Annotated in this window: 45 protein-coding genes (1 of these 45 running past the window's edge); 19 read left to right on the top strand and 26 right to left on the bottom strand. The window is 61.6% G+C overall.

Annotated elements, in window-relative coordinates:
* On the top strand, positions 1-412 hold the 3' portion of the coding sequence (locus HX839_RS05760) for a hydrolase (RefSeq protein ID WP_177066845.1). The gene continues 584 nt to the left of window position 1, outside the view; only the last 412 of its 996 coding nucleotides appear in the window; its start codon lies beyond the left edge, outside the window; the stop codon is at positions 410-412.
* A 47-nt stretch (positions 413-459) separates the two neighbouring features.
* Here HX839_RS05760 and HX839_RS05765 read toward each other — a convergent pair whose 3' ends face one another.
* Positions 460-1,314, bottom strand: coding sequence for a sulfurtransferase (locus HX839_RS05765; RefSeq protein ID WP_087693253.1), 855 nt, complete (start codon positions 1,312-1,314; stop codon positions 460-462).
* A 39-nt stretch (positions 1,315-1,353) separates the two neighbouring features.
* Positions 1,354-2,025 carry a TetR/AcrR family transcriptional regulator gene (locus HX839_RS05770; RefSeq protein WP_003213791.1) on the bottom strand — a complete coding sequence of 224 codons (672 nt, stop codon included), beginning with the start codon at positions 2,023-2,025 and terminating at the stop codon, positions 1,354-1,356.
* Positions 2,026-2,171: 146 nt separating this feature from the next.
* On the opposite strand from HX839_RS05770, the gene HX839_RS05775 reads away from it, so the two are divergent.
* From HX839_RS05775 to HX839_RS05795, 5 genes are all read left to right on the top strand, one after another.
* Positions 2,172-3,599: a coniferyl aldehyde dehydrogenase gene (locus HX839_RS05775; protein WP_102604117.1), complete on the top strand. Its 1,428-nt coding sequence runs from the start codon at positions 2,172-2,174 to the stop codon at positions 3,597-3,599.
* A 28-nt stretch (positions 3,600-3,627) separates the two neighbouring features.
* Complete coding sequence (locus HX839_RS05780) at positions 3,628-4,173, top strand: twin-arginine translocation pathway signal protein (protein WP_087693254.1); 546 nt, start codon at positions 3,628-3,630, stop codon at positions 4,171-4,173.
* A 33-nt stretch (positions 4,174-4,206) separates the two neighbouring features.
* The gene (locus tag HX839_RS05785; protein ID WP_134327474.1) at positions 4,207-5,802 is read left to right on the top strand and encodes a GMC family oxidoreductase; all 1,596 of its coding nucleotides are present in this window, start codon (positions 4,207-4,209) and stop codon (positions 5,800-5,802) included.
* A gap of 114 nt (positions 5,803-5,916) precedes the next feature.
* Positions 5,917-6,396, top strand: coding sequence for a pantetheine-phosphate adenylyltransferase (coaD, locus tag HX839_RS05790; RefSeq protein WP_003176711.1), 480 nt, complete (start codon positions 5,917-5,919; stop codon positions 6,394-6,396).
* Positions 6,397-6,579: 183 nt separating this feature from the next.
* The gene (locus HX839_RS05795) at positions 6,580-6,831 is read left to right on the top strand and encodes a YfhL family 4Fe-4S dicluster ferredoxin (protein ID WP_003213796.1); all 252 of its coding nucleotides are present in this window, start codon (positions 6,580-6,582) and stop codon (positions 6,829-6,831) included.
* A gap of 133 nt (positions 6,832-6,964) precedes the next feature.
* Here the strand turns inward: HX839_RS05795 and mutM are convergent, their stop codons facing one another.
* Together mutM and HX839_RS05805 are read right to left on the bottom strand one after the other, a co-directional pair.
* Complete coding sequence (gene mutM / locus HX839_RS05800; RefSeq protein ID WP_008438968.1) at positions 6,965-7,777, bottom strand: bifunctional DNA-formamidopyrimidine glycosylase/DNA-(apurinic or apyrimidinic site) lyase; 813 nt, start codon at positions 7,775-7,777, stop codon at positions 6,965-6,967.
* A 21-nt stretch (positions 7,778-7,798) separates the two neighbouring features.
* The gene (locus HX839_RS05805) at positions 7,799-8,611 is read right to left on the bottom strand and encodes an HDOD domain-containing protein (protein WP_177009126.1); all 813 of its coding nucleotides are present in this window, start codon (positions 8,609-8,611) and stop codon (positions 7,799-7,801) included.
* A 313-nt stretch (positions 8,612-8,924) separates the two neighbouring features.
* Here HX839_RS05805 and HX839_RS05810 point away from each other — a divergent pair, with 313 nt between their 5' ends.
* The 4 genes from HX839_RS05810 to ilvD all read left to right on the top strand — a co-directional run bounded on the left by HX839_RS05810 (position 8,925) and on the right by ilvD (position 14,406).
* Positions 8,925-10,121, top strand: a complete 1,197-nt coding sequence (locus HX839_RS05810; protein WP_003213799.1) for a class I SAM-dependent rRNA methyltransferase — start codon at positions 8,925-8,927, stop codon at positions 10,119-10,121.
* A 232-nt stretch (positions 10,122-10,353) separates the two neighbouring features.
* On the top strand, positions 10,354-11,550 hold the full coding sequence (locus tag HX839_RS05815; protein ID WP_177066846.1) for an MFS transporter: 1,197 nt from the start codon (positions 10,354-10,356) through the stop codon (positions 11,548-11,550).
* A 225-nt stretch (positions 11,551-11,775) separates the two neighbouring features.
* Positions 11,776-12,234, top strand: a complete 459-nt coding sequence (locus tag HX839_RS05820; protein ID WP_003213801.1) for a transposase — start codon at positions 11,776-11,778, stop codon at positions 12,232-12,234.
* Between the two features lie 330 nt (positions 12,235-12,564).
* A complete protein-coding gene (gene ilvD, locus HX839_RS05825) occupies positions 12,565-14,406 on the top strand; it encodes a dihydroxy-acid dehydratase (RefSeq protein WP_003213802.1) in 1,842 nt (613 codons plus the stop codon).
* 193 nt (positions 14,407-14,599) lie between these two features.
* Here ilvD and HX839_RS05830 read toward each other — a convergent pair whose 3' ends face one another.
* Positions 14,600-15,658, bottom strand: coding sequence for a haloacid dehalogenase-like hydrolase (locus HX839_RS05830; protein ID WP_256344682.1), 1,059 nt, complete (start codon positions 15,656-15,658; stop codon positions 14,600-14,602).
* A 241-nt stretch (positions 15,659-15,899) separates the two neighbouring features.
* On the opposite strand from HX839_RS05830, the gene HX839_RS05835 reads away from it, so the two are divergent.
* The gene (locus HX839_RS05835; RefSeq protein WP_003213804.1) at positions 15,900-17,291 is read left to right on the top strand and encodes an L-cystine transporter; all 1,392 of its coding nucleotides are present in this window, start codon (positions 15,900-15,902) and stop codon (positions 17,289-17,291) included.
* A 94-nt stretch (positions 17,292-17,385) separates the two neighbouring features.
* Here the strand turns inward: HX839_RS05835 and HX839_RS05840 are convergent, their stop codons facing one another.
* Positions 17,386-17,898, bottom strand: coding sequence for a dihydrofolate reductase (locus tag HX839_RS05840; RefSeq protein ID WP_177066847.1), 513 nt, complete (start codon positions 17,896-17,898; stop codon positions 17,386-17,388).
* Between the two features lie 90 nt (positions 17,899-17,988).
* On the opposite strand from HX839_RS05840, the gene HX839_RS05845 reads away from it, so the two are divergent.
* Together HX839_RS05845 and HX839_RS05850 are read left to right on the top strand one after the other, a co-directional pair.
* Positions 17,989-19,368 (top strand): DUF2868 domain-containing protein, encoded by a 1,380-nt coding sequence (locus HX839_RS05845; RefSeq protein ID WP_177066848.1) that lies wholly within the window; start codon positions 17,989-17,991, stop codon positions 19,366-19,368.
* Positions 19,361-20,734 carry a DUF3482 domain-containing protein gene (locus HX839_RS05850; RefSeq protein WP_102604114.1) on the top strand — a complete coding sequence of 458 codons (1,374 nt, stop codon included), beginning with the start codon at positions 19,361-19,363 and terminating at the stop codon, positions 20,732-20,734. Before HX839_RS05845 ends, HX839_RS05850 begins: the two co-directional genes overlap by 8 nt.
* Here HX839_RS05850 and HX839_RS05855 read toward each other — a convergent pair.
* The 7 genes from HX839_RS05855 to HX839_RS05885 all read right to left on the bottom strand — a co-directional run bounded on the left by HX839_RS05855 (position 20,731) and on the right by HX839_RS05885 (position 29,741).
* The gene (locus HX839_RS05855) at positions 20,731-21,285 is read right to left on the bottom strand and encodes a phosphonate degradation HD-domain oxygenase (protein ID WP_177066849.1); all 555 of its coding nucleotides are present in this window, start codon (positions 21,283-21,285) and stop codon (positions 20,731-20,733) included. The two genes, HX839_RS05850 and HX839_RS05855, sit on opposite strands and share 4 nt — an antisense overlap.
* Positions 21,285-22,409 (bottom strand): TIGR03364 family FAD-dependent oxidoreductase, encoded by a 1,125-nt coding sequence (locus HX839_RS05860; protein WP_177066850.1) that lies wholly within the window; start codon positions 22,407-22,409, stop codon positions 21,285-21,287. Before HX839_RS05860 ends, HX839_RS05855 begins: the two co-directional genes overlap by 1 nt.
* A gap of 125 nt (positions 22,410-22,534) precedes the next feature.
* Positions 22,535-23,551, bottom strand: a complete 1,017-nt coding sequence (locus HX839_RS05865; protein WP_003213811.1) for a putative 2-aminoethylphosphonate ABC transporter substrate-binding protein — start codon at positions 23,549-23,551, stop codon at positions 22,535-22,537.
* A gap of 23 nt (positions 23,552-23,574) precedes the next feature.
* Positions 23,575-25,299, bottom strand: a complete 1,725-nt coding sequence (locus HX839_RS05870; protein ID WP_177066851.1) for a putative 2-aminoethylphosphonate ABC transporter permease subunit — start codon at positions 25,297-25,299, stop codon at positions 23,575-23,577.
* Position 25,300: 1 nt separating this feature from the next.
* Complete coding sequence (locus tag HX839_RS05875; RefSeq protein WP_023659299.1) at positions 25,301-26,365, bottom strand: putative 2-aminoethylphosphonate ABC transporter ATP-binding protein; 1,065 nt, start codon at positions 26,363-26,365, stop codon at positions 25,301-25,303.
* A gap of 225 nt (positions 26,366-26,590) precedes the next feature.
* The gene (locus HX839_RS05880) at positions 26,591-27,454 is read right to left on the bottom strand and encodes a LysR family transcriptional regulator (protein WP_008438952.1); all 864 of its coding nucleotides are present in this window, start codon (positions 27,452-27,454) and stop codon (positions 26,591-26,593) included.
* A 16-nt stretch (positions 27,455-27,470) separates the two neighbouring features.
* Positions 27,471-29,741 carry a heavy metal translocating P-type ATPase gene (locus HX839_RS05885; RefSeq protein WP_177066852.1) on the bottom strand — a complete coding sequence of 757 codons (2,271 nt, stop codon included), beginning with the start codon at positions 29,739-29,741 and terminating at the stop codon, positions 27,471-27,473.
* A gap of 85 nt (positions 29,742-29,826) precedes the next feature.
* Here HX839_RS05885 and cadR point away from each other — a divergent pair, with 85 nt between their 5' ends.
* Positions 29,827-30,276, top strand: coding sequence for a Cd(II)/Pb(II)-responsive transcriptional regulator (gene cadR / locus HX839_RS05890; RefSeq protein ID WP_017476559.1), 450 nt, complete (start codon positions 29,827-29,829; stop codon positions 30,274-30,276).
* Positions 30,277-30,400: 124 nt separating this feature from the next.
* Here cadR and HX839_RS05895 read toward each other — a convergent pair whose 3' ends face one another.
* The 3 genes from HX839_RS05895 to HX839_RS05905 all read right to left on the bottom strand — a co-directional run bounded on the left by HX839_RS05895 (position 30,401) and on the right by HX839_RS05905 (position 32,947).
* Complete coding sequence (locus HX839_RS05895) at positions 30,401-31,234, bottom strand: thymidylate synthase (RefSeq protein WP_003213821.1); 834 nt, start codon at positions 31,232-31,234, stop codon at positions 30,401-30,403.
* A gap of 51 nt (positions 31,235-31,285) precedes the next feature.
* Positions 31,286-32,098 (bottom strand): prolipoprotein diacylglyceryl transferase, encoded by an 813-nt coding sequence (gene lgt / locus HX839_RS05900; protein WP_003213823.1) that lies wholly within the window; start codon positions 32,096-32,098, stop codon positions 31,286-31,288.
* A gap of 66 nt (positions 32,099-32,164) precedes the next feature.
* Complete coding sequence (locus HX839_RS05905) at positions 32,165-32,947, bottom strand: sulfite exporter TauE/SafE family protein (RefSeq protein WP_003213825.1); 783 nt, start codon at positions 32,945-32,947, stop codon at positions 32,165-32,167.
* Between the two features lie 89 nt (positions 32,948-33,036).
* Here HX839_RS05905 and HX839_RS05910 point away from each other — a divergent pair, with 89 nt between their 5' ends.
* Positions 33,037-33,783: an NRDE family protein gene (locus tag HX839_RS05910; protein WP_003213826.1), complete on the top strand. Its 747-nt coding sequence runs from the start codon at positions 33,037-33,039 to the stop codon at positions 33,781-33,783.
* Positions 33,784-33,920: 137 nt separating this feature from the next.
* Here HX839_RS05910 and ptsP read toward each other — a convergent pair whose 3' ends face one another.
* The gene (ptsP, locus tag HX839_RS05915; protein WP_177066853.1) at positions 33,921-36,200 is read right to left on the bottom strand and encodes a phosphoenolpyruvate--protein phosphotransferase; all 2,280 of its coding nucleotides are present in this window, start codon (positions 36,198-36,200) and stop codon (positions 33,921-33,923) included.
* 22 nt (positions 36,201-36,222) lie between these two features.
* Positions 36,223-36,702 carry an RNA pyrophosphohydrolase gene (locus HX839_RS05920; protein ID WP_003176750.1) on the bottom strand — a complete coding sequence of 160 codons (480 nt, stop codon included), beginning with the start codon at positions 36,700-36,702 and terminating at the stop codon, positions 36,223-36,225.
* A gap of 143 nt (positions 36,703-36,845) precedes the next feature.
* On the opposite strand from HX839_RS05920, the gene HX839_RS05925 reads away from it, so the two are divergent.
* Positions 36,846-37,502, top strand: a complete 657-nt coding sequence (locus HX839_RS05925; RefSeq protein WP_008438940.1) for an HAD family phosphatase — start codon at positions 36,846-36,848, stop codon at positions 37,500-37,502.
* Positions 37,503-37,614: 112 nt separating this feature from the next.
* Here HX839_RS05925 and HX839_RS05930 read toward each other — a convergent pair whose 3' ends face one another.
* On the bottom strand, positions 37,615-38,028 hold the full coding sequence (locus tag HX839_RS05930; RefSeq protein WP_102370118.1) for a DUF2269 family protein: 414 nt from the start codon (positions 38,026-38,028) through the stop codon (positions 37,615-37,617).
* Between the two features lie 40 nt (positions 38,029-38,068).
* Positions 38,069-39,583 (bottom strand): threonine ammonia-lyase, biosynthetic, encoded by a 1,515-nt coding sequence (gene ilvA, locus HX839_RS05935; RefSeq protein WP_003213834.1) that lies wholly within the window; start codon positions 39,581-39,583, stop codon positions 38,069-38,071.
* Positions 39,584-39,719: 136 nt separating this feature from the next.
* Between ilvA and rpiA the strand changes: the two genes are divergently transcribed.
* Positions 39,720-40,391 (top strand): ribose-5-phosphate isomerase RpiA, encoded by a 672-nt coding sequence (gene rpiA, locus HX839_RS05940; RefSeq protein WP_008438935.1) that lies wholly within the window; start codon positions 39,720-39,722, stop codon positions 40,389-40,391.
* 118 nt (positions 40,392-40,509) lie between these two features.
* Here the strand turns inward: rpiA and HX839_RS05945 are convergent, their stop codons facing one another.
* The 5 genes from HX839_RS05945 to HX839_RS05960 all read right to left on the bottom strand — a co-directional run bounded on the left by HX839_RS05945 (position 40,510) and on the right by HX839_RS05960 (position 44,800).
* Positions 40,510-41,274 carry an SdiA-regulated domain-containing protein gene (locus HX839_RS05945; RefSeq protein ID WP_371315627.1) on the bottom strand — a complete coding sequence of 255 codons (765 nt, stop codon included), beginning with the start codon at positions 41,272-41,274 and terminating at the stop codon, positions 40,510-40,512.
* Positions 41,232-41,357, bottom strand: coding sequence for an MYXO-CTERM sorting domain-containing protein (locus HX839_RS31815; RefSeq protein WP_371315623.1), 126 nt, complete (start codon positions 41,355-41,357; stop codon positions 41,232-41,234). Before HX839_RS31815 ends, HX839_RS05945 begins: the two co-directional genes overlap by 43 nt.
* Before the next feature lie 184 nt (positions 41,358-41,541).
* A complete protein-coding gene (locus HX839_RS05950) occupies positions 41,542-42,471 on the bottom strand; it encodes an SdiA-regulated domain-containing protein (protein WP_177066854.1) in 930 nt (309 codons plus the stop codon).
* Between the two features lie 246 nt (positions 42,472-42,717).
* Positions 42,718-43,383 (bottom strand): fumarylacetoacetate hydrolase family protein, encoded by a 666-nt coding sequence (locus tag HX839_RS05955; protein WP_003213842.1) that lies wholly within the window; start codon positions 43,381-43,383, stop codon positions 42,718-42,720.
* Positions 43,384-43,405: 22 nt separating this feature from the next.
* The gene (locus HX839_RS05960; RefSeq protein WP_003213844.1) at positions 43,406-44,800 is read right to left on the bottom strand and encodes an FAD-binding oxidoreductase; all 1,395 of its coding nucleotides are present in this window, start codon (positions 44,798-44,800) and stop codon (positions 43,406-43,408) included.
* A gap of 204 nt (positions 44,801-45,004) precedes the next feature.
* Here HX839_RS05960 and serA point away from each other — a divergent pair, with 204 nt between their 5' ends.
* Entirely contained in the window at positions 45,005-46,234 is a 1,230-nt protein-coding gene (serA, locus tag HX839_RS05965) for a phosphoglycerate dehydrogenase (RefSeq protein ID WP_003213846.1), read from the top strand.
* Positions 46,235-46,295: 61 nt separating this feature from the next.
* On the opposite strand, the gene HX839_RS05970 is transcribed toward serA, so the two are convergent.
* Positions 46,296-46,736 carry a DUF4399 domain-containing protein gene (locus HX839_RS05970; RefSeq protein ID WP_003213848.1) on the bottom strand — a complete coding sequence of 147 codons (441 nt, stop codon included), beginning with the start codon at positions 46,734-46,736 and terminating at the stop codon, positions 46,296-46,298.
* Between the two features lie 134 nt (positions 46,737-46,870).
* Between HX839_RS05970 and HX839_RS05975 the strand changes: the two genes are divergently transcribed.
* Positions 46,871-47,650 carry a transporter substrate-binding domain-containing protein gene (locus HX839_RS05975; RefSeq protein WP_177022348.1) on the top strand — a complete coding sequence of 260 codons (780 nt, stop codon included), beginning with the start codon at positions 46,871-46,873 and terminating at the stop codon, positions 47,648-47,650.
* Positions 47,651-47,678: the final 28 nt, after the last annotated feature.

Below are 47,678 nucleotides of genomic sequence, written 5' to 3' on the forward strand. Positions count from 1 at the left end.
GCTGGCCTATATCCGCGTCAAACAAAGCCGGTTTCTCAAGGATGGCCGCGAGGCAGGCCTGAAAACCCTCGCCGACCTGGGCTCGCTGGAGAAGATGCGCACGTTCTGGGACTTTGACGGCCGCGTCACCGCGCCGCTGCACGGGTTCCTCAGTGCCGAGGACTACTACCGCCGCGCCTCCAGCCGCTACTACCTCGGGGGCATTCGCACACCAACCCTGATCATCCAGGCCGCGGACGACCCGTTCGTGTTCGCCCACAGCCTGCCCGAGGCCAGCGAACTGTCGGATTGCACCGAGTTCGAACTGCTGGCCAAGGGCGGGCATGTCGGGTTTGTGGACGGCTCACTGAAACAGCCAACTTACTACCTGGAACGGCGAATCCCAGGGTGGCTACTGACACAACGCCGATAAAAATGTAGGAGCTCCCACACTTTGGCTCAGACCGGGTCAGGCAGACCTCAGTCGCCTGTTGCAACTTCCCGCTTTGGATCAGTGATCCACTCGCTCCACGACCCCGCGTACAACTTGCCCAACGGGTAACCCGCCAGGCACAGCGCAAACAGGTTGTGGCAGGCAGTCACGCCCGAGCCGCAGTAGGCCACCAGGTCATCCGGCGAGCGGTCTTGCAGCTTGGCGGCGAAGCGTTGCTTGAGCTGGTCCGCCGGCAGGAAACGGCCGTCGCTGCCCAGGTTTTCATTGAATGCGGCACATTGCGCGCCGGGGATATGCCCGGCAACCGGGTCGATCGGCTCCACTTCACCACGAAAACGCGGCTGGGCGCGGGCGTCGATCAGGGTCAGGCCGGGCTGGCCAAGGCGTTTCTGCAGGTGTTCGGCGTCCAGTTGCAAGTGGTTGTCCGGCGTGCCGCTGAAGGTGCCGGGCTCGATCACCGGCGCATCCAGGCTCAACGGGAAGCCCGCCGCGTGCCAGGCTTTCAGGCCGCCATCGAGGATGAACACACCGTCGCGCTTGCCCAGCCAGGCCAGCAGCCACCAGGCACGGGCGGCATAGGCACCCGGGCCGTCGTCATACAAAACGATATCGCTGTCGGCGTTAACGCCCCATGCCCGCAGTTGCCGGATAAACGCATCCGGCGCCGGCAGCGGATGACGGCCGGTCACACCCTTGATTATCGGCCCGCTGAGGTGGCGCTCCAGATCGGCATACTGCGCCCCTTCGATATGCCCTTCGGCGTAGCTGCACAGGCCGTAGTCCGGGTCTTCCAGGGCAAAGCGGCAATCGAGGATCACCAGCCCGCCGGACTTCTGGCGCTCGGCCAGTTGCTGGGGGCTGATCAGTTGGGCAAGCGGCATGACTGACTCCTGTGGCTAGGTTAGCGTTCGGGAAACATCCTACTTCACTTCTTCCAGCGCCTGATTCAACGGCACGTAAAACTCTTTGAACAGTGCATCCACCGCGTCCTTGGCCTTGGGGGTGATAAACCCGGCTTCCAGCACCAGCACCTGGTACACACCGCGCTTGATGGCCTCAGCGCTCAGGTGCGTGGACTTTTCATTGGTGGTGCACAGGAAACGCACCCACGAGGTGAGGATGATCCAGGCGTTGAGGGTCAGGGCTTCGGTTTGTACCGGGTCCATGTTCAGGATGCCGGCATCGACAAAACCCTGGTAGATGGCTGCGCCCTGGATCAGGCAACGCTGGGAGAACCGCCGATAGCCGGTGGCCAGCTCCGGGTCGCTTTCCAGCAGGTGTTCGAGGTCGCGGTGCAAGAAGCGGTAACGCCACATGCCGGCCAGCACCGCCTGCAGGTAGAAGCGCTTGTCTTCCACGGTCACCGCACGGCCCTGGGGCGGGCGCAGGAAACTGTCCACCAACGCTTCGTACTCACGAAACAGCACCGCGATAATCGCCTGCTTGTTGGGGAAGTGGTAGTACAGGTTGCCCGGGGAAATTTCCATATGGGCGGCGATATGGTTGGTGCTGACACTGCGCTCGCCCTGCTGGTTAAACAGCTCCAGGCTGGTTTGCACAATGCGCTCGCTGGTCTTTACTCGTGGTGCCATGGGAAATCAACTTCTAGACCCGTGATGGCGGCATCTTACGGACTATCCTTGTCCGGATAAATCGGCACGTTGTGCAATGTTATTTGACAATTTAGAGCAATGACTCTAAAAACTGAAGCATTCCAATAACAATCGGGAACTTCGCCATGTCTGCCAACGTTGCCTACCTGCAAGATTCCCAGGCGCTGGACCAGCTCCAGGAACTGTTCGACGCCCAGCGCCAAGCCTACGCCGCCAACCCGATGCCGCCGGCCGCCCAGCGCCAGCAATGGCTCAAGGCCTTACGCGAGCTGCTGAGTGACGAGCGCCAGGCGCTGATCAACGCCATCAGCAGTGATTTCAGCCACCGCAGCGCCGACGAAACCCTGTTCGCCGAACTGATGCCCAGCCTGCATGGCATTCACTACGCCAGCAAACACCTCAAGGGTTGGATGAAACCTTCCCGCCGCGCTGTAGGCATTGCCTTCCAGCCCGCGTCCGCCAAGGTCATCTATCAACCCCTGGGTGTGGTCGGGGTGATCGTGCCCTGGAACTACCCGTTGTACCTGGCCATCGGCCCGCTGGTGGGTGCATTGGCGGCCGGCAACCGGGTGATGCTCAAGCTCAGCGAATCCACCCCCGCCACCGGCCAGTTGCTCAAGACGCTGCTGGCGAAGATCTTCCCCGAGGACCTGGTGTGCGTGGTGCTCGGCGAGGCTGAAGTGGGCATGGCGTTTTCCAAGCTGCGCTTCGACCACCTGCTGTTCACCGGCGCCACCAGCATCGGCAAGCACGTGATGCGCGCGGCGGCCGAACACCTGACGCCGGTCACCCTGGAACTGGGCGGCAAATCACCGGCGATTGTTTCCGCCGACGTGCCGCTCAAGGACGCCGCCGAACGCATCGCCTTCGGCAAGGCGCTGAATGCCGGGCAAACCTGCGTGGCGCCGGACTATGTGCTGGTGCCGGAAGACCGTGTAGACGGCTTCGTCGAGGCCTACAGCAAGGCGGTCCGCGGGTTCTATCCGACCCTGGCCGACAACCCGGACTACACCGCCATCATCAACGAACGACAGTTGGCCCGGCTCAACGGCTACGTGAAAGACGCCACCGACAAGGGTGCCACCCTGGTCCCGCTGTACGACCAGGGCCAGGACCGCCGCATGGCCCACAGCCTGCTGCTGAATGTCAGCGACGAGATGACCGTGATGCAGGACGAAATCTTCGGCCCGGTGCTGCCGATCGTGCCGTATCGCGGCCTCGACCAGGCCTTTGCCTACATCAATCAGCGCCCTCGCCCACTGGCGCTGTATTACTTCGGCTACAACAAGGCGGAACAGAACCGCGTACTGCACGAAACCCATTCCGGCGGCGTGTGCCTGAACGACACGTTGCTGCATGTGGCCCAGGACGACATGCCCTTCGGCGGCATCGGCCCGTCGGGCATGGGCCATTACCACGGCCATGAAGGTTTCCTGACGTTCAGCAAGGCCAAGGGCGTGCTGATCAAGCAACGCCTGAACGCGGCCAAGCTGATTTACCCGCCCTATGGCAAATCCATCCAGAAGTTGATCCAGAAGCTGTTCGTCCGCTAACAAACCCATCACCGGGATAACAATAAGAATGAACCCTAGCCTGACTGAATCACCCGCGCTGTCACGGCGCGGTGTCTTGAAACTCGGCCTGTGCGCCAGCGCCTTCCTGGCCACCGCCGGGCTGGGCGCCAGCCTCAGCGGCTGCTCCAGCAGCACCCCGGCCAGCGGCTTTGCGATGTTGCGCAGCAGTGACCTGCCATTTTTGCGGGCAGTGATCCCGGTGCTGCTGGAGGGCGTGGCCAGCGCCGAGGTGGTGGTGGCCGGCATCGACGACACCCTGAAAAAGCTCGACTTCAGCCTGCAACACCTGTCGCCCGAGATGTTCAAGCTGACCCAGCAACTGTTCGACGTATTGGGCATGGCCGTCACCCGTGGGCCGCTGACCGGGGTGTGGGGCAGCTGGGAAAACGCCAGCGGCGAACAGATCCGCAACTTCCTGCACCGTTGGGAAAACAGCTACCTGAACCTGCTGCGCATGGGCCAGGGCTCGTTGCTCAAGCTGGTGATCATGGCCTGGTATTTCCGCCCCGAGTCCTGGGCGCATTGCGGCTACCCCGGCCCACCGAAAATCTGATCTGCATCCCGATAAAAACAAGAGACGACCCTGATGCCCGTACCTGATCTGTTCCGCGATGGCATGGCCCGCGGCTGGAAGACCCACAATGGCGCCGCCCTCGACCAGGACCTGACCCTGGAAGCCGACGTCGCGATCATCGGCAGCGGCGCCGGCGGCGGCACCACCGCCGAAATCCTCAGCGCCGCCGGCTACAAGGTGCTGCTCATCGAAGAAGGCCCGCTGAAGACCAGCAACGACTTCAAGCTGCTGGAGGACGAGGCCTACGCCAGCCTGTATCAGGAAGGCATCGGGCGCATGAGCAAGGACGGCGCCATCACCATCCTGCAGGGCCGAGCGGTCGGCGGCACCACGCTGATCAACTGGACCTCCAGCTTCCGCACCCCGGACCCGACCCTCGCCCACTGGGCCAGCGAATACGCGGTCAAGGGCCACAGCAGCGCCGAGATGGCGCCCTGGTTCGAAAAAATGGAACAACGCCTGGGCATCGCGCCTTGGGCCATGCCACCGAATGCCAACAATGACGTGATCCGCAAGGGCTGCGAAAAGCTTGGCTACAGCTGGCACGTGATCCCGCGCAATGTGCGCGGCTGTTTCAACCTGGGGTATTGCGGCATGGGTTGCCCGGTCAACGCCAAGCAATCAATGCTGGTGACCACCATTCCGTCCACCCTGGAGAAAGGCGGCGAGCTGCTGTACCTGGCCCGCGCCGAACGCCTGAAGTTCAGCGGCGACACCATCACCAGCCTCGAATGCGTGGCCATGGATCAGTTTTGCGTGGCACCCACCGGCCGCAAGATCACAGTCAAAGCCAAGCATTACGTACTGGCCGGCGGCGGCATCAACAGCCCGGCGCTGCTGCTGCGCTCGGACGCACCCGATCCCCACTCGCGCCTGGGCAAGCGAACCTTTTTACACCTGGTGAATTTTTCCGCAGGGTTGTTCGACGAGGTGATCAACCCGTTCTACGGCGCGCCGCAGTCGATTTATTCCGATCACTTCCAATGGCAGGACGGCACTACCGGCAAAATGTCCTACAAGCTCGAAGTACCGCCACTGCATCCGGGCCTGGCCAGCACCTTGCTCGGCGGCTACGGCACGCAGAACGCGCTGGACATGGGTCAACTGCCGAAAACCCACGCCATGCTGGCGCTGCTGCGGGACGGCTTCCACCCCGACAGCCCGGGTGGCACAGTCGAATTACGCGGCGATGGCACACCGGTGCTCGATTATCAGGTTTCGCCCTACGCCTGGGACGGCCTGCGCCGGGCATTCCACAGCATGGCGGAGATTCAGTTTGCCGGCGGCGCCAAGTCGGTGATGCCGCTGCACGGCGATGCGCGCTACGTGAACACCTTGGCTGAAGCCCGCAGCATGATCGACGGGTTGAACCTCGAATTGCACCGAACCCGGCTCGGCAGCGCTCATGTAATGGGCGGTTGCGCGATGGGGGAAGAACCGAAAAACGCCGTGGCCGACAGCCTTGGGCGCCATCATCAACTGCGCAACTTGTCGATCCACGATGGCTCGCTATTCCCCACCAGCATTGGCGCTAACCCGCAGTTATCGGTGTATGGATTGACGGCGCAACTGGCGACGGCATTGGCCGAACGTCTGAAAACGGCCTGAAAAAACCGGGTATTCGCGGTGTCTATAGTGCTTTCTTCTGAATAAGTTGACTTGGCCGACCGGGATGGCTGCGATACCATCCGGTTCCCCAACGGACTCCGCCAGGACGACGCGATGAACCGAGTGTTGTACCCAGGTACCTTCGACCCAATCACCAAGGGCCATGGCGATCTGGTCGAACGCGCCTCGCGCTTGTTCGACCATGTGATTATCGCGGTCGCTGCCAGCCCCAAGAAAAACCCGCTGTTTCCCCTGGAACAGCGCGTGGAGCTGGCCCGTGAGGTCACCAAGCATCTGCCCAACGTTGAAGTGGTCGGCTTCTCGACGCTGCTGGCGCACTTCGCCAAGGAACAGAACGCCAATGTGTTCCTGCGCGGCCTGCGGGCGGTGTCGGATTTCGAATACGAATTCCAGCTGGCCAACATGAACCGCCAACTGGCGCCGGACGTGGAAAGCCTGTTTCTTACGCCTTCGGAACGTTATTCGTTCATTTCCTCGACGTTGGTCCGGGAAATCGCGGCGTTGGGCGGGGATATCACCAAGTTCGTGCACCCGGCTGTGGCGGATGCTCTCACCCTGCGATTCAAGAAATAATCCCGGACTGCAGGAGCTGGCTTGCCAGCGATCCAGGCGCCACGGTGCAACTGACCCATCGCCATCGCCGGCAAGCCGGCTCCTACTGTCCATCGCTGTGACTCGCACTGCGGGCGCCAATGCGGCACAATTGCGCGCATTAGTTTTCAGATGCCTTGGCTGACAGCCCTGGCAGGAGTTTCCATGTCCCTGATCATCACCGACGATTGCATCAACTGCGACGTCTGCGAACCCGAGTGCCCGAACGCTGCCATTTCCCAGGGTGAAGAGATCTATGTGATCGACCCCAACCTGTGCACCCAGTGTGTCGGCCACTACGACGAACCCCAGTGCCAGCAGGTTTGCCCGGTGGATTGCATTCCGCTGGACGAGGCTCATCCGGAAACGGAAGAGCAACTGATGGAGAAGTACCGGTTGATTACCGGCAAAGCCTAAGTCCCTTGGCGCTTCATTAAGCCCCTTCGCGAGCAAGCCCGCTCCCACATTTGACCGAGTTCCACCTTTGGAATGCAGTCGAATGTGGGAGCGGGCTTGCTCGCGAATAGGCCATCAGCAGCACCACAAATTGTCAGCTCTGACACTTCGGGCAAAACACACTCGCCCGCTGCCCCAGCATCACGTTGCGCAATTCGGTCCCACAGACCTTGCACGCCTCGCCACCACGGCCATAGACGAACAATTCCTGCTGGAAATACCCCGGCTGTCCGTCGCCGCCGATAAAGTCCCGCAACGTGGTGCCGCCGCGCTCGATGGCCGCCGCCAGGATGCGCTTGATCTCGATCGCCAGCTTCAGGTAACGCCCACGGGAAATGCCCTTGGCTTCCCGGCGCGGATCAATCCCGGCGGCAAACAGCGCCTCCGTCGCGTAGATATTGCCCACCCCCACCACCACCGCGTTGTCCATGATGAACGGTTTCACCGCCATCGAACGTCCACGGGACAGCTGGAACAACCGCTCGCCGTCGAACAGGTCGGTCAACGGCTCCGGCCCCAGGCGGATCAGCAGCTCATGGTTCAGCGGGTCGAGGCTCCAGAGCATCGCGCCAAAGCGTCGCGGGTCGGTGTAGCGCAGGGCCAGGCCCGACTCCAGTTCTATATCCACATGCTCATGCTTGGCCGCCGGGCTGCCGGCTTCCACCAGGCGCAGGTTGCCCGACATGCCCAAGTGGCTGATCAGCGTGCCGACCTCGGCATTGATCAACAAATACTTGGCCCGCCGCTCCACCAGCACGATGCGTTGCCCGGACAGCCGCACATCCAGGTCTTCCGGGATCGGCCAGCGCAGGCGCCGCTCACGCACCACCACACGGCTGACCCGCTGGCCTTCCAGGTGCGGCGCAATTCCGCGCCGGGTGGTTTCGACTTCCGGTAACTCGGGCATGTGTACCTCTTGGAAAAAGGGTTAGTGCGCGCCCAGCTCGCGGATCGACAACTTCAAACTCTCGAAGTCGTAGTCCGACAGGCCGATATGGTCCAGCACCAGCGGGCCGATGGCGTTCCACTCATGGTCATCCATCTGGTTGCCCAGCACGCGGTACGACGCACAAATGTGCTCGGCCATTTTCAGGATCGCCAGCAGGTTTTTCAGCTGCGGCTTGTGGTTGGACTCGTCGCTGAAAATCGCCAGGGCATTGTGGTGATTGGCGATGGCATCGGTCACATGTTCCGGCAGGCGCCAGGATTTGGCGGTGTAGTAACCCACCACGGCATGGTTGGTGTTGAACGCCTGGTTCTCGGTGTCGACCACACGGCACTCCGGGCCGGCGTTGGCATAGGCCTCTTCCAGCACACTCATGTAGTTCGGGAAACGCTTGAGCATCAACGGCACGCCACAATCGTGGAACAGCCCCAATGCGTAGGCTTCATCGACCGCCTGGCTGCCGGTGCGCTTGGCCAGGGCCAGGCAGGTCATGGCCACGTCCTGGGCGGTGTCCCAGAAACGGTTGAGGGTGACGATGGTGTCGTCGCTCATCTCGCCCTTGATCGACTGCGCGTTGATCAGGTTGACGATGGAGCGGCTGCCCAGCAGGTTCACCGCGCGCTGGATCGAGACGATCTTGTTGCTCAGACCGTAATACGGCGAATTGACGATCTTCAGCAGCGAGCCGGAGAGGCCCGGGTCCTGGGCGATCAACCGGGCGATCACTTCCAGGTCCGGATCGGGCATGTACTGCTCCATCTGCAAATCCACCATGATTTGCGGTTGAGGCGGCACGCTGATGCCTTGGAGGCTCTGTTGGATCTGTTCGGCGGATAGCTCTTGGGACATAGGGGGCACACTCTGGACTAGGCGGCGATTCTAACCTTTATGGCAACCGGGCTGACACCTCAAAAACCCGAACTGAAACCGGACCGAATGTGGGAGCGGGCTTGCCTGCGATGCAGACGGCTCGGTCTTTCAGATAACCGAGGTGATGCTATCGCAGGCAAGCCAGCTCCCACAGGGACATCACAACCCACATGTCCGGCGGCGCCGCCAAGTACTGCACAACACGGTATACTCCCGCTCTTTTTTCCGGAGCGACGTCATGTCCCTGCCAAGCCTGCGTCTCAAAGCCAACGCCGATCGTCGTTTGCGCAACGGCCACCTGTGGGTCTACAGCAACGAAATCGATGTGGCCGCCACACCTCTTCACGGCTTCCAGGCAGGCGACCAGGCGATCCTGGAAGCAGCCGGCGGCAAGACCCTCGGCATCGTGGCCATGAGCCCGAACAACCTGATCTGCGCCCGCCTGCTGTCCCGCGACATCAAGTTGCCGCTGGACAAGTCGCTGCTGGTGCACCGCATCAACGTCGCCCTGTCCCTGCGTGACCGCCTGTTCGACAAGCCGTTCTACCGCCTGGTATACGGCGATTCCGACTTGTTGCCAGGCCTGGTGGTCGACCGTTTCGGCGACATCCTGGTGGTGCAGATCGCTTCGGCGACCATGGAAGCCCACAAGGAAGACGTGATTGCCGCACTGACCCAAGTGCTCAAGCCAAGCGGCATCCTGTTCAAGAACGACTCCGCCGCGCGTGATGCCGAAGGCCTCAACCGCTACGTCGAAACCGTGTTCGGCCTGGTGCCGGAGTGGGTGGCACTGGAAGAAAACGGCGTGAAGTTCGAAGCGCCGGTGATCCAGGGCCAGAAGACCGGCTGGTTCTACGACCACCGCATGAACCGCGCCCGCCTGGCTCCGTATGCCAAAGGCAAACGCGTACTCGACCTGTACAGCTACATCGGCGGCTGGGGCGTGCAAGCGGCCGCCTTCGGTGCCAGTGAAGTGTTCTGCGTCGACGCCTCCGCCTTCGCCCTCGACGGCGTGGAGCGCAACGCGGCACTGAACGGCGTTGCCGAGAAAATGACCTGCATCGAAGGCGACGTGTTCGAAGCCCTCAAAGAGCTGAAAGCCAGCGAAGAGCGTTTCGACGTGATCGTCGCCGACCCGCCTGCCTTCATCAAGCGCAAGAAAGACATGAAGAACGGCGAAGGCGCCTACCGCCGCCTGAACGAGCAAGCCATGCGCCTGCTCAGCAAGGACGGCATCCTGGTCAGCGCTTCGTGCTCGATGCACTTGCCGGAAGACGACCTGCAAAACATCCTGCTGACCAGCGCCCGTCACCTGGATCGCAACATCCAGATGCTGGAACGCGGCGGCCAGGGCCCGGACCACCCGGTGCACCCGGCGATTGCCGAGACCCGGTATATCAAGAGCATTACTTGCCGGTTGTTGCCGAATAGCTAACGCCCAATTGGAACCGGATCAACTGTAGGAGCGAGCTTGCTCGCGAAAGACGAATAGACAACACGGGCTACCTGATAGCGCTGCGTTATCGTTGACGTTCTTCGCGAGCAAGCTCGCTCCTACAGCGGCAACACACACCATCATGGGCTTGGCCTCCCACAACACTTTTGATTGAATTCCCCGTTTCGCAGACTAGTATCGGTTTCTGGTTTTACTCCGGAAAATAAAAACAATGTCTGAGTCCTCTTATTCGCCACCCCATGGCGACTTAAAACGCCAACAACGCTCGCGCTTCATCCTCATCACCTGCATCTCGCTGATCAGCTTCTTCCCGATCAATATCCTGCTGCCCTCCTTTCCAGCCCTGGCCGCGAAGTTCGATACCTCAACTGCTGAGGTCGCCTTATCCATCAGCCTGTTCACTCTGGTTTTTGCGATTTCCCAACTGATCGCCGGCCCGCTTTCAGATAAATTCGGGCGCAAGGAAGTGCTGCTGGGGTGCATCGTGGTTTCCACCCTAGGCTCGATCGGCTGCGCACTGGCGGCGAATTACCCGAGTTTCCTGCTGTTTCGCGCCGTCCAGGCCATCGGCTGTGGCTTTTTTGTGCTCGGCCATGCGCTGGTTGAAGACCTTTTCGAAGAGCAGGATCGCGCCCGCATCCGCATCTACTACATGACCCTGAGCGGATCGTTCGTTGCGCTGTCGCCGCTGCTCGGCTCCTGGCTGCAAACCACATTTGATTGGCAGGGCAGCTTTTATGGATTTGCGGTGATGGCGCTAGGCATGTTTATCCATGCCTGGCTGATATTGCCGTCCAAGGCGGCCAGCCCTGAAAGAGCCCCTGTTTCGATCATCGCCACGCTGAAATCCATCGCAAGCAACCGGGACTTCATCCGTTACTGGTGGATCGCCGCGTTGGTATTCGCGTGTTACTTCGCCTTGATCAGCGTGACACCGCTGATTTTCATGGATGAGTTGAAGCTGTCCGAATACCAGTACGCGGTAGTGCTGATGGTGTATGGCGTTGCCTACCTGCTGGGCGGCGTTGCAGCAACTGCACTGCAGAAACATATCTCCCTCACGCGACAAATCAACCTCGGGCTGGGCCTGCTGGGGATCGCAGGCGTATTGCTGACGCTGGTGATCAGCTATGAGGCCATGACCACCATCACCCTGCTGATCCCGATGCTGATCAGCGCCCTGGCCGTGACCCTGGTACGCCCCGCCGCGATTTCTGCGGCCATGTTGCTGTTCTCCAGCAGCGCCGGCACCGCCGCGTCGGCCGGCAACAGCATCATGTTCATCACCGCCGCCGTCAGCAGCGCCGCCCTCGCCCAAGCCGGGGCAAACCTGCTGATGACCATCGCCATCAGCTTCATCGTGCTCAGCGTTTGGGGCGTAGTGACGAACATCAGAGTCGGACGCTAACGCTCTCCCACTCCCCACTCCCACTCCCACTGTAGGAGCGAGCTTGCTCGCGAAAAACATATAGGCGACACGGGCCACCTGATAGCGCTGCGTTATCGTTGACGTTCTTCGCGAGCAAGCTCGCTCCTACAGAAGGCATGACATATTCAGAACCAGTGTTTAAACGCCAATAGACACTGTTGCCTCCTACCGTCTCTCTTCTACCCACACGAAGAGGACGAAGGAATGTCCACCCAGCAAAACGCCCATCGGCTGCGTAAAGGCCGCTATTCGGAATCCGGCCGCATTTACCTGCTCACCGCCGTCACCCATCAACGACAGCTGGTCTTCCAGGACTGGCGCATTGGTCGCCTGCTTGTTCGCGAATTCAGAAAGGCTCAGGACGACGGCGAGGCGACCTCACTGGCCTGGGTCGTGATGCCGGACCATTTCCATTGGCTGGTGGAATTGCACAACGGCGATTTGCCGAGACTGATGCGGATTACCAAGTCGCGAAGTGCCCACGCCATTAACAAAGCGAGGAGTTGCCACGGGACACTTTGGCAAAAGGGCTACTTTGATCGGGCGCTACGCCGGGAAGATGACCTGAAAGCAACAGCTCGATACATCGTCGCCAATCCATTAAGAGCAGGGCTGGTTGAGCGTATCGGCGACTATCCGCTCTGGGACGCCATGTGGCTGTGAAATACGCAACCCTGTAGGAGCGAGCTTGCTCGCGAAAAACCAACAGACGACACGGACCACCTGATAGCGCTGCGTTACCGTTGACGTTTTTCGCGAGCAAGCTCGCTCCTACAGGTAGACGGCCATTCCCTCCGGCCGCCAGCGGTGTAGAATCGGACCTATTCATCGCCAGTCATCCCCCGGCGGGTTTATGAGCTCGAGGCCCAAGCAAGCGGCGATCCCGCGACGCGAGTGGCAACTTCCGGACACACGGCCATTTATCGGGTGTTCCAGTCGTCAATTAGAAGCTCACTCCCCTTTAGTACTTGATTAGCCGCCCGGAGTGCTCCAATGCCTGATTACCGCTCGAAAACATCCACCCACGGCCGCAACATGGCCGGCGCCCGCGCACTGTGGCGCGCCACGGGGATGAAAGATGACGACTTCAAGAAGCCGATCATCGCGATTGCCAACTCGTTCACCCAGTTCGTACCCGGCCACGTCCACCTCAAGGACCTGGGCCAACTGGTCGCCCGCGAGATCGAACGCGCCGGCGGTGTAGCGAAAGAATTCAACACCATCGCCGTGGATGACGGCATCGCCATGGGCCATGACGGCATGCTGTATTCCCTGCCGAGCCGCGAGATCATCGCCGACTCCGTGGAATACATGGTCAACGCCCACTGCGCCGACGCCATCGTGTGCATCTCCAACTGCGACAAGATCACCCCCGGCATGCTGATGGCCGCCCTGCGCCTGAACATCCCGGTGATCTTCGTCTCCGGCGGCCCGATGGAAGCCGGCAAGACCAAGCTCGCCTCCCACGGCCTCGACCTGGTGGACGCCATGGTCATCGCCGCCGATTCCAGCGCTTCTGACGAGAAGGTCGCGGAATACGAGCGCAGCGCCTGCCCTACCTGCGGTTCGTGCTCCGGCATGTTCACCGCCAACTCGATGAACTGCCTGGTGGAAGCCCTGGGCCTGGCGTTGCCGGGCAACGGCTCCACATTGGCCACCCACAGCGACCGCGAGCAGCTGTTCCTGCAAGCCGGCCGCACCATCGTCGAGCTGTGCAAGCGTTACTACACCGAGAACGATGAGTCGGTGTTGCCGCGCAACATCGCCAATTTCAAGGCGTTCGAAAACGCCATGACCCTGGACATCGCCATGGGCGGTTCCACCAACACCATCCTGCACTTGCTGGCCGCCGCCCAGGAAGCCGAGATCGACTTCGACCTGCGGGACATCGACCGCCTGTCGCGCCACGTGCCGCAACTGTGCAAAGTCGCGCCGAACATCCAGAAGTACCACATGGAAGACGTGCACCGCGCCGGCGGGATCTTCTCGATCCTCGGCTCCCTGGCCCGTGGCGGCCTGTTGCACACCGACCTGCCGACCGTGCACAGCAAATCCATCGCCGAAGGCATCGCCAAGTGGGACATCACCCAGACCACTGACGAAGCCGTGCATCACTTCTTCAAGGCAGGCCCGGCCGGCATCCCGACGCAGACCGCGTTCAGCCAGTCGACCCGTTGGGAAACCCTCGACGACGACCGTGAAAACGGCTGCATCCGCAGTGTCGAGCATGCCTATTCGAAAGAGGGCGGCCTGGCCGTGCTGTACGGCAACATCGCCCTCGATGGCTGCGTCGTGAAAACCGCCGGTGTGGACGAGTCGATCCACGTGTTCGAAGGCCGCGCCAAGATCTACGAAAGCCAGGACAGCTCGGTACGCGGCATCCTCGCTGACGAAGTGAAGGAAGGCGACATCGTCATCATCCGTTACGAAGGCCCGAAAGGCGGCCCGGGCATGCAAGAGATGCTGTACCCGACGTCGTACCTGAAATCCAAGGGCCTGGGCAAAGCCTGCGCCTTGCTGACCGACGGCCGTTTCTCCGGCGGGACCTCGGGCCTGTCCATCGGCCACGCTTCGCCGGAAGCTGCTGCGGGCGGCGCCATCGGCCTGGTGCAGGATGGTGACAAGGTGCTGATCGACATTCCAAACCGCTCGATCAACCTGTTGATCAGCGATGAAGAACTGGCGGCACGCCGGGTCGAGCAGGACAAGAAAGGCTGGAAGCCGGTGGAGAAGCGTCCGCGCAAAGTCACCACCGCCTTGAAGGCTTATGCCCTGCTGGCCACCAGTGCCGACAAGGGTGCTGTGCGTAACAAGGCGATGCTTGACGGTCTGTAAGCCTCGCCCATAAAAATGCCCCGCCAGGTGCGGGGCATTTTTTTGCCTGGAGATTATTCCTCAAACAAAGGTGATCAACTGTGGGAGCGGGCTTGCTCGCGAATTGCGGTGTGCCAGTTACCGAATAAGCTAGCTGATCCGCCGCCTTCGCGAGCAAGCCCGCTCCCACATTTTTGACCGAGTCCAGCCGTACTTACTGAATCTCGTCCGGCTTGACGATCACCCAGTTTTTATCCGCCGTCACCGGCAACCCTTCCTTGGCCTGGGCCGCAGCGTGCTTGGCCATCATGCCGTTCAACTGGGTCATGTATTTGTCCTTGCGGTTGATCCACAGGTGGATGCCGCCCTTGGCCACGTCCACGTCATGGAACAGCATGTAGCCGTCACTGGTCGGCGTGTCGCCACCGACGATCACCGGTTTTTTCCACTCGTCGATGTAGGTCAGGATCGCCGCGTGCTTGCCGGCCATCCAGGTGGCCGGGGTCCACAGGTACGGGGTCAGCTCCAGGCCGAGGTTGGCCTTCTCGTCATACTTGCCGGCGGCAATCTGCTTGCGGGCGGTGGTCAGCTCGCCGGTCTTGCGGTCCTTGAGCAAGGTGCTCACGCCGATGACATTCTCGGGTTTGACGTTGTAGCCGTACTTCGGATCGGCCGCGACCATGCGCACCAGTTCCTCGGACGCGGCGGTCATCACGTAGACCTCGATGCCGTTTTCCATCAGCTTGTTGAACAGCTCAGCCTGGCCGGTGAAGACCTTCGGCGGCTGCACTTCCATGTTCTTGACCACGTCACCGTCGTAATAGGTGACCGGCACCGGCTTGCCCGACGCCATCATCTCGTCGACGTAGCCCTTGAGTTCCTTGAGGGTGAAGCCGGAGAAAATCTGCGCCACCCACGGGTAGCAGACCATGTCGTCGACTTCGCAGAGGCGGTAGTAGTAGCTGAAGAGGCTTTCCTTGTGGTCGGCGGTGTCTTTGAACGGGATCAGCTTCAGGGAGGGGTCCATGGTGTCGCGGGTGATCAGGCCCTTGTTTTCCAGGTACGGCAGCAACGACTCTTCAAGGTCGTAGCGGTAACTGGTGTTGTCCATGTCGAATACCGCGAAGTTACCCTTGTTGGCGTTGGCGGCAATCATCGTGTCCAGTTGCTTGGCGGCAGCCGCCGGCCAGTGTTTCAACTGGGTGGCGGCAAAGGCCTGGCTCGCGAGGCCCAGGCACAGCGCGGCGGCAAACAGTTTCGGCGCTAGCTTCATGTGCGTTTTCTCCCTGAGTGAAAGACATCGACGCTAACAAATCTGTATGACAGTTATCGCCCGAGCGCGACCGCTTTCGTCGTGATCGCGCCAATGCCATACGCCTGCGCGTCATCCGCTTATTCCAAAAACGACAGTCACCATGCGATAACGTTATTAAATCAATATATTTCAAGCTGTTAGGCTTGCCGGTTCGCAATCGCAGGCTCCTGCGATTGGCTGCCTTCTCAACGGAGCTTCAATGAATCTGCCCCTGATTCTCAACTTACTGGTGTTCGTGGCCCTGCTGCTGGGCCTGGCACAAACCCGTCGAACCAACTGGAGCCTCGCCAAGAAGGTCTTGTTTGCGTTGGTACTCGGCGTGATCTTCGGTGTGGTGCTGCACGCGATCTACGGTGCCGGCAACCCGGTGCTCAAGGCCTCGATCGGCTGGTTCGACCTGGTCGGCAACGGTTACGTGCAGTTGCTGCAAATGATCGTGATCCCGCTGGTGTTCGCCTCGATCCTCAGCGCCGTGGCCCGTCTGCATAACGCCTCGTCCCTGGGCAAGATCAGCTTCCTGACCATCGGCACGCTGCTGTTCACCACGGCGATTGCGGCGCTGATCGGTATCGGCCTGACCAACCTGTTCGGCCTCACCGCCGAAGGCCTGGTGGCCGGCACCCAGGAAATGGCGCGCCTGCAAGTGATCCAGAGTGATTACGCGGGCAAGGTCGCCGACCTGAATATCCCGCAACTGCTGCTGTCGTTCATCCCGCAGAACCCGTTCGCCGACCTGGCCCGGGCCAAGCCGACGTCGATCATCAGTGTGGTGATCTTCGCTGCATTCCTTGGGGTTGCCGCGCTGCAACTGCTCAAGGATGACGTGGAAAAAGGCCAGAAAGTCCTCAACGCCATCGACACCCTGCAAGCCTGGGTGATGCGCCTGGTGCGCCTGGTGATGAAACTGACCCCCTACGGCGTATTGGCGCTGATGACCAAAGTGGTCGCCAGTTCCAACCTGCAAGACATCATTAAGCTCGGCAGTTTTGTGGTGGTGTCGTACCTGGCCCTGGGCCTGATGTTTGTGGTGCATGGCCTGCTGCTGTCGCTGGCCGGGATCAACCCGCTGCGGTTCTTCCGCAAGGTCTGGCCGGTACTGACGTTTGCCTTCACCAGCCGCTCCAGCGCCGCGAGCATCCCGCTGAGCATTGAAGCGCAGACCCGTCGCTTGGGGATTCCGCAGTCCATCGCCGGTTTTGCCGCCTCGTTTGGCGCAACAATTGGCCAGAACGGTTGTGCCGGCCTTTATCCGGCGATGCTGGCGGTGATGGTTGCGCCGACCGTGGGTATCAACCCGCTGGACCCGCTGTGGATCGCGACCCTGGTGGCGATTGTGACCTTGAGTTCGGCCGGTGTGGCGGGCGTGGGCGGCGGTGCGACGTTTGCCGCGCTGATCGTGCTGCCGGCGATGGGCTTGCCGGTATCACTGGTGGCGCTGCTGATTTCGGTTGAGCCGCTGATCGACATGGGCCGTACGGCATTGAACGTGAACGGTTCGATGACGGCCGGGGCGATTACCAGCCAGATCATGCAGCAGACGGATAAAGAGCTGTTGAATGCGGATGAGCATGCGGAATTGGCGCAGGCCTGACAGACCGCTATCGCAGGCAAGCCAGCTCCCACATTGAACCGGTTTTTTCAGTAATACTCGGTCAACTGTGGGAGCTGGCTTGCCTGCGATGCTCTTAGGCTTTTTCCCAGACTTCGAAGTTGTACGCCGGCTTGTCACTCTCAGCCGCATTCTCGACATTCGACACCAGCTTCCACTGGTTCAAATCAAACTCGGGAAACCACGCATCGCCGTCCGGGCTCAACGCCACCCGCGTCAAATACAGGCGATCCGCCTGCTCCAGCCCCTGGGCATACAACTGCGCGCCGCCGATCAGCATCAGCTCATCCACGCCCTGCGCCTTGGCCCATTCCTCAGCCCGCTCCACGGCCGCGTCCAGTGACGGAAAAACTTCCGCACCTTCCAGCGCCAGATCGGTCTGACGGCTGACCACAATGTTCAACCGGCCCGGCAACGGTCGCCCCAGGGAATCCCAGGTCTTGCGCCCCATGATGATCGGCTTGCCCAAGGTGGTGGCCTTGAAATATTTGAAATCCCCCGGCAAATGCCAGGGCATGCTGTTGTCGACGCCGATCACACGGTTTTCACCGAGGGCTGCGATCAGGCTTAAAGGGAGAGTTTTTTTCATGGCGACGAGAATACCAGAGCCGCGCGCGGCATACCCCAACCGGCGTTCCAGCGGTTATGCTCCAGGCTCACTGGCTCAACAGGACGGCGTGTGACAGCTCTGCCCCCCCTGCAAACACTCTGGCTGACCGAGACCGTGCGCCTGCGCGAGGAACACGCGGGTGCCCTGGAAGACCAGGAAGCCAATCGCCTGGCCCGCAGCGCCGGCGGCGACCTGCCCACGCGCATTCAAAACCGCGCGCTGTGGCTGGCCGAACGCGATGGCCTGACCGCCGCCCTGACCCGCTGGCTGCAAGGTGCGCGCCTGGCGCTGATCCTGCTGGCGGCAGTCGCCATTATCAGCGGCGCCGGCCTGGCGTTTGCCGCGCTGGGCAACGGGTTGGCGCCGGTTAATGTGTTCTGGGCCCTGGGCAGCCTGCTGGGTTTGAACCTGATCCTGTTGTTGAGCTGGGCCCTGGGCCTGCTGTTTGCCGGTGAACACGGCGCCAGTCTTGGCCGCCTGTGGTTATGGCTCAGCGAAAAACTCGCCCGCGACGCCAAGGCCGCGCAACTGGCGCCCGCCCTGCTGCTGTTGCTGCAACGGCGCAAACTCAATCGCTGGGCCGTCGGTGTGCTGGTCAACAGCCTGTGGCTGCTGGCCCTGCTCAGCGCCCTGGTGATCCTGCTGACGCTGTTGGCCACCCGGCGCTACGGCTTTGTGTGGGAAACCACCATCCTGCGGGCGGACACCTTTGTCGCCGTGACCCAAACCCTCGGCGCCCTGCCCGCCTTGCTCGGCTTCAATGTGCCCACTGTCGAGATGATCCGCGCCAGCGGCGATGCCGCCCTGAATATCGAAAGCGCCCGCCAGGCCTGGGCCGCCTGGCTGGTGGGCGTGCTGCTGGTGTACGGCATCCTGCCGCGGCTGATCCTTGCGTTGCTGTGCCTGTGGCGCTGGAAACGCGGGCGTGCCGCCCTGAGCCTCGACCTTAACCTGCCCGGCTACAGCCAACTGCGTGAACGGTTGATGCCCAGCAGCGAACGGCTTGGGGTCAACGATGCGGCGCCCGAACAATTGCACCACGTGATCGGCGGCGTCAGTGAACTGGAAAGCAACGGCGCCCTGCTGGTGGCCATCGAGCTGGACGACCAGCGCCCATGGCCGCCGAAGCTCCCGGCCAGTGTCAAGGACGCCGGCATCCTCGACAGCCGTGAATCCCGCAACAAGCTGCTGGAGCAACTCACCCGCTTCCCGCCCGCGCGCCTGGCCATCGCCTGCGACCCGCGGCGCTCGCCGGATCGCGGCAGCCTTGCGCTGATTGCCGAACTGGCCCGCAGCGCCACCGCCACTCGGGTCTGGCTGCTGCAAGCGCCCGCTGGCCAAGCCCTGGATGCTGAGCGCCTGGGTGATTGGCACACGGCCTTGCAACAACTGGAGATACCGTTCGCCGATTGCGCGCCGCTCACCTGGCTGGAGACCGGTCATGACTAAGCCCCTGAAACTTGCGGTGGTCGGCCACACCAACGTCGGCAAGACCTCGTTGCTGCGCACGCTCACGCGAGACGTCGGCTTTGGTGAAGTCTCCCATCGTCCCAGCACCACCCGGCATGTCGAAGGTGCGCGCTTGTCGGTGGACGGCGAAGCCTTGCTGGAGCTGTACGACACGCCGGGCCTGGAAGATGCCATCGCCCTGCTCGATTACCTCGAACGCCTGGACCGCCCCGGCGAACGCCTCGACGGCCCGGCACGGCTGGCGCGTTTTCTGGAAGGCAGCGAGGCCCGGCAACGCTTCGAACAGGAAGCCAAGGTGCTGCGCCAACTGCTCGCCTCGGATGCGGGCTTGTATGTGATTGATGCAAGGGAGCCGGTGCTGGCCAAGTACCGCGATGAGCTGCAAGTGCTCGCCAGTTGCGGCAAACCGTTGCTGCCAGTGCTCAATTTTGTCAGCAGCGCCGACCACCGCGAGCCGGACTGGCGCGAAGCCCTCGCCCGCCTCGGCCTGCATGCGCTGGTGCGTTTTGACAGCGTGGCGCCGCCGGAAGACGGCGAGCGCCGCCTCTATGAAAGCCTCGCCCTGCTGCTGGAAAACTCCCGTGGGCAACTGGAACGGCTGATACTTGATCAGGAAGCCCAGCGCCAGGCCCGCCAGCAAAGTGCGGCGCGGCTGATCGCCGAACTGCTGATCGACTGCGCCGCCTGCCGCCGCAGCGTGGTCAGCGAAGCCGAAGTGGAACAGCAGGCCATCAGCGAACTGCGCAAAGCCGTGCGCCAGCGCGAACAGCGTTGCGTGGAGGCCTTGCTCAAGTTGTTCGGCTTCCGCCCGCAGGACGCCGCCGCCAGCGATTTACCGCTGCTGGACGGGCGCTGGGGCGATGACCTGTTCAACCCCGAGACCCTCAAGCAACTGGGCGTGCGGGTCGGTGGCGGTATCGCAGCCGGCGCGGCGGCCGGTGCAGGTGTGGATCTACTCGTAGGCGGCCTGACCCTCGGCGCCGCCGCCCTCGCCGGAGCCATCGCGGGAGGCGCGCTGCAAACTGCCCGCAGTTATGGCAGCCGCCTGCTGGGCAAGATCAAGGGCCAGCGCGAGCTGACCGTCGACGACAGCGTGCTGCGCCTGTTGGCCCTGCGCCAGCGGCAACTGCTCAAGGCCCTGAACCTGCGGGGCCATGCGGCGATCCACAGCATCAAGGTCGACACACCCCAGGACAAGACCTGGCGCGAAGGCAAATTGCCCGAAGCCCTGAACAAGGCCCGCGCCCATCCGCAATGGTCGTCCCTCAACCCGCACCCCAAATTGAGCCAGGCCGAACGCCAGGAACAGGTCGAAGCCCTGGCCCAGCGCCTGGACGAGACCTAAGCCGCCAACAGTTGCTGGGCCTTGGACTTCAGCACTTCAAGGTCCAGCAACGGCACATGCATTTCCTTGGCCTGTTCATCCCAGTGGCGCATGCGCAGGCTGACGGCGCACAGCGGGTCCTGCTCGAACGCTTGGGCTTCCTCGGCGGTCATCACGCCGCCCTGGTAACCCAAGGTACGACGGCTGGCTTCGCTCAAGCGTGCGTAATAATCCGGCTGGCTGAAGGTCAGATAACGCTTGGCCTGCACGTGGTATTCCACCAGTTTTGCCATCCGCTCGCTGAAGCCTGCGCGGCGCAGATAATCGGCGCCCAGCCGTTCATGGCTGACCACACCATAACCGCCCATGTTCTCGCCACCTTGGCCGCAGATATGCCCGATATCGTGGAAGAACGCTGCCAGCACCACTTCATCATCGAAGCCCTCAGCCATGGCCAACTGCGCAGCCTGGGACATGTGCTCGATCTGCGAGACCGGTTCGCCGATGTAGTCAGCCGTGCCGTGCTGTTCGTAAAGGCCGAAGACCTCGGCGATTGCCTGCTCTGCGTTCATCACGCGCTCCCCCACAACTCTGTGATATTGCGCTCCGCCATCGCCGGCCCAACGCTCATGCCCACGCCGGTGTGCATCAACGCCGCACTCACCCCCGGCGCCGCCCGCAGGAACGAAAACGGCCCTGGGCCACGGGAACCATAGACACCCTGCCAGCGCTCCACGACCTGGATCTTGCAGCCCAGGGTATGTTCGGCCAGTTCGATCATCCAGTTGTCCACCTGTTCGGCGTTGAACGGTGAAGGATCGCTGCCGTAATGGTGGGAATCCCCGATGATCAGTTCGCCATAGGGTGTCGGGCTGATCAGCAGGTGAATACCGTTTTCATGCAGGTGCGGTACATCCCGCAGAATTTCGGCCTGTACCGGCGCGGCTTCCGGCAAGTCGGCGAAGGCGCCGTAGTGCACGCAGCTGAGGCCGGTCAGCAGCGCGTGTTGCAGGTTTAACTCCACCACTGGCCGGGCGCGCAGCATTTGCAGGCGGCAGATTTGCGGGTTGAGTTCGCCGATCTGCTCGGCCAGCAGCGTCTGGTAGTCGTGGCCGGAGCAGACAATGATCTGCTCGCCGTGAAAGGAACCGGCCGTGGTGTGTACCTGGCCGGGCTCGATGTCGCGGACCAGGGTAGAGAAATGAAACTCCACGTTCAGTTCGCGGCTCAGGTAGTTGATCAGCGCCGGGATGGCTTCGCGGGAATACAGTTGTTGATCATCCAGGCCGTGAAGCGCAGCGCGGTGATGGGCGAACTGGCCACCGTACAGCTCGTGCAGGGCGGCGCCTTGCAGCAACTTGACGCGATAACCGTGTTCTTGCGCGCGACCGGCGCAGAAGGCTTCAAGCAAGTGCTCTTCGGCTTCGGTGCGGGCGAACAGATAGGAGCCGTTGCGCTTGAGCTGGATGCCGGCGAGTTGCGCCCACTGGCCCCAGATTTCGCGGCTTTCCCGCGCCAGGTCGAGCATCGGCCCGGGCGGCTGGCCGGTGACCAGTGCCTGGCCGAAGTTGCGCACGGAAGCACCCAGCGGTGTGGCGCTGCGCTCGAAGACCTTGACCTTGAGGCCGCGTTTGGCGGCCGCATAAGCGTGGGACAGGCCGAGGATGCCGGCGCCGATGATCAGCAGTTGTGTCATGAAGACCTCTCGTTCCCACGCTCCGCGTGGGAATGCATCCTGTGACGCTCCGCGTCACGACTACAAAAGCGGACGCAGAGCGTCCAGAGCCGCGTTCCCACGCAGCGCGTGGGAACGATCGGTGGTTATTGTTTTTCCGACTTGCCGTCATAGCGCTTGCGCCATTCGGTCAGGATGCTGTCGCGGTTTTTCGACGCCCAGGCAAAGTCATTCTTGATCAACCGCTGCTCGTAGTCCGCCGGCAATTCGGTCTGCGGCTTGGCGATACCCGGCTGGGCCAGTACCGCGAAGTTTTCCTTGTACAGCTCCATCGCCGCGGGGCTGGCGGAGAAGTCGGCGAGTTTCTGTGCCGCGTCTGCGTGGGCAGTGCCCTTGATCACGGCAGTGGCTTCGATATCCCAGCCCAGGCCTTCTTTCGGCAGGATGATGTCCAGCGGTGCGCCCTGGCGCTTCAGCTGAACGGCCGGGTATTCGAAGGAAATGCCGATCGGGAATTCACCCGAGGCCGCCAGCTTGCACGGCTTGGAACCGGAGTGAACGTACTGGCCGATGTTCTGGTGCAGGTCGTCCATGTACTGCCAGCCCTGCTTCTCGCCGAAGGTCTGCAACCAGGCACTCACATCCAGGAAGCCCGTGCCGGACGAGGCCGGGTTGGGCATCACGATCTTGCCCTTGTACTCAGGCTTGGTCAGGTCCTGCCAGCTCACCGGCTTGCTCAGGCCCTGCTTTTCGGCTTCGACGGTGTTGAAGCAGATGGTCGCAGCCCACACGTCCATGCCGACCCAGGCCGGCGGGTTGGCGGCGTCGCGGTAGTTCGCACCGATCTTGCTCAAATCTGCCGGTGCGTAGTTTTGCAGCATGCCCTGCTGATCGAGAATCGCCAGGCTGGAAGCTGCCAGGCCCCAGACCACATCAGCCTGCGGGCGGGCTTTTTCGGCAAGCAGCTTGGCGGTGATGATGCCGGTGGAATCGCGCACCCATTTGATCTCGATGTCCGGGTTAACCTTTTCAAAGGCCTGTTTGTAGGTCTTCAATTGCTCGGCTTCGAGGGCCGTGTACACGGTCAACTCGGTCTTGGCGGCAAAGGCATTCAGGCTGAACGCAGTGAGCACAGCAGCGGCTAACGCCAGGGGCTTGAACATGGTGCAGTTCCTTTATGGGTGAATTATTGGCCGGGCGCGGTTTGGCGCCAGGCCTGGGAGCGGCGCAACAAGCCGCGTGAGGCCCACGCCAGCAGCAAGGACACGCCCGCCGAGGTGAACAGGATCAGGGTCGACATGGCCGCCGCACCGCCGACGTTGCCGGCGTCGTCCATATTCAGTACGGCGACGGCGGCGAGGATGGTGTCGGGGCTGTAGAGGAAGATCGCGGCGGAGACGGTGGTCATCGCCGAGACGAACAGGTAGCGCACGATGTCCAGCAGCGCCGGCAGGCAGATCGGCACGGTGACCCGCAGGTAATGGCGGTACAGCGGCGCCTTCAGCGACAGCGCGGCGGCTTCGAATTCCGCGTCCAGTTGGCGCAGGGCCGTGGTGGCAGTCATTTGGGCGGTGGTCAAATAGTGAGCAATGGTGCACACCACCAGCAACGTCATGGTGCCGTAGAGCACATGCAGCGGGTTGCCGTTGAGGTTGAAAAAGAACACGTAGCCCAAGCCGAGCACCAACCCCGGCACCGCCATCGGCACGAAGCTGAGCATGCGCAGCGCCAGGTTCAGGCCCTTCTGGCCCCTGGTCTTTTCCATCAGGTAGGCGCCGGTGAAGATCAGCACGCTGCCGATCAACGCGGTGCACAGGGCCATGGTGATGCTGTTGCGGTAGGCCAGCCAGCCGCCGCCGGCCGTGTCTTCGAACTGGTAGTGGGCCAGGGACAGCGACAGGTTGTAGGGCCAGAATTTCACCAGGGATGAGTAGACCGCCATGCCGAACACCAGCAGCAGGATCGCGCAGATCAGCAGGACGATGGCCAGGTAGCAGCCGTCCCGCAGTTTCGACGGCGCCGGCTGGAACACCTGGGCGCGGCCGCTCATGGAGTCGCCATGGCGGCGGCGCAACCAGGCGTCGACACCGAAGCTGAACAGTGCCGGCAGCAGCAGGACCATGCCGATCAAGGCACCGCGGCCGAATTGCTGCTGGCCGACCACAGCTTTGTAGGCTTCCAGCGCCAGTACTTGATAGTCGCCACCGACTACCACGGGCACGCCAAAGTCAGTGATGGTCAGAGTGAACACCAGGCAAAACGCGGCAAACACGGCCTGGCGCGTCGCCGGCCAGGTGATGCTGCGAAACGCCCGGGCGGGACTCGCGCCCATGCTCGATGCGGCGTCAAACAAACGTGCATCCGCCAGGGAAAGCGCCGATAACAGGATCATCAAGGCATGGGGAAAGGTGTAGATCACTTCACCAAGGACAATGCCCCAGAAGCCATAGATGTTGTCCGACAGCAGCCCGCGCAGCATGCCCTGGTTACCGAACAGGTAGACCAGCGCAATCCCGGGCAACATCGACGGCGCCATCAACGGCAGCAGCGACATGCCGCGCCAGATCGCCTTGCCCGGAATAAGCGTGCGTTGCAAAGCGTAGGCAAACAGATAAGCCAGTGGTACGACGATGGCGGCAACGCTGCCGGAAACCTTCAGGCTGTTACCGAGCAACCAGTGGAAATTGTCGCTGGTGACCAACTCCCGCGCCGCCACCAGGCCACCGCCCTGCCCGGCTTCACTGCTGAAGCCGCGCCAGAAGATCGCCAGCAGCGGCATCAGCACCGCGACGCCCAGCAGGCACAGCCAGAGCAGCTTGCCGCCGATAACAAAAATACGGTCGCCGAGTTCGGCACGGGAAACCTGACGAGCCACGTTATCGGGTATCGGCAGAGTCATATCGCGGGCCATCTCAGGCAAACACCTGCAGGCTGCGCGGGGGCAGCGCGACCCAGATGTCCTGGGCGCCAAGACGCGGCATGGCTTCCGGGGCCAGTTCGGCCAGCAGCGGATGGCCGGGCAGTTGGTCCAGCTCGAAGCTCATGCGGCAGCGGTTGCCGAGGAAAGTGATCTCGCGGACCTTGGCCGGGAACAGGTTTTCTTCATGCACTGGCGGGTTGACGCTGATGGCTTCCGGGCGGCAGAACAGACGGCCCGATTTCGCGACGCCTGCGTTGTCCGCCAGGCGCATATTCATGCCGCCAACCTGAGCGTGGCTGGCGCTGTTGCGACTGAACGGCAGCCAGTTGCCCTGGCCGACAAACTCGGCCACGAACGGTGTGGCCGGGCGGTCGTAGATTTCCTGGGGCGTGGCGTACTGCTCGACCTTGCCGTTGTTCATCACGGCAATGCGGTCAGCCATCAGCATGGCCTCGTCCTGGTTGTGGGTGACCATCAGGGTGGTGATGCCCAGGCGGCGCTGCAGTTGGCGCAGCTCGGTGCACAGATGCTCGCGCACCCGGGCGTCGAGGGCCGACATGGGTTCGTCCAGCAGCAGCAAGGACGGCGCCGGCGCCAGGGCGCGAGCCAGTGCCACACGCTGTTGTTGGCCGCCGGAAAGTTGGCCGGGGTATTTCTTTTCGCTGCCCACCAAACCCACCAGTTCGAGCATCTGCCCGACACGCTTGCGCACTTCATCACGGCCACTGCCGGTGAGGCCGTAGCCGATGTTCGCTTCGACGGTGAGATTGGGAAACAGCGCGTAGGACTGGAACAGAATGCCGTAGTCCCGAGCCTGGGGTGCCAGTAGGGAAACATCGCGGTCGCCGAGGTACAACTCGCCGCTGTCCTGGCGCTCCAGGCCGGCGATGCAGCGTAGCAAGGTGGTCTTGCCGCAGCCCGACGGGCCCAGCAGGCACACCAGTTCGCCAGCGGCGACGTCCAGGGACACGTTATCCAGCGCGGTGAAGGCGCCGAAGCGTTTCTGTACACCGCGCACCTTCATTGGCGCGCCGGGATTAGTCATGGCTGTGTTCATGGAGGCACCTCATCAAACTGATGAAGGTCATCCTAGGCAGGCAATGCGTCCCTCTTGTGGCAGAAAGGCAAAACGTGGCGATAGTGGTATTGGTGGATTTGGGTTGTGCCGACAGATTGTTCCTACGCTCTGCGTGGGAATACATCCTGTGACGCTCCGCGTCACGACCTTAAGAGCGGACGCGGAGCGTCCAGGCCGGCATTCCCACGCAGAGCGTGGGAACGATCAGAGAGGGGACATTTCCTGGGCCAACCCCAGGAAAGCCGCCGGCAACCGCGCGCCCTTTCGCTCTTTGAGGCAGTACAAATACTCGGGAATCTGCGGTGCATTTTCGATGGTCAGCACGCGCAATTGCGGGTCGTGGGGCACTTCCTGGCGGGCAATGATGCTGATGCCGATATTGCGCAGCACTGCCTCACGGATAGATTCCCGGCTGCCGATCTCCAGCAGCGGCCCGTAACTCACACCGGCGCCCTGCAACATCTCTTCGGTCAATCGACGGGTGGTCGACCCCGGCTCGCGCATCAGCAAGGTATGCCCGGCCAGCGCGGTCAGCGGTACATGTTCAAGTACCGCCAGCGGATGATTGCGATGCACCGCCAGCACCAGCGGGTCCATGCCCAGTACCCGGCGGATCAGGCGCGGGTCTTCAAGCAATTGGGATGAGGCAGCGACGTCGACGCGGTAGTCATCCAGCGCTTCCAGCACCTGCTGGGAGTTGCCGATCTCCACCGAAACCTCGACCTGCGGCAGCCGCTCGCGGAAGGTCTTGACCAGGTCGAGGATGTAATAAGGTGCCGTCGCGGCAATCCTCAAGGCCCCTTGTACCTGGCCACTGTTGCGCAGGAAAAACTCGATGTCCGCTTCCTGCTGCAACAGCGCCTTGACCATCGGCAACAGCCGCGCGCCTTCGTCGCTGACGGTCAGGCGGCGCCCGCCACGGTAGAACAACTCCACCGAGTACTGGCTTTCCAGGTGACGAATCTGGGTGGTCACCGTGGGCTGGCTGAGCCCGAGCTTTTTCGCCGCCTGGGTAATGCTGCCCAGGCGGGCGACCATGTAAAACGCCTTCAGCTCGGCACTCAGCACACCACCCTCTCATCGACTATTTGCGCAGCAGGCGCAGACCATTGAATACCACCAGCAGGCTCACGCCCATGTCGGCGAACACCGCCATCCACATGGTGGCCATCCCGAGGAAGGTCACCGCGAGGAAGATCGCCTTGATCACCAGGGCCAGGGCGATGTTCTGCTTGAGGATACTCGACGTTTGCCGCGACAGCCGAATGAATGCTGGAATCTTGCGCAGGTCGTCGTCCATCAGGGCCACGTCGGCGGTCTCGATGGCGGTATCGGTACCCGCAGCAGCCATGGCAAACCCGATCTCGGAACGGGCCAGCGCCGGGGCGTCGTTGATGCCGTCGCCGACCATGCCGACCCGGTGGCCCTTGGCGTAGAGCGCTTCGATGGCTTGCAGTTTGTCGGTGGGCAACAAGTCGCCCTGGGCCTGGTCGATACCCACCTGATCGGCGATCGCCTTGGCCGTGTGGGTGTTGTCGCCGGTCAGCATCAGGGTCTTGATGCCCAGGTCATGCAACTGCTGGATGGCTTCGCGGCTGGTGTCCTTCACGGTGTCGGCCACGGCGAACAGCGCCAGCGGGCCGGACTTGTCCAGCAGCAGGACCACGGACTTGCCTTGTTTTTCCAGGGCGAAGAGCTTCTTCTCCAGGGCCGGCGAGCACAGGTTCAGCTCTTCCACCAGACGGTGGTTGCCCAGGTAATAGACCTCTCCATTGATCTCGCCCTTCACACCGCGCCCGGTCAGGGCCTCGAAGTTATCCACAGTGTGCACGGTGAGGTTTTTGTCCACAGCCGCGTTCGCGATGGCCAGGGACACCGGGTGATCGGAGCGCCCGGCCAGGCTCGCGGCCAGGGCCGGTGCGCTGTCTTCCATGTTCGGGAACAGCGCCAGGTAATCGGTTTGCACCGGCTTGCCGTGGGTGATGGTGCCGGTCTTGTCGAGGGCCAGGTAGTCGAGTTTGTAGCCACCCTCCAGGTACACACCGCCCTTGATCAGGATGCCTTTGCGCGCCGCGGCCGCCAGGCCGCTGACGATGGTCACCGGGGTGGAAATCACCAGTGCACATGGGCACGCGACCACCAGCAGCACCAGCGCGCGGTAGACCCATTCAAACCATACGCCGCCCATGAACAGCGGCGGAATCAACGCCACACCCAGGGCAAAGATGAACACCGCCGGGGTGTAGACCTTGGCGAAGGTGTCGACAAAACGCTGGGTTGGCGCGCGGGCGCCCTGGGCCTGTTCCACGGCGTGGATGATCCGCGCCAGGGTGGAGTTGTTGGCGGCTGCAGTGACTTTGTATTCCAGGGAGCCGGCCTGGTTGATGGTGCCGGCGAAGACTTTGTCGCCCACGGTCTTTTCGATCGGCAGGCTTTCACCGGTAATCGGCGCCTGGTCGATGGTGGACTGGCCGGAGGTGACTTCACCGTCCAGGCCAATGCGCTCGCCGGGACGAACCCGCACGATGGCGCCCAGTTCAATGACTTTAACCTCCTGTTCAACCCAACTGCCATCGGCCTGACGGACCGTGGCCTGTTCCGGCGTCATCTGCATCAAGCCGCTGATGGCGTTACGTGCGCGGTCCAGGGACTTGGCCTCGATCAACTCGGCGACGGTAAACAGGAACATCACCATCGCCGCTTCCGGCCACTGGCCGATCAGGATCGCGCCGGTGACGGCGATGCTCATCAGGGCGTTGATGTTCAGGTTGAGGTTTTTCAGGGCGATCCAGCCCTTTTTGTAGGTGGTGAGGCCGCCGCTGAAGATCGAGATCAGCGCGACCAGGGCAATCACCCACGTCGGGGCTGCGTTGGTGAAGTGCAGCACTTCAGCCCCCAGCGCGCCCACGCCGGACACAGCCAGCGGCCACCAGTGCTTCTTCGCCGGCGGCTCAGCCGGGGCGACGCCTTCTTCGATGGGGTCCGCCTGCATGCCCAGGGACTTGATGGCGTCGATGATCGGCGCGGTCGTCGGCAGGTCGTGGGTGACGCCGAGAATGCGGTTGATCAGGTTGAATTCCAGCTGCTGCACACCCGCAAGCTTGCCCAGTTTGTTCTGGATCAGCGTCTGCTCGGTGGGGCAGTCCATGGCTTCGATGCGGAAGGTGCTCAGCCGCGAGCCCGCTGTCGGGGCTTCGGTCAGCTTCACCAGCGCCGGCGCGGCCTTGCTGGAACAGCAGGAATCGCCATGGCTGCCATGGTCGTGCTTCTGCACAGGTTTCAGCTTGGGGCCGTGATCGTGCGCGTGGTCGTGATCATGGTCGTGCTTGTGCGGGGTGTGGATGGAATCGCTCATTCTGTCGCGTCCGTAAAGGTGCCTGTTGCCAAGTAAAGACCCTGTAGCCACTATAGGGTCAAGCATCCTTTTGGAGATTGCTGCGATGAAGATCGGCGAATTGGCAAAATTGACGGATTGCCAGGTGGAAACCATCCGTTATTACGAGAAGGAAGGCCTGCTGCCGCCGCCTGCGCGCAGCGATGGAAACTACCGCCTGTACACCCAGGCGCACACTGAGCGGCTGGTGTTTATCCGCAACTGCCGCAGCCTGGACATGACCCTTGAGGAAATTCGCAGCCTGCTGGGCCTGCGTGACAGTCCTCAGGACCAGTGCGAAAGCGTGAATGCGTTGATCGACGAGCATATCCACCACGTCAAGGCGCGGATCGACGGGCTGCTGGCGTTGCAGGAACAGTTGCTCGACCTGCGCCAACGCTGCGGCGGCGGGCCGGATCTGGATCAGTGCGGGATTTTGCAGCGGCTGGAAGTCAGCGGGAGTGTCGCGGCCAGCGAGGCTGAGCCATCACATGTGGGCAGAAGCCACGGGCATTGAATGTGTACACAAAAAAATGTGGGAGCGGGCTTGCTCGCGAAAGCGGAGTGTCAGCCACTGAATGTGTTTCTGATACACCGTATTCGCGAGCAAGCCCGCTCCCACATTTGGACCGAGATCGCTTTTAGATCGCTACATCGGCCTTGATGCTCGGATCAGCGTCATAGCCCACGATTTCAAAATCTTCGAATTTGTAATCGTAGATCGACGCGGGTTTGCGCTTGATCACCAGTTCCGGCAGCTTCTTCGGCGTGCGCGCCAGCTGGGTCTGGATCTGTTCCATGTGGTTGCTGTAGGCGTGGGTGTCGCCCGTGGTGACGATGATCTCGTGAGGGATCAGGTCGCACTGCTGGGCCAGCATATGGGTGAGCAACGCCAGGGCAGCGGTGTTGTACGGCAGGCCGAGGAATACATCTGAGCTGCGGATGTACAACTGCATCGACAGATGACCGTCATGCACAAAAGCCTGGTACAGCAGGTGGCAAGGTGGCAGCGCTTGCTTGCCGTCCCGGGCGTTCTGCTGCGGGCTTTTGGTCTCGTCCGGCAGGTACTCGACGTTCCAGCCGTGAAACAGGATGCGGCGGCTGTTGGGGTTGGTCTTCAGCGTCTCGACCATGTAGTCGATCTGGTTGATCTTGCCGCCGTCCTTGGTGGGCCAGGCGGTCCACTGCTCGCCGTACACCGGGCCCAGGTCGCCGTCTTCGGTGGCCCATTCGTCCCAGATACGCACGCCATTTTCGTTCAGCCACTTGATGTTGGTGTTGCCACTCAACATCCAGATCAATTCATTGGCGATGCTTTTGAAGTGAAGCTTCTTGGTGGTCAGCAGCGGGAAGCCGTCGGCCAAGCTATGCCGAAACTGACGGGCAAACACGGCCTTGGTGCCGGTGCCGGTGCGGTCGCCCTTGGTCAGGCCATTGGTCACGACATCGTTCAGTAGTTCGAGATATTGCTTCATGTGTATACCTGTATCGTTGAAGCCGGGACCCTCGGGCCCCGGCGTTCGAATTTAAAGCGCGGTGTTCTTGATGCCTTGCGGGCGATTGTAAGCCCACCACAGCAGTCCCAGGCCGGCGATGATCATCGGCAGGCTGAGAATCTGACCCATGGTCACCCAGCCCCACGCCAGGTAGCCCAGCTGCGCATCCGGCACCCGTACGAACTCGACGATAAAGCGGAAGATCCCGTAGAACAACGCGAACATCCCCGAAACGGCCATGGTCGGGCGTGGCTTGCGCGAGAAGATATAGAGGATCAGGAACAGCGCCACGCCTTCCAGGGCGAACTGGTACAGCTGCGAGGGGTGGCGCGGCAATTGCGCCGGGTCGCTGAACGGCGGGAACACCATGGCCCACGGCACGTCAGTCGGCTTGCCCCACAGCTCGGCGTTGATGAAGTTACCGATGCGCCCGGCACCCAGGCCAATCGGCACGAACGGCGCGACGAAGTCCATCAGCTGGAAGAACGACTTGCCGTTACGCCGGCCAAACCACCAGGCGGCGATCATCACCCCCACAAACCCGCCGTGGAACGCCATGCCGCCCTTCCACACCTCGAAGATCAGCGTCGGGTTGGCGATGTAGGCTGGCAGGTCGTAGAACAGCACATAACCCAGGCGTCCGCCGACGATGACCCCCATCGACATCCAGAACACCATGTCGGAGAGCTTCTCCTTGGTCCAGGTCGGGTCGAAACGGTTCAGGCGCCGGGAAGCCAGCAGCCAGGCACCGCCGATGCCGATCAGGTACATCAACCCGTACCAGTGGATTTGCAGCGGACCGATGGCCACGGCCACCGGGTTGATCTGCGGGTAAGGCAGCATTGCGACTCCTCGTTAAATCAATAGTCATGGCGCATCGGACCATGCCGGTGCGCGATTAAGCCTGCGTTACAGCAAAAAATTCAGCCCTACGCAAAACAGCAGCCCGGCGAACAGCCGCTTGAGCAAGCGCGGCGACAACCGGTGCGCCAGGCGCGCGCCGAAACGGGCCGCCACCATGCTGGTCAGGGCGATGCCCAGCAGCGCCGGCAAGTACACAAAGCCGAGACTATGATCGGGCAGCAGCGGATCATGCCAGCCCAGAATCATGAAACTTAACGCACTGGCCAGGGCGATCGGCAAGCCGCAGGCCGACGAAGTGGCCACTGCCTGCTGCATCGGCACGCTGCGCCAGGTCAGGAACGGCACGGTCAACGAACCGCCGCCGGTGCCGAAAATTGCCGACGACCAGCCGATCACGCCACCCGCCAGGGTCAGGCCAAGCTTGCCCGGCACCTGGCGGCTGGCCTTGGGCTTGAGCTCCAGGGTCATCTGCACGGCGATCACCAGGGCGAACACACCGATGATTTTCTGTAGATGCGGCCCGGAGATCGCCTCGGCGGTCAGCGCGCCAACGCCCGCGCCCAGCAGGATACCCACGGCCATCCATACGAAGATCGGCCAGCGCACGGCGCCGCGCCGATGATGCTCACGCACCGCATTCACCGACGTGAAGATAATAGACGCCAGGGACGTGCCGACAGCGAGGTGGGTCAGCACCGCGGGATCGAAGCCCTGCAAGGTGAAGCTGAACACCAGCACCGGCACAATAATGATGCCGCCGCCCACGCCGAACAGCCCGGCGAGCATGCCCGCGCAGGATCCCAGCAGCAAATACAGCAGAAATTCCATGGGAGCCCCCGAAAACAGACCGGCATGTTAACGGATGCAAAGCACAGGGTTCTATGGGTAGAGTGGGCAAAACACAAAGGGATCGCCTTATGTGCCTGATTGTTTTCGCCTGGCGGCCGGGCCACGCCCAGCCGCTGATCGTCGCGGCCAACCGTGATGAATTTTATGCCCGGCCCAGTTTGCCGTTGGCCCAGTGGCTGGATGCGCCCCATGTTTACGCGGGCAGGGACCAGGAAGCGGGAGGGACCTGGCTGGGAGTTGGCGCAGACGGGCGCTTTGCGGCGCTGACCAATATCCGTGACCCGCACCAGCCGCCGGCGCGCAAGTCGCGGGGTGAGTTGGTGGCGCGCTTTCTCAGCGGTTCGCTGTCGATTGACGACTATTTGGCCGACGTTAATGGCAGATCGATTGAATATGCCGGGTTTAACCTGCTGGTCGGGACGCGGGACGAGCTTTGGCATTACAACGCCAAGGAATCTGCGCCGACACCATTGGTGGCGGGGGTTTATGGGTTATCCAATGCAGGGCTGGATACGCCGTGGCCGAAGTTGTTGAAGGCCAAGGCGGCGCTGACAGAAGTGCTGGACGATCCGCAGCCTGAAGCCTTGCTGGGGATTTTGAGCGACCCGCAGACCGCGCCGTTTGCCGACTTGCCGGATACCGGCGTGGGCTTGGCGACGGAGAGTCTGTTGTCGAGCGTGTTTATTGCCAGCCCCAGCTACGGGACGCGGGCGAGCACGGCGCTGATTGTGAATGCCGACGGGACGCGACATATCGTGGAGCGCAGTTTTGGGCCGTATGGCGGACAGTTGGGTGAAGTTGAACTCAAAATCTGAACCTCACGCAAATCAAATGTGGGAGCGGGCTTGCTCGCGAAGGCGGCGTGTCAGCCAATACATAAGCTGACTGATGCACCGCTTTCGCGAGCAAGCCCGCTCCCACATTTCGATTGGGGACAGGCTCTGAAATCCGGTTAGAGGCTCTTTGCAGACGCCGGGTTGATCATCCGCGCCAACCCAAGGTTCTTCAGCGCCAATTGCAGCGAGCTGTGGATAACTTGCGGGTTGTCGATAGTCATCAACTCCGCCAGCAGCTCCTTGGCCCGGCTCAGGTTGATCTGGCGCAGCATCCATTTCACCTTCGGCAAGTTGGTGGCGTTCATCGACAGGCTGTCAAAGCCCATCGCCATCAACAGTACGGCCGCCGCCGGGTCACCGGCCATCTCGCCGCAGATACTCACCTGCTTGCCTTCGGCATGGGCGTCGCGCACCACGTTCTGCAAGGCTTGCAGCACCGCCGGGTGCAGGTAGTCGTAGAGGTCGGCCACCCGCGGGTTGTTGCGGTCCACGGCCAGCAGGTACTGGGTCAGGTCGTTGGAGCCCACCGACAGGAAGTCCACCTGCCGCGCCAGCTCCTTAGCCTGGTACACCGCCGCCGGAATCTCGATCATCACGCCAATCGGCGGCATCGGCACGTCGGCGCCTTCGTCGCGCACTTCGCCCCAGGCCCGGTGGATCAGGTGCAGGGCTTCTTCCAGCTCGTGGGTGCCGGAGATCATCGGGAGCAGGATGCGCAGGTTGTTCAGGCCTTCGCTGGCCTTGAGCATCGCGCGGGTCTGGACGAGGAAGATTTCAGGATGGTCGAGGGTAACGCGAATACCGCGCCAACCAAGGAAGGGGTTGTCTTCCTTGATGGGGAAATACGACAGTGACTTGTCGCCGCCAATGTCCAGGCTGCGCATGGTCACCGGTAACGGATGGAAGGCGGACAATTGCTCGCGATAAATCGCCAGCTGCTCCTTCTCACTCGGAAAACGCTGGTTGATCATGAACGGCACTTCGGTGCGGTACAGGCCCACCCCTTCGGCGCCGCGCTGTTGTGCACGTGCCACGTCCGCCAGCAGGCCGGTGTTGACCAGCAGCGGTACGCGGTGGCCGTCGAGGGTCACGCACGGCAGTTCCCGCAGGGCGTCGAGGCCCTGGGACAGCTGGCGTTCTTCTTCCACCACTTCGGCGTATTGCTTGCGCAGCACTTCGCTGGGGTTGGTGTAGACCTCGCCGTGGTAGCCGTCGACGATCATTTCGATGCCGTCGACCTTGGAATACGGCAGGTCCACCAGACCCATAACCGTCGGAATGCCCATGGCCCGGGCCAGGATCGCGACGTGGGAGTTGCCCGAACCCAGTACCGAGGCCAGGCCCACCAGTTTGCCTTCCGGCACTTCGCCGAGCATGGTGGCGGTCAGTTCTTCACTGATCAGGATGGTGTTGTCGGGGTACACCAACGTGGTCGAGCGCTCTTCCTGCAGGTAGGCCAGCAGACGGCGACCGAGGTCCTTCACGTCCGAGGCGCGCTCGCGCAGGTAGGCGTCGTCCATCAATTCGAAACGGTTGACGTGATCGGTGACCACCTGGCGCAGCGCGCCCTGGGCCCACTGGCCGGTCTTGATCACGTCCTTGACTTCGCTGCCCAGGGACGCGTCGTCGAGCATCATCAGGTACACGTCGAACAACGCCCGCTCTTCAGGCCGCAGCTGGGTGGCCAGCTTGGTCGAGAGGGTGCGCATGTCATTGCGCACGCCTTCCAGGGCGGTCTTGAACAGGATGATTTCAGCGTCGATGTCGGTGACGGTCTTGTCCGGCACCACGTCCAGGTCGGCGGGCGGCAGCATGACCACGGCGGTACCGACAGCAGCACCCGGCGAACCCGGCACGCCGACGAACTTGGCTTCCTGGATGCCCTTGCCCTGGCGCCCCAGGCCGCGAATCGAACCGGTGGCCTCGGCGTGGGCGATAACCCCGGCGAGCTGCGCGCTCATGGTCACAAGGAAGGCTTCTTCACCTTCGTCGAACTGGCGGCGTTCTTTCTGCTGGATGACCAACACGCCGACAACGCGGCGGTGGTGAATGATCGGCGCACCGAGGAACGAGGCGTAGCGCTCTTCACCGGTTTCGGCAAAGTAGCGATAACGCGGGTGATCGGCCGCGTTTTCGAGGTTCAGGGGTTCTTCACGCGTCCCCACCAGGCCCACCAGACCTTCATTGGGCGCCATGCTGACCTTGCCGATGGAGCGCTTGTTCAAGCCCTCGGTGGCCATCAGGACAAAACGGTTGGTCTCGGGGTCCAGCAGGTAAACCGAGCAGACCTGGCTGCCCATGGCTTCCTTGACGCGCAACACAATAATCCCCAACGCCGCCTTGAGATCCTTGGCGGAGTTAACTTCCTGGACGATCTTGCGCAGCGTATTGAGCATGGCTCGGGGTCGAACTCCGTCGTCAGTCGCGCGCTAAAAGGCGCGGGGCAAGCTCTTTAAGAGCGCGACGATAAACCTCGCGCTTGAATGTCACCACCTGGCCCAACGGATACCAATAACTGACCCAGCGCCAGCCATCGAACTCCGGTTTACCGGTCAAATCCATCCGCACCCGCTGCTCGTTGGAGATCAGGCGCAGGAGAAACCATTTCTGTTTCTGGCCGATGCACAGCGGTTGGCTGTGGGTACGCACCAGACGTTGCGGCAAACGATAGCGCAACCAGCCTCGGGTGCAGGCCAGAATTTGCACATCTTCACGTTCAAGGCCTACTTCTTCGTTCAACTCACGGTACAAGGCGTCTTCAGGGGTTTCGTCGGGGTTGATTCCGCCTTGAGGAAACTGCCAGGCATCTTGGTTGATACGGCGAGCCCATAGCACCTGTCCGGCATCATTCGTAAGAATAATCCCGACATTAGGACGGAAACCATCGGGGTCGATCACGGCAACAACCTCGCAAACGCATGTCACCGCATTGTTCCACAAAGATTGATACAGCGGCAACGAGGCTGCTTACCTTATGTGCACTCTTGTGAAAAGACCGTATTCTGGACGCCTTTTTACAGACTTTTCAGCGAGTAACTGCAATGCGCCTGGCTTTATTCGACTTGGACAACACGCTTTTGGGGGGTGACAGCGATCACGCCTGGGGCGATTACCTCTGTGAACGCGGGATTCTCGACGCGGTGGCCTACAAGGCCCGCAACGACGAGTTCTACCAGGACTACCTGGCCGGCAAGCTGGATAACGCCGAGTACCTGAACTTCTGCCTGGAAATCCTCGGCCGCACCGAGATGGCCCAGCTGGATGAATGGCATCGCGACTACATGCGCGACTGCATCGAGCCGATCGTGCTGCCCAAGGCAGTTGAGTTGCTGGCCAAGCACCGGGCGGCGGGCGACAAGCTGGTGATCATCACCGCGACCAACCGTTTTGTGACCGCGCCGATTGCCGAGCGACTGGGGGTTGAAACCCTGATTGCGACGGAATGCGAGATGCAGGATGGCCGTTACACCGGGCGCAGTACGGATATCCCGTGCTTTCGCGAGGGCAAGGTGACGCGCTTGAATCGCTGGCTGGAAGAGACCGGGTTTAGCCTGGAGGACAGTTACTTCTATAGCGATTCGATGAATGACCTGCCGCTGTTGGAGCAGGTGACGCATGCAGTGGCAGTGGATCCGGATCCGAATCTGCGGGCTGAGGCTGAGAAGCGTGGTTGGCCGGTGATTAGCCTGCGCGGCTGATAAAGCTTTCGCGAGCAAGCCCGCTCCCACATTTGATCGAGTTCCACCTTTGGAATGCAGTCAAATGTGGGAGCGGGCTTGCTCGCGAATGGAGGCAACTCGGTCTCAAGCCTTAAACCGGCTTGGCACCCATCAACCCGGCAATCGCCACAAACCCCACCAGGCTCACCACCGCCAGCGCCACGGTAAAGTTCAGACTCCCCGCCCCGCCCAGCCGCAGTCGATTAAGCCGCACCACCAGCCAGAACCAGCTCAGCGCCGCCACGGTGTAGATCACGCTGGAACCCAGGATCCAGGTTTGCCCCAGCGGCCAGCCGATCAGGTGCGCCAGCCACCAGCCGGTGAACGGCATGCTCACCACGCAAATGCCCATCAACAACCACACAAACACCCACGGCCGCTGCACGGTATAGGCCGGCCCCGCGCTGCGTTTGCGCCAGGCCAGCACTGCCAGGGCGAGGCCGCTGAGCAGCAGCAACACCGTGGCCGCGATGTGGATAACTTTGAGGGTGGTCAGCGTTTCCATGTTCTCGATTCCTTGAAGGCCGCCCAGTCAGCGTAGTCGCTCAACCGAGGAACAGCTGGTAGGCCGGGTTATCACTTTCATCCCAGTACGGGTAGCCAATGGCCTCCAGCGCCGCCGGCACCAGGTGACGCTCGTCCGCCGGTACTTGCAGGCCCGCCACCACGCGCCCATCGGCGGCGCCGTGGTTGCGATAGTGGAACATCGAGATGTTCCAGCGCCCGCCCAATTTGTTAAGGAAGTTGAACAGTGCCCCCGGACGTTCCGGGAATTCGAAGCGGAACACCACCTCGTCGCTGACGTGCGCCGCATGGCCGCCGACCATATGGCGGATGTGCAGCTTGGCCAGTTCGTTTTCCGTCAGGTCCAGCACCGGGAAACCCTGGCTGGTGAGGCTGGCGATCAGCGCGCTGCGCGGGTCGTTTTCCGGGTGGGTCTGCACGCCGACAAAAATGTGCGCCTCGCGCCCGGAGTGGTAGCGGTAGTTGAATTCGGTGATCTGGCGCTTGCCCACGGCCTCGCAGAAGGCCTTGAAGCTGCCCGGTTTCTCGGGGATGGTCACGGCGATGATGGCTTCGCGGCCTTCCCCCAGCTCGGCGCGCTCGGCCACATGGCGCAGGCGGTCGAAGTTGACGTTGGCCCCGGAATCGATGGCCACCAGGGTTTGCCCGGTGATCCCACGGGTCTCGACGTATTTCTTGATACCCGCCACGCCCAGGGCGCCAGCAGGTTCTGTGATGGAGCGGGTGTCGTCGTAGATGTCCTTGATCGCCGCGCAGATTTCATCGGTGCTGACGGTAATCACTTCATCCACGTAATCCTTGCAGATGTCGAAGGTGTGCTGGCCGATCTGCGCCACCGCCACGCCGTCGGCGAAGATGCCCACGGTCGGCAATACCACGCGCTCGCCCGCCGCCATGGCGGCTTGCAGGCAGTTGGAGTCGTCCGGCTCGACGCCGATGATCTTGATTTCGGGCCGCAGGTATTTCACGTAGGCCGCGATACCGGCAATCAGGCCGCCGCCGCCCACCGGGACGAAAATCGCGTCCAGCGGCCCCGGGTGCTGGCGCAGGATCTCCATCGCCACGGTGCCCTGCCCGGCAATGGTGTGCGGATCATCGTAGGGGTGAATGTAGACGTAGCCTTTTTCGTCGACCAGCTTCAGCGAATACGCCAGGGCTTCCGGGAAAGAATCCCCATGCAGCACCACTTTGCCGCCACGGGAACGCACGCCTTCGACCTTGATCTCGGGGGTGGTCTTGGGCATCACGATGGTGGCCTTGACCCCCAGCACCTTGGCCGCCAGGGCCAGGCCCTGGGCATGGTTGCCCGCCGAAGCGGTGACTACGCCGCGCGCACGTTCTTCGGCGCTCAGTTGGGTCAGCTTATTGTAGGCACCGCGAATCTTGAACGAGAACACCGGCTGCAAGTCTTCGCGCTTGAGCCAGACCTTGTTGCCCAGCCGCTCGGAGAGCTGGCGGGCGGTCTGCAGCGGGGTTTCTACGGCAACGTCGTAAACGCGCGAGGTGAGGATCTTTTTGACGTACTGTTCAAGCATCGGAAAGCATCACTGGGCGGGTTGGGCAGGGCCAAGGAGTCTAACCCAGCGTTTGGCCGGGCGACCACACGAAAACCGAGGTTTTGTTGGGTTATACTCGCGCCCCTCTTTACTCCCCGCCCGTTCCGGAGCCCGCATGACCCAGGATCAACTCAAACAGGCAGTGGCCCAGGCCGCCGTCGATTTAATCCTTCCTAAACTCGACGATAAAAGCATCGTCGGTGTCGGCACCGGTTCCACCGCCAATTGCTTTATCGATGCGCTGGCCCTGCACAAGGGCGCGTTCGACGGCGCGGTTGCCAGCTCCGAAGCCACCGCTGCGCGGCTCAAGGGCCACGGTATTCCGGTGTACGAGCTGAACACCGTCAGCGACCTGGAGTTCTACGTCGACGGCGCCGATGAAAGCGACGCACACCTGAACCTGATCAAGGGCGGCGGCGCAGCCCTGACCCGCGAGAAGATCGTCGCGGCCGTGGCCAAGACCTTCATCTGCATCGCCGACGCCAGCAAACTGGTGCCGGTACTCGGCGCGTTCCCGCTGCCGGTGGAAGTGATCCCGATGGCCCGCAGCCACGTGGCCCGCGAACTGGTGAAACTGGGCGGCGACCCGGTGTACCGCGAAGGCGTGCTGACCGACAACGGCAACATCATCATCGACGTGTTCAACATGCAGATCACCAACCCGGTGGAACTGGAGCGCCAGATCAACGCGATCGTCGGCGTCGTCACCAACGGTTTGTTTGCGGCCCGTCCGGCTGACGTACTGCTGCTGGGCACCCCGGAAGGCGTAAAAACCCTTAAGGCGTAATGCAAAACCCCTGTGGGAGCGGGCTTGCTCGCGAATGCGCAGTGTCAGTCACTGAATATGGCGCCTGATACACCGCATTCGCGAGCAAGCCCGCTCCCACATTTGTTCTGCACATGACTCAAGACTTGGTTTTTTTGAATACATAGAAAAGATTGGGCTCACTGACCATGTACAACGTGCCGTCGTTGTCCATGGCGATCCCCTCGGCCTGAGGCACGCGCTGCTTCAGGCCATGGCGCCCCTTGAGCAGCGACAGGCTGCTCAGGGGGCGACCGTCGATATCCAGTTCCAGCACCAAAAATGACTCATCCGACAGCGCCAGCAGATGACCGCTGCGCTCGTCGTATTGCAGGCTCGACAGGTCGCGCACAAACAACCCGGCATCGCGCTTGGGGTTGTTGATCACGTGCACCGAGTAGGTTTTTTCCGGTTTGAAATGCGGAAAGCCGTGGACCTCGTAGATCAGCATCGGGTCGCGCTCCTTGGCCACAAACAGGCGCTTGCCCACCGAGTCATAGGCCAGGCCTTCGAAGCCCTTGTTGCCGCCCAGGTGCACGCCGAGGGTCATTTGCTCGGCGTCGGCGGCATCGAGGAATTGGGTGTCGTCATCCACGTGGACCTTGATCAGCCGCTGCTGGCGTTCGTCGCTGATCACGTAGGTGTTGTCGCTGATGTACTCCACGGCCTCGGCATCGCCAAACCCCACCAGCGCAATGCGCCGCAGGATTTTGCCGTCCAGGGACAGTTCGACCAGCTCAGCGTTCTTGTTGGTCACGGTAAACAGGCTGTTGCGCACCGGATCAAAGGTCAGTGCCGAGACATCATCGTTGAGGCCGTCGATCACCTGCGCCTCCAGGGCCACCCGGTAATCGCCAAGGCCAATGGAGTGCTCCCCGGCGGGATTGCGCCAGGATTGCCAGTTGAACCAGGCACGCTCGAACAGGCGCAATTGCTGGGCAACCACACCGCACGCCACCAGGGCGATCAGGATCAGGATAAAAAAAGCAGGTTTGGGGCGGGCAAGTCGACGCATCGGGCGGGGCTCAGAGTAAAAACTGGCGAATGAATATCACGGTCGCCTGAATTTAAACTTAAACACCCCGGGTGTCTGGCTTATGCCGCAGATAGAGAAAAATCTGACGTAATCGAACTACTGCGCCTGCTTCTCGAAGCGATAGAACAGGTTCGGCTCGCTGACCATATACAGCGTGCCGTTCTCGTCCATGGTCACGCCTTCGGCACGCGGGATGGTGTTCTTCAAGCCATTGAAGCCGCCGAGCAAGGTCATGAAGCTGACCTGCTCGCCCTTCTCGTCCAGTTCCAGCAACAGATGGGAGTCCGCCGACAGCGCCAGCAGGTGGCCGGTACGCGGGTCGACGGTCAGCGCCGACAGGTTGCGCATGTCCAGTTCAGTGCTGGCGAGCTTTTGCTTGGCGCCGGAGAGGTTCTGGCTGCCGTCGCTTTTCCAGGTGAACAGGGCCGGTGGGCGTTCTTCGCCGAGGACCAGCTGTTGGTTGCGCTTGTCCCAGGTGACCGCCTCAAAGGCTTTGTTCTGGTCCTTGGACGGGCCCAGGTCATAGGACGGGAAGTCGGCTTTGTTCAACTGCTGGGTCTGCGGGTCGACCTTGACGATGGTCAGGCTGTGCTGGCGCTCATCGACCACGGCCATCAGGCCGTTTTCCATCATGGTCACGCCTTCCGGGTTGTTCCAGCCGTTGAGCGGCATCTTGCGCAGCACGTCGCCTTGCAGGGTCAGTTCAACCAGGAACGGGTTCTTGCCCATCACCGAGAACAGGGTCTTGGTCAGCGGGTTGTAGGTGAGGTCCGAGGCTTCGTCCTTCTCCATGCCGGGCAGCAACTTGGCGTCGATCACCGCGTGGTAGTCCGGGAGCCAGACGCTTTCCAGGCGCTCGGCCGGGGTTTCGAAGCCCTCCGCCACCCACAACACACCACGGTCGTCCCAGTGCATCGCCCAGGCCACGCCGTAAATGATCGCGCCGGCGAGGAACAGCCAGGAATACCAGCGCATGGCAAGGCGTGAACGAAACGTGGGTTTTACGGATGGGAGAGGCACGGCCATTACGCTTTCCAGAAAGTCAGCTTTAGGGGATAGCACAGGATCAAAAGGTCCGCGCGCAGGAGGCTGAGGATTATCCGGATGGGGTGTGAAAAAAATGCAAAAACACGATTGGGTGGCAGTACACAGATCAAATGTGGGAGCGGGCTTGCTCGCGAATGCGGAGTATCAGTCACTGAATCTGTCACTGATACACCGCTATCGCGAGCAAGCCCGCTCCCACATTTTTGACCGCGTTTCGCCAGGTATTCAGCGAACGCTGCTTTCGAAGCGGCTCACACCCGGCAATTCCAGCACCAGTTCATCGCCCACATTCAGCGGGCCCACGCCTGCCGGCGTACCGGTGAGGATCACATCCCCGGCCTGCAACGAGAAGCAGCCGGCCATGTACTGGATCATCGGGATGATCGGGTTGAGCATGATCGCGCTGTTGCCGTCCTGGCGCACTTCGCCATTGATGGTCAGGCGAATGCCGATATCCGTCACATCCGGGAAGGTGCTGCCGACCACGAACGGGGCAATCACTGCCGCGCCATCAAACGACTTGGCGATTTCCCACGGCAAGCCCTTGGCTTTCAGCTCGGCCTGTTTGTCCCGCAGGGTCAGGTCCAGGGCCGGGGCGAAGCCGGAGATGGCGTCCAGCACTTCCTCGCGGCTCGGTTTGGCCGACAACGGCTTGCCGATCAACACCGCGATTTCCGCTTCGTAATGCACCGAACCGCGCTCGGTAGGGATGGCAAAACCGCCTTCCAGTGCCACTACGCAACTGCCGGGCTTGATAAACAGCAGCGGCTCGGTGGGTACCGGGTTATCCAGTTCCTTGGCGTGTTCGGCGTAGTTACGCCCGATGCACACCACCTTCCCCAGGGGAAAGTGAATATTGGTGCCGTCGACATACTTGTGCTGGTAGCTCATGGACCGACTCCTTCAGGGACTGTTAAACAGCGAAAATCTTGCCTGGGTTCATGATCCCGTTAGGGTCGAACACCGCTTTCACTGCCTTCATGTATTCAATTTCAACCGGCGAGCGGCTGTAGGTCAGGTAATCGCGCTTGGTCATGCCCACGCCGTGTTCGGCGGAGATCGAGCCGTTGTACTTCTGCACGGTCTCGAACACCCACTTGTTGACGGTGGCGCACTTGGCGAAGAACTCGTCCTTGCTCAGGTTTTCCGGCTTGAGGATATTCAGGTGCAGGTTGCCGTCGCCGATGTGGCCGAACCAGACGATTTCGAAGTCCGGGTAGTGTTCGCCGACGATCGCGTCGATTTCCTTCAGGAAGGCCGGTACTTTCGACACAGTCACCGAAATGTCGTTCTTGTACGGCGTCCAGTGAGAGATGGTCTCGGAGATGTACTCGCGCAGCTTCCACAGGTTGTGCAGTTGGGTTTCGCTCTGGCTCATCACGCCGTCCAGCACCCAGCCCTGCTCGACGCAGTGTTCGAACGTGGCCAGGGCATCGTTGGCCACTTCTTCGGTGGTCGCTTCAAATTCCAGCAGCGCGTAGAACGGGCAGTCGGATTCGAACGGCGCCGGCACGTCGCCGCGACCGAGGACTTTGGCCAGGGCCTTGTCGGAAAAGAATTCGAAGGCGGTCAGGTCCAGCTTGCTCTGGAAGGCGTGCAACACCGGCATGATCGAGTCGAAATCGGTGGTGCCGAGCACCATGGCGGTGAGGTTTTTCGGCGCCCGGTCCAGGCGCATGGTCGCTTCGACCACAAACCCCAGGGTGCCTTCAGCGCCGATGAACAGCTGGCGCATGTCGTAGCCGGTGGCGTTCTTGATCAGGTCTTTGTTCAACTCCAGCAGGTCGCCCTTGCCGGTGACGACTTTCATACCGGCCACCCAGTTACGGGTCATGCCGTAGCGAATGACCTTGATCCCGCCGGCATTGGTGCCGATATTGCCGCCAATCTGGCTGGAACCCGACGAGGCGAAATCCACCGGGTAGTACAGGCCTTTTTCTTCGGCGACGTTCTGCAATTGCTTGGTGACCACGCCCGGCTGGCACACGGCGGTACGGTCGGTGAGGTTCACGTCGAGGATCTGGTTCATATAGTCGAACGACACAACCACCTCGCCATTCGCAGCGACAGCAGCGGCCGACAGGCCGGTACGACCACCGGACGGCACCAGCGCGACCTTGTGCTCATTGGCCCAACGGACGATGGCCTGCACCTGCTCGGTGGTCTTCGGGAAGACGATGGCCACCGGGGCCGGCGCGAAATGCTTGGTCCAGTCCTTGCCATAAGCCTCAAGGGAGTCAGCATCGGTCAGGACCTTGCCAGGCTCAACCAGGGTCTTCAGCTCATCAATCAGGGCAGGATGGGTCATCGACAGAACTCTCGAACAATTCATGGTCATCCTGAGAACGCTTCACGTCGCAGGAATGGGTGTTTAGCGGGGCACGTATGCTAGCATACCGCCCCCGCAGGATAGTGCCCAAGGGCGTTCTGCGGTGACGGCTTTCCTGCCGTCCGGGTCAGCTTACGTGATCCGATTCCCTGCCATTTTTCTCCGGGATACAGGTTTACGCAGATGAGCAAGACTTCTCTCGATAAGAGCAAGATCAAGTTCCTTCTTCTGGAAGGCGTCCACCCATCGGCCGTCGAAGTCCTGAAGGCCGCCGGGTACACCAGCATTGAGTACATCACCAGTTCTCTGCCGGAAGCCCAGCTCAAGGAAAAGATCGCCGACGCGCACTTTATCGGCATTCGCTCCCGCACTCAGCTGACCGAAGAGATCTTCGATCACGCCAAGAAGTTGGTAGCTGTCGGCTGTTTCTGCATCGGCACCAACCAGGTCGACCTCAACGCAGCGCGCGAGCGCGGCATCGCGGTGTTCAACGCACCGTACTCCAACACCCGCTCCGTTGCTGAGCTGGTATTGGCCGAGGCGATCCTGTTGCTGCGCGGTATTCCCGAGAAGAACGCTTCCTGCCACCGTGGCGGCTGGATCAAGAGCGCAGCCAACTCCTTCGAAATCCGCGGCAAGAAGCTGGGTATCGTCGGTTACGGCTCGATCGGCACGCAGTTGTCGGTATTGGCCGAAGGCCTGGGCATGCAGGTGTTCTTCTACGACACCCTGACCAAGCTGCCATTGGGCAACGCCACCCAGGTGTCGAGCCTGACCGAGCTGCTGGGCATGTCCGACATCGTGACCCTGCACGTACCGGAAACCGCTGAGACCCAGTGGATGATCGGCGAGAAGGAAATCCGCGCCATCAAGAAAGGCGGGATCCTGATCAACGCTGCACGCGGCACCGTGGTCGAGCTGGACGCCCTGGCCGACGCGATCAAGGACAAGCACCTGATCGGCGCCGCCATCGACGTGTTCCCGGTTGAGCCGCGCTCTAACGACGACATCTTCGAAAGCCCGCTGCGTGGCCTGGACAACGTGATCCTGACCCCGCACATCGGCGGTTCCACCGCTGAAGCCCAAGCCAACATCGGCCTGGAAGTGTCGGAGAAACTGGTCAAGTACAGCGACAACGGTACGTCGGTGTCCTCGGTCAACTTCCCGGAAGTGGCTCTGCCGGCGCACCCTGGCAAGCACCGTCTGCTGCACATCCACCAGAACATCCCTGGCGTGATGATGGAGATCAACAAGGTCTTCGCGGAAAACGGCATCAACATTTCCGGTCAGTTCCTGCAGACCAACGAGAAAGTCGGCTACGTGGTTATCGACGTAGACGCCGAGTATTCGGACCTGGCGCAAGAGAAGCTGCAACACATCAACGGCACTATCCGTAGCCGCGTGTTGTTCTAATCGTTAAACGCGCATAAAAAAGGGAGACCCTCGGGTCTCCCTTTTTTTGTCTGAACAAATCTTACTTGACGTTAACCGTGATGACTTTCGAGGCTACAGTCGGGTTGAACTGCATGTGCAGTTTGTCGCCGGCTACCAGTTGCAGCGTGTGCTTGCCTGGGGTGAGGGTCAGCTCGGTTTCGGTCTGTGCCTTGCCGTAGTGGATCACGGTGTCGGTGGCCGGGATCGGCACGCTGGCATCCGGCAACTCTTTCTGGTCGATCAGCAGGTGGTGGTGGCCGGTGCCCGGGTCCTGGCTGGTGGCCGGGGCCAGTTTCAGGCCTTCCATGCCGAATTTCACGGTGAAGGTTTTATCGACGGTGGCGCCATCTTTGGGCGACACGATGAACACTTTGGCACCTTCTGGTGGAGCGCTGCGCGGGATGCCATCAGCAGCGGTCGCCAGCATCGAAGCGCCCAGCAATAGGCTGGCCAGGGTTGCACGGGTCAAAAAGGCTTTCATTCACTTCTCCAGTTTTTCCGGGAAATCTGTAGGGTTATGACAACTTCGCGACAAATTGCTGTCCAAGGCATTCAACACCATAGCAAAGCGAGCCTGAACAACGCTTCGCTCATTCGAATTCTTTAGGAGCGACCATGCGTTTCCTGCCTGGCCTGTTACTTTTACTGCCCCTTGCAAGTCCCTTGGCCCATGCCGAACTGATCGACGATGTATTTGACCGCGGGGAACTGCGCATCGCAATGGAAGCCAACACCCCGCCCTTCAACTTCAAGGAAGGCGACAAACTCACCGGTTTTGAAGTGGAGCTGGGTGAGTTGCTGGCCAAGGAAATGGACGTACGCCCCTCCTTTATCACCGTCGATGCCGCCGAGTTGCTGCCCGGCGTGGAAAGCGCCAAGTACGACGTGGCCATCAACCATATCGCTATGACTCCTGAACTGGCGGATCGTTTCGACTTCAGCGAGCCCTACAGCTACTCCAGCGCACAGCTGATCGTGCGCAAGCAGGAACAGCGCCCGTTGGGCAGCTTTGCGGCGCTCAAGGGCAAGGCGTTGGGCGTGGCCCAGGGCAGCCAGTTTGTGGAGCAGGCGCGCACCGCCGAGGGCGTTGATTTGCGCAGCTATGCCGATGCCAGGCAGCCGCTCAAGGACGTTGCCGATCAACAGATCGATGCCGCCATCAGTGATCGGCTGCTGATTCCCTACGCGATTCGCGACAGCCAGCTGCCGGTGAAGGAAGGCGCAGACGTCGGCCCGACTCTGAGCCTGGCGATTCCGTTCCAGAAGGGTAACCCGGCGTTCAAGGCCAGCCTGGACAAGGCCCTGCAACGAGTGAAGGCCGATGGCCGGCTGGCGGCGTTGTCGGAGAAGTGGTTCGGGATGGATGCGAGCAAGCCGGTGAAAAAGGCCGAATAAACGACTCGGTCAATGTGGGAGCGGGCTT

This window comes from Pseudomonas sp. I8001 (assembly GCF_013385345.1).
Classification (GTDB): domain Bacteria; phylum Pseudomonadota; class Gammaproteobacteria; order Pseudomonadales; family Pseudomonadaceae; genus Aquipseudomonas.

Bases quoted from the DNA above. Each gene is read 5' to 3' on its own strand.
- HX839_RS05815 (WP_177066846.1), top strand. From the start codon at position 10,354: ATGTCTGAGTCCTCTTATTCGCCACCCCATGGCGACTTAAAACGCCAA.
- lgt (WP_003213823.1), bottom strand. From the start codon at position 32,098: ATGCTGCCTTACCCGCAGATCAACCCGGTGGCCGTGGCCATCGGTCCG.
- HX839_RS05840 (WP_177066847.1), bottom strand. From the start codon at position 17,898: ATGAAAAAAACTCTCCCTTTAAGCCTGATCGCAGCCCTCGGTGAAAAC.
- HX839_RS05820 (WP_003213801.1), top strand. From the start codon at position 11,776: ATGTCCACCCAGCAAAACGCCCATCGGCTGCGTAAAGGCCGCTATTCG.
- HX839_RS05905 (WP_003213825.1), bottom strand. From the start codon at position 32,947: ATGGAATTTCTGCTGTATTTGCTGCTGGGATCCTGCGCGGGCATGCTC.
- HX839_RS05970 (WP_003213848.1), bottom strand. From the start codon at position 46,736: ATGAAAGCCTTTTTGACCCGTGCAACCCTGGCCAGCCTATTGCTGGGC.
- rpiA (WP_008438935.1), top strand. From the start codon at position 39,720: ATGACCCAGGATCAACTCAAACAGGCAGTGGCCCAGGCCGCCGTCGAT.
- HX839_RS05910 (WP_003213826.1), top strand. From the start codon at position 33,037: ATGTGCCTGATTGTTTTCGCCTGGCGGCCGGGCCACGCCCAGCCGCTG.
- HX839_RS05795 (WP_003213796.1), top strand. From the start codon at position 6,580: ATGTCCCTGATCATCACCGACGATTGCATCAACTGCGACGTCTGCGAA.
- HX839_RS05885 (WP_177066852.1), bottom strand. From the start codon at position 29,741: ATGAGCGATTCCATCCACACCCCGCACAAGCACGACCATGATCACGAC.
- HX839_RS05870 (WP_177066851.1), bottom strand. From the start codon at position 25,299: ATGGCCCGCGATATGACTCTGCCGATACCCGATAACGTGGCTCGTCAG.
- ilvA (WP_003213834.1), bottom strand. From the start codon at position 39,583: ATGCTTGAACAGTACGTCAAAAAGATCCTCACCTCGCGCGTTTACGAC.
- HX839_RS05960 (WP_003213844.1), bottom strand. From the start codon at position 44,800: ATGACCCATCCTGCCCTGATTGATGAGCTGAAGACCCTGGTTGAGCCT.
- HX839_RS05875 (WP_023659299.1), bottom strand. From the start codon at position 26,365: ATGAACACAGCCATGACTAATCCCGGCGCGCCAATGAAGGTGCGCGGT.
- HX839_RS05860 (WP_177066850.1), bottom strand. From the start codon at position 22,409: ATGACACAACTGCTGATCATCGGCGCCGGCATCCTCGGCCTGTCCCAC.
- HX839_RS05850 (WP_102604114.1), top strand. From the start codon at position 19,361: ATGACTAAGCCCCTGAAACTTGCGGTGGTCGGCCACACCAACGTCGGC.
- HX839_RS05955 (WP_003213842.1), bottom strand. From the start codon at position 43,383: ATGAGCTACCAGCACAAGTATGTCGACGGCACCAATATTCACTTTCCC.
- HX839_RS05770 (WP_003213791.1), bottom strand. From the start codon at position 2,025: ATGGCACCACGAGTAAAGACCAGCGAGCGCATTGTGCAAACCAGCCTG.
- HX839_RS05895 (WP_003213821.1), bottom strand. From the start codon at position 31,234: ATGAAGCAATATCTCGAACTACTGAACGATGTCGTGACCAATGGCCTG.
- HX839_RS05765 (WP_087693253.1), bottom strand. From the start codon at position 1,314: ATGCCGCTTGCCCAACTGATCAGCCCCCAGCAACTGGCCGAGCGCCAG.
- HX839_RS05975 (WP_177022348.1), top strand. From the start codon at position 46,871: ATGCGTTTCCTGCCTGGCCTGTTACTTTTACTGCCCCTTGCAAGTCCC.
- HX839_RS05775 (WP_102604117.1), top strand. From the start codon at position 2,172: ATGTCTGCCAACGTTGCCTACCTGCAAGATTCCCAGGCGCTGGACCAG.
- HX839_RS05785 (WP_134327474.1), top strand. From the start codon at position 4,207: ATGCCCGTACCTGATCTGTTCCGCGATGGCATGGCCCGCGGCTGGAAG.
- mutM (WP_008438968.1), bottom strand. From the start codon at position 7,777: ATGCCCGAGTTACCGGAAGTCGAAACCACCCGGCGCGGAATTGCGCCG.
- HX839_RS05950 (WP_177066854.1), bottom strand. From the start codon at position 42,471: ATGGCCGTGCCTCTCCCATCCGTAAAACCCACGTTTCGTTCACGCCTT.
- ptsP (WP_177066853.1), bottom strand. From the start codon at position 36,200: ATGCTCAATACGCTGCGCAAGATCGTCCAGGAAGTTAACTCCGCCAAG.
- HX839_RS05835 (WP_003213804.1), top strand. From the start codon at position 15,900: ATGAATCTGCCCCTGATTCTCAACTTACTGGTGTTCGTGGCCCTGCTG.
- serA (WP_003213846.1), top strand. From the start codon at position 45,005: ATGAGCAAGACTTCTCTCGATAAGAGCAAGATCAAGTTCCTTCTTCTG.
- HX839_RS05925 (WP_008438940.1), top strand. From the start codon at position 36,846: ATGCGCCTGGCTTTATTCGACTTGGACAACACGCTTTTGGGGGGTGAC.
- HX839_RS05930 (WP_102370118.1), bottom strand. From the start codon at position 38,028: ATGGAAACGCTGACCACCCTCAAAGTTATCCACATCGCGGCCACGGTG.
- HX839_RS05780 (WP_087693254.1), top strand. From the start codon at position 3,628: ATGAACCCTAGCCTGACTGAATCACCCGCGCTGTCACGGCGCGGTGTC.
- cadR (WP_017476559.1), top strand. From the start codon at position 29,827: ATGAAGATCGGCGAATTGGCAAAATTGACGGATTGCCAGGTGGAAACC.
- HX839_RS05855 (WP_177066849.1), bottom strand. From the start codon at position 21,285: ATGAACGCAGAGCAGGCAATCGCCGAGGTCTTCGGCCTTTACGAACAG.
- HX839_RS05865 (WP_003213811.1), bottom strand. From the start codon at position 23,551: ATGTTCAAGCCCCTGGCGTTAGCCGCTGCTGTGCTCACTGCGTTCAGC.
- HX839_RS05810 (WP_003213799.1), top strand. From the start codon at position 8,925: ATGTCCCTGCCAAGCCTGCGTCTCAAAGCCAACGCCGATCGTCGTTTG.
- ilvD (WP_003213802.1), top strand. From the start codon at position 12,565: ATGCCTGATTACCGCTCGAAAACATCCACCCACGGCCGCAACATGGCC.
- HX839_RS05830 (WP_256344682.1), bottom strand. From the start codon at position 15,658: ATGAAGCTAGCGCCGAAACTGTTTGCCGCCGCGCTGTGCCTGGGCCTC.
- coaD (WP_003176711.1), top strand. From the start codon at position 5,917: ATGAACCGAGTGTTGTACCCAGGTACCTTCGACCCAATCACCAAGGGC.